46 protein-coding genes and 1 riboswitch (2 of these 47 only partly in view) are annotated in these 57,131 nt (G+C 75.1%); of the genes, 22 read left to right on the forward strand and 24 right to left on the reverse strand.

Annotated elements, in window-relative coordinates; all coding sequences use genetic code 11:
* On the forward strand, positions 1 to 1,532 hold the 3' portion of the coding sequence (locus GA0070603_RS01955; protein WP_091306193.1) for a glycoside hydrolase family 3 N-terminal domain-containing protein. It extends 1,114 nt beyond the left edge of the window; 1,532 of the gene's 2,646 nt are visible here — the last part of the coding sequence; its start codon lies beyond the left edge, outside the window; the stop codon is at positions 1,530 to 1,532.
* 114 nt (positions 1,533 to 1,646) lie between these two features.
* Here GA0070603_RS01955 and GA0070603_RS01960 read toward each other — a convergent pair whose 3' ends face one another.
* From GA0070603_RS01960 to GA0070603_RS01975, 4 genes are all read right to left on the reverse strand, one after another.
* Positions 1,647 to 2,924 carry an MFS transporter gene (locus GA0070603_RS01960; RefSeq protein ID WP_091306195.1) on the reverse strand — a complete coding sequence of 426 codons (1,278 nt, stop codon included), beginning with the start codon at positions 2,922 to 2,924 and terminating at the stop codon, positions 1,647 to 1,649.
* The gene (locus GA0070603_RS01965; RefSeq protein ID WP_091306197.1) at positions 2,921 to 3,496 is read right to left on the reverse strand and encodes a winged helix-turn-helix domain-containing protein; all 576 of its coding nucleotides are present in this window, start codon (positions 3,494 to 3,496) and stop codon (positions 2,921 to 2,923) included. Before GA0070603_RS01965 ends, GA0070603_RS01960 begins: the two co-directional genes overlap by 4 nt.
* Positions 3,497 to 3,570: 74 nt before the next feature.
* A complete protein-coding gene (smpB, locus tag GA0070603_RS01970) occupies positions 3,571 to 4,053 on the reverse strand; it encodes an SsrA-binding protein SmpB (RefSeq protein ID WP_091306199.1) in 483 nt (160 codons plus the stop codon).
* A 63-nt stretch (positions 4,054 to 4,116) separates the two neighbouring features.
* Positions 4,117 to 6,270: an FUSC family protein gene (locus tag GA0070603_RS01975; protein WP_091321398.1), complete on the reverse strand. Its 2,154-nt coding sequence runs from the start codon at positions 6,268 to 6,270 to the stop codon at positions 4,117 to 4,119.
* A 174-nt stretch (positions 6,271 to 6,444) separates the two neighbouring features.
* Between GA0070603_RS01975 and GA0070603_RS01980 the strand changes: the two genes are divergently transcribed.
* Positions 6,445 to 7,317: an NAD(P)-dependent oxidoreductase gene (locus GA0070603_RS01980; protein ID WP_167544466.1), complete on the forward strand. Its 873-nt coding sequence runs from the start codon at positions 6,445 to 6,447 to the stop codon at positions 7,315 to 7,317.
* 5 nt (positions 7,318 to 7,322) lie between these two features.
* Here the strand turns inward: GA0070603_RS01980 and GA0070603_RS01985 are convergent, their stop codons facing one another.
* Genes GA0070603_RS01985 through GA0070603_RS02000 form a run of 4 tightly spaced genes read right to left on the reverse strand, consistent with a single transcriptional unit; the run spans position 7,323 to position 10,812 of the window.
* A complete protein-coding gene (locus tag GA0070603_RS01985) occupies positions 7,323 to 8,570 on the reverse strand; it encodes a vanadium-dependent haloperoxidase (RefSeq protein ID WP_091306203.1) in 1,248 nt (415 codons plus the stop codon).
* A gap of 54 nt (positions 8,571 to 8,624) precedes the next feature.
* A complete protein-coding gene (locus tag GA0070603_RS01990) occupies positions 8,625 to 9,266 on the reverse strand; it encodes a lysoplasmalogenase (protein ID WP_091306204.1) in 642 nt (213 codons plus the stop codon).
* On the reverse strand, positions 9,263 to 10,090 hold the full coding sequence (locus GA0070603_RS01995) for a sterol desaturase family protein (RefSeq protein ID WP_091306206.1): 828 nt from the start codon (positions 10,088 to 10,090) through the stop codon (positions 9,263 to 9,265). The genes GA0070603_RS01990 and GA0070603_RS01995 overlap by 4 nt, the downstream gene beginning before the upstream one ends.
* On the reverse strand, positions 10,087 to 10,812 hold the full coding sequence (locus tag GA0070603_RS02000; protein ID WP_091321401.1) for a FadR/GntR family transcriptional regulator: 726 nt from the start codon (positions 10,810 to 10,812) through the stop codon (positions 10,087 to 10,089). The genes GA0070603_RS01995 and GA0070603_RS02000 overlap by 4 nt, the downstream gene beginning before the upstream one ends.
* A gap of 135 nt (positions 10,813 to 10,947) precedes the next feature.
* Here GA0070603_RS02000 and htpG point away from each other — a divergent pair, with 135 nt between their 5' ends.
* Positions 10,948 to 12,840, forward strand: a complete 1,893-nt coding sequence (gene htpG, locus GA0070603_RS02005) for a molecular chaperone HtpG (RefSeq protein ID WP_091306208.1) — start codon at positions 10,948 to 10,950, stop codon at positions 12,838 to 12,840.
* 95 nt (positions 12,841 to 12,935) lie between these two features.
* Here htpG and GA0070603_RS02010 read toward each other — a convergent pair whose 3' ends face one another.
* The 4 genes from GA0070603_RS02010 to GA0070603_RS02025 form a co-directional block, all read right to left on the reverse strand.
* Positions 12,936 to 13,295, reverse strand: a complete 360-nt coding sequence (locus GA0070603_RS02010) for a hypothetical protein (protein ID WP_091306210.1) — start codon at positions 13,293 to 13,295, stop codon at positions 12,936 to 12,938.
* Positions 13,296 to 13,365: 70 nt separating this feature from the next.
* A complete protein-coding gene (locus GA0070603_RS02015) occupies positions 13,366 to 14,064 on the reverse strand; it encodes an SDR family oxidoreductase (RefSeq protein WP_091306212.1) in 699 nt (232 codons plus the stop codon).
* 34 nt (positions 14,065 to 14,098) lie between these two features.
* Positions 14,099 to 14,569 carry a winged helix-turn-helix transcriptional regulator gene (locus GA0070603_RS02020; RefSeq protein WP_091306214.1) on the reverse strand — a complete coding sequence of 157 codons (471 nt, stop codon included), beginning with the start codon at positions 14,567 to 14,569 and terminating at the stop codon, positions 14,099 to 14,101.
* 74 nt (positions 14,570 to 14,643) lie between these two features.
* The gene (locus GA0070603_RS02025; RefSeq protein WP_091306216.1) at positions 14,644 to 16,212 is read right to left on the reverse strand and encodes an LLM class flavin-dependent oxidoreductase; all 1,569 of its coding nucleotides are present in this window, start codon (positions 16,210 to 16,212) and stop codon (positions 14,644 to 14,646) included.
* Positions 16,213 to 16,376: 164 nt separating this feature from the next.
* Between GA0070603_RS02025 and GA0070603_RS02030 the strand changes: the two genes are divergently transcribed.
* From GA0070603_RS02030 to GA0070603_RS02040, 3 genes are all read left to right on the forward strand, one after another.
* The gene (locus GA0070603_RS02030) at positions 16,377 to 18,212 is read left to right on the forward strand and encodes a glycoside hydrolase family 3 protein (RefSeq protein ID WP_091306218.1); all 1,836 of its coding nucleotides are present in this window, start codon (positions 16,377 to 16,379) and stop codon (positions 18,210 to 18,212) included.
* A gap of 154 nt (positions 18,213 to 18,366) precedes the next feature.
* A riboswitch (cyclic di-AMP (ydaO/yuaA leader) is annotated at positions 18,367 to 18,521 on the forward strand.
* A gap of 5 nt (positions 18,522 to 18,526) precedes the next feature.
* Positions 18,527 to 19,183 carry a LysM peptidoglycan-binding domain-containing protein gene (locus GA0070603_RS02035; protein WP_091306220.1) on the forward strand — a complete coding sequence of 219 codons (657 nt, stop codon included), beginning with the start codon at positions 18,527 to 18,529 and terminating at the stop codon, positions 19,181 to 19,183.
* A 171-nt stretch (positions 19,184 to 19,354) separates the two neighbouring features.
* Positions 19,355 to 19,813, forward strand: a complete 459-nt coding sequence (locus tag GA0070603_RS02040; protein WP_091306222.1) for a YbaB/EbfC family nucleoid-associated protein — start codon at positions 19,355 to 19,357, stop codon at positions 19,811 to 19,813.
* 96 nt (positions 19,814 to 19,909) lie between these two features.
* Here GA0070603_RS02040 and GA0070603_RS02045 read toward each other — a convergent pair whose 3' ends face one another.
* Positions 19,910 to 21,967, reverse strand: coding sequence for a M4 family metallopeptidase (locus tag GA0070603_RS02045; protein WP_091306225.1), 2,058 nt, complete (start codon positions 21,965 to 21,967; stop codon positions 19,910 to 19,912).
* Between the two features lie 765 nt (positions 21,968 to 22,732).
* Between GA0070603_RS02045 and GA0070603_RS02050 the strand changes: the two genes are divergently transcribed.
* Positions 22,733 to 24,466, forward strand: a complete 1,734-nt coding sequence (locus GA0070603_RS02050) for a trypsin-like serine protease (RefSeq protein WP_167544467.1) — start codon at positions 22,733 to 22,735, stop codon at positions 24,464 to 24,466.
* 262 nt (positions 24,467 to 24,728) lie between these two features.
* On the forward strand, positions 24,729 to 26,645 hold the full coding sequence (locus GA0070603_RS02055) for a Xaa-Pro dipeptidyl-peptidase (protein ID WP_091306231.1): 1,917 nt from the start codon (positions 24,729 to 24,731) through the stop codon (positions 26,643 to 26,645).
* Between the two features lie 58 nt (positions 26,646 to 26,703).
* On the opposite strand, the gene GA0070603_RS02060 is transcribed toward GA0070603_RS02055, so the two are convergent.
* A complete protein-coding gene (locus GA0070603_RS02060) occupies positions 26,704 to 27,930 on the reverse strand; it encodes a PucR family transcriptional regulator (RefSeq protein WP_167544468.1) in 1,227 nt (408 codons plus the stop codon).
* A gap of 183 nt (positions 27,931 to 28,113) precedes the next feature.
* On the opposite strand from GA0070603_RS02060, the gene GA0070603_RS02065 reads away from it, so the two are divergent.
* From GA0070603_RS02065 to GA0070603_RS02080, 4 genes are all read left to right on the forward strand, one after another.
* A complete protein-coding gene (locus tag GA0070603_RS02065) occupies positions 28,114 to 29,016 on the forward strand; it encodes a dihydrodipicolinate synthase family protein (RefSeq protein WP_091306237.1) in 903 nt (300 codons plus the stop codon).
* A gap of 158 nt (positions 29,017 to 29,174) precedes the next feature.
* On the forward strand, positions 29,175 to 31,232 hold the full coding sequence (locus tag GA0070603_RS02070) for a M6 family metalloprotease domain-containing protein (RefSeq protein ID WP_091306240.1): 2,058 nt from the start codon (positions 29,175 to 29,177) through the stop codon (positions 31,230 to 31,232).
* 70 nt (positions 31,233 to 31,302) lie between these two features.
* Positions 31,303 to 31,734: a hypothetical protein gene (locus GA0070603_RS02075; RefSeq protein WP_091306243.1), complete on the forward strand. Its 432-nt coding sequence runs from the start codon at positions 31,303 to 31,305 to the stop codon at positions 31,732 to 31,734.
* Positions 31,731 to 32,324: a TlpA family protein disulfide reductase gene (locus tag GA0070603_RS02080; RefSeq protein ID WP_091306246.1), complete on the forward strand. Its 594-nt coding sequence runs from the start codon at positions 31,731 to 31,733 to the stop codon at positions 32,322 to 32,324. Before GA0070603_RS02075 ends, GA0070603_RS02080 begins: the two co-directional genes overlap by 4 nt.
* Positions 32,325 to 32,351: 27 nt before the next feature.
* Here GA0070603_RS02080 and GA0070603_RS02085 read toward each other — a convergent pair whose 3' ends face one another.
* Both GA0070603_RS02085 and GA0070603_RS02090 read right to left on the reverse strand, forming a co-directional pair.
* Positions 32,352 to 33,758, reverse strand: coding sequence for a CoA transferase (locus tag GA0070603_RS02085; RefSeq protein WP_208862781.1), 1,407 nt, complete (start codon positions 33,756 to 33,758; stop codon positions 32,352 to 32,354).
* A gap of 40 nt (positions 33,759 to 33,798) precedes the next feature.
* Entirely contained in the window at positions 33,799 to 36,117 is a 2,319-nt protein-coding gene (locus tag GA0070603_RS02090; protein ID WP_091306249.1) for a transglycosylase domain-containing protein, read from the reverse strand.
* Positions 36,118 to 36,351: 234 nt separating this feature from the next.
* On the opposite strand from GA0070603_RS02090, the gene GA0070603_RS02095 reads away from it, so the two are divergent.
* Complete coding sequence (locus GA0070603_RS02095; RefSeq protein ID WP_244282352.1) at positions 36,352 to 37,611, forward strand: glycoside hydrolase family 6 protein; 1,260 nt, start codon at positions 36,352 to 36,354, stop codon at positions 37,609 to 37,611.
* A 60-nt stretch (positions 37,612 to 37,671) separates the two neighbouring features.
* Here the strand turns inward: GA0070603_RS02095 and GA0070603_RS02100 are convergent, their stop codons facing one another.
* Complete coding sequence (locus tag GA0070603_RS02100) at positions 37,672 to 38,352, reverse strand: hypothetical protein (RefSeq protein WP_091306252.1); 681 nt, start codon at positions 38,350 to 38,352, stop codon at positions 37,672 to 37,674.
* Between the two features lie 140 nt (positions 38,353 to 38,492).
* Entirely contained in the window at positions 38,493 to 39,845 is a 1,353-nt protein-coding gene (locus tag GA0070603_RS02105; protein ID WP_091306254.1) for a putative RNA-binding protein, read from the reverse strand.
* Positions 39,846 to 39,999: 154 nt separating this feature from the next.
* Between GA0070603_RS02105 and GA0070603_RS02110 the strand changes: the two genes are divergently transcribed.
* From GA0070603_RS02110 to GA0070603_RS02130, 5 genes are all read left to right on the forward strand, one after another.
* Complete coding sequence (locus tag GA0070603_RS02110; RefSeq protein ID WP_091306257.1) at positions 40,000 to 40,950, forward strand: diacylglycerol/lipid kinase family protein; 951 nt, start codon at positions 40,000 to 40,002, stop codon at positions 40,948 to 40,950.
* Positions 40,951 to 40,994: 44 nt separating this feature from the next.
* A complete protein-coding gene (locus tag GA0070603_RS02115; protein WP_091306259.1) occupies positions 40,995 to 41,768 on the forward strand; it encodes a nucleotidyltransferase in 774 nt (257 codons plus the stop codon).
* 55 nt (positions 41,769 to 41,823) lie between these two features.
* Complete coding sequence (locus tag GA0070603_RS02120; RefSeq protein WP_244282353.1) at positions 41,824 to 42,921, forward strand: glycoside hydrolase family 18 protein; 1,098 nt, start codon at positions 41,824 to 41,826, stop codon at positions 42,919 to 42,921.
* Positions 42,922 to 43,021: 100 nt separating this feature from the next.
* The gene (locus GA0070603_RS02125) at positions 43,022 to 43,648 is read left to right on the forward strand and encodes a response regulator transcription factor (RefSeq protein ID WP_167544469.1); all 627 of its coding nucleotides are present in this window, start codon (positions 43,022 to 43,024) and stop codon (positions 43,646 to 43,648) included.
* A gap of 115 nt (positions 43,649 to 43,763) precedes the next feature.
* Complete coding sequence (locus GA0070603_RS02130) at positions 43,764 to 44,372, forward strand: response regulator transcription factor (protein ID WP_091306265.1); 609 nt, start codon at positions 43,764 to 43,766, stop codon at positions 44,370 to 44,372.
* Here GA0070603_RS02130 and GA0070603_RS02135 read toward each other — a convergent pair.
* The 6 genes from GA0070603_RS02135 to GA0070603_RS02160 all read right to left on the reverse strand — a co-directional run bounded on the left by GA0070603_RS02135 (position 44,302) and on the right by GA0070603_RS02160 (position 51,889).
* On the reverse strand, positions 44,302 to 46,086 hold the full coding sequence (locus GA0070603_RS02135; protein WP_091306268.1) for an ATP-binding cassette domain-containing protein: 1,785 nt from the start codon (positions 46,084 to 46,086) through the stop codon (positions 44,302 to 44,304). The two genes, GA0070603_RS02130 and GA0070603_RS02135, sit on opposite strands and share 71 nt — an antisense overlap.
* The gene (locus GA0070603_RS02140; RefSeq protein ID WP_091306270.1) at positions 46,083 to 47,750 is read right to left on the reverse strand and encodes an ABC transporter ATP-binding protein; all 1,668 of its coding nucleotides are present in this window, start codon (positions 47,748 to 47,750) and stop codon (positions 46,083 to 46,085) included. The genes GA0070603_RS02135 and GA0070603_RS02140 overlap by 4 nt, the downstream gene beginning before the upstream one ends.
* 63 nt (positions 47,751 to 47,813) lie before the next feature.
* Positions 47,814 to 47,933, reverse strand: coding sequence for a SapB/AmfS family lanthipeptide (locus GA0070603_RS02145; protein WP_091306273.1), 120 nt, complete (start codon positions 47,931 to 47,933; stop codon positions 47,814 to 47,816).
* Between the two features lie 63 nt (positions 47,934 to 47,996).
* Positions 47,997 to 48,116, reverse strand: a complete 120-nt coding sequence (locus GA0070603_RS02150; protein ID WP_088961894.1) for a SapB/AmfS family lanthipeptide — start codon at positions 48,114 to 48,116, stop codon at positions 47,997 to 47,999.
* 73 nt (positions 48,117 to 48,189) lie between these two features.
* Positions 48,190 to 50,772, reverse strand: coding sequence for a class III lanthionine synthetase LanKC (gene lanKC, locus GA0070603_RS02155; protein ID WP_091306275.1), 2,583 nt, complete (start codon positions 50,770 to 50,772; stop codon positions 48,190 to 48,192).
* Between the two features lie 265 nt (positions 50,773 to 51,037).
* Positions 51,038 to 51,889 (reverse strand): S1 family peptidase, encoded by an 852-nt coding sequence (locus GA0070603_RS02160; protein WP_091306278.1) that lies wholly within the window; start codon positions 51,887 to 51,889, stop codon positions 51,038 to 51,040.
* A 189-nt stretch (positions 51,890 to 52,078) separates the two neighbouring features.
* Between GA0070603_RS02160 and GA0070603_RS32310 the strand changes: the two genes are divergently transcribed.
* From GA0070603_RS32310 to GA0070603_RS02180, 4 genes are all read left to right on the forward strand, one after another.
* A complete protein-coding gene (locus GA0070603_RS32310) occupies positions 52,079 to 54,871 on the forward strand; it encodes an FAD-binding and (Fe-S)-binding domain-containing protein (protein WP_091306281.1) in 2,793 nt (930 codons plus the stop codon).
* 24 nt (positions 54,872 to 54,895) lie between these two features.
* Entirely contained in the window at positions 54,896 to 55,318 is a 423-nt protein-coding gene (locus tag GA0070603_RS02170) for a glutaredoxin domain-containing protein (protein WP_244282354.1), read from the forward strand.
* Between the two features lie 32 nt (positions 55,319 to 55,350).
* Positions 55,351 to 56,379, forward strand: coding sequence for a nitronate monooxygenase (locus tag GA0070603_RS02175; RefSeq protein WP_244282355.1), 1,029 nt, complete (start codon positions 55,351 to 55,353; stop codon positions 56,377 to 56,379).
* A 96-nt stretch (positions 56,380 to 56,475) separates the two neighbouring features.
* Positions 56,476 to 57,131, forward strand: the 5' portion of a protein-coding gene (locus GA0070603_RS02180; protein ID WP_091306283.1) for an SDR family NAD(P)-dependent oxidoreductase. 211 nt of this gene lie beyond the right edge of the window; the window shows 656 of its 867 coding nt (coding positions 1-656); its start codon is at positions 56,476 to 56,478; the stop codon falls past the right edge of the window.

Raw genomic sequence — 57,131 nt, forward strand, 5'->3', positions numbered from 1 at the left:
TCGACCAGGGGGTCACGGTCACCGACCGGGAGCACTTCGCCCGGGTCGACCTCGCCCCCTACCTGCCGGCCGTGCGGGCCCACAAGGTGGGCAGCGTGATGCCCTCCTTCTCCAGCGTGGACTGGACCGAGGACGGGCTCGGCAACCCGACCAAGATGCACGCCCACCGCGAGCTGATCACCGACGTGCTCAAGGGCCGGCTGGGCTTCGACGGCTTCCTGATCTCCGACTGGGAGGGCATCCACCAGATCCCCGACCCGGCCGAGCCGACCAACGGCGGGCTGACCGCGTACAAGGTCCGGGTCGGGGTCAACGCCGGCACCGACATGTTCATGGAGCCGTACAACGCCGAGCAGTTCGAGCAGCTGCTGCTGGCCGAGGTGACCGCCGGACGGGTGCCCGCGGCGCGGATCGACGACGCGGTGCGGCGGATCCTCGCCAAGAAGTTCGAGCTGGGCCTCTTCGAGCGCCCGTACGCCTCGGCCGACAACGTCGACCAGGTCGGCAGCGCGGCACACCGGGCGATCGGCCGCGAGGCGGTCGCGAAGTCCCAGGTGCTGCTGAAGAACAATGGGCGGGCCCTGCCGCTGCGCCGGGACGCCGCGCTCTACGTGGCCGGCCGCAACGCCGACGACCTCGGCAACCAGGCCGGCGGCTGGACGGTCACCTGGCAGGGCGTCTCCGGCGCCGACGCGGTCCCCGGCACCTCCATCCTGGACGGCATCCGTCAGGTCGCCCCGGGCGCCCGGGTCACGTACAGCGCCGACGCCTCGGCACCCACCGACGGCGCCGACGTCGGCGTGGTGGTGGTCGGCGAGACCCCGTACGCGGAGGGCTACGGCGACGTCGGCGGCCCCGAGTGCGGCTGGTGCAGCCCGCCGCAGCAGGAGGAGAAGTCGCTGCGGCTCCAGCCCGCCGACCGGGCGGTCGTCGACAAGGTGTGCGCGGCGCTGCCGACCTGCGTGGTGCTGGTGGTCTCCGGCCGCCCTCAGGTGCTCACCGACCAGCTCGGCGAGATCGACGCCCTGGTGGCCTCCTGGCTGCCCGGCAGCGAGGGCGCCGGCGTGGCCGACGTGCTCTTCGGCCGCCGTCCGTTCACCGGCCGGCTGCCGGTGAGCTGGCCGCGGGACGAGGCGCAGGTGCCGGTCAACGTGGGTGACGCCGACTACCGGCCGCTGTTCCCGTTCGGCTGGGGCCTGCGCACCGACCCGGGTCGGGACCGGCTGGCCGCGGTCTCGGCCGACCGCCCGCAGGTGCGGGCCGCGCTCGCCTCGGCCGGGTGGAACGCGGACGGCTCGCTGCGCGACGCCTCCCGGGTGCTGGACCGGCTCGGGCGGCAGCTCGGCGCCGACCGCCGGGACGCCGCGCTGGTCGAGGCGATCCTCGGGGTGGCCCGGGACGCCGCCCAGGCCGCCGTGGTGCGGGGGAGCGCGCCTGCGAACTGGGCGGCCCTGATCGCCGACGCCGACCACGCCCAGCTCACCGGCGACCCGGTCCGCGCGTTCACGCTGCTCGCCCGCGTCGCCGCCTGACGTGCCACGCCGGTCTCCCCGGACGAGCGGTCATCGGGGAGACCGGCGCGCCGTCCGCTCCGGCCCGGGCATTCCCGCCGGGGGCCCTCCGGCCCGGCGGCTACACGGCCGCGCTCACTCCGCCGCGGTGGCGGCGGGTGTGGGGGACCGGGCCGGTTGGGGCTGCTCCGTCGGCGCGGGCCGGCGCAGGTCCCGCCACGGGCCGCCGAGCAGCGGGGTGAGCACCACCAGCAGGTAGCCGGCGCCGACGGCGACCAGGGTCGTGGTGGTGCCGAAGCGGTCCGCGGCCAGCCCGGCGCCGAGCGCGCCGACCGGCATGGCCGCCCACGCGCCGGCGCCGATCACCCCGTACACCCGGGCCCGCATGGTAGCCGGGATGCGCTCCAACTCGACCGCGCCGATGAGCGGGTTGATCGCGCCGGCGGCGAGGCCGGACACCACGCAGACCGCGGCGATCACCGGCAGCGGCGGGGCGGCGGCGAGCGCCCAGAAGGGCGGGGCGCCGCAGACGGCGAAGGCGGTGACGAAGGTGGCCCGGCGGGGCAGCCGGTGCCCGACGGCGCTGAACACCAGCGAGCCGACCAGCGCGCCGCCGCCCATGGCGCCGACCAGCACGCCGAAGGCCGTGGCCCCGCCGAGGTCCCGCGTGGCGACCACCGGCATCAGCACGTTGCTCTTTGTCGCGTCGAAGAGGTTGGTGACCAGCACGAGCAGCACCATGGCGCGCAGCAGCGGCTCGCGGGCCAGGAAGCGCAGCCCGGCGGCGAGGTCCCGCCAGTAGCCGGCCGAGGGGGCGTCGTGGTCGGCGGACGGCCGCAGGCTCGCCGGCACCAGCACCGTCACCACCAGCGCCGAGACGGCGAACGTCGCCGCGTCGACGGCCAGCACCGGCAGCGCGCCGAGTGCGCTGACGAGCAGGCCGGCCACCGGCGCCCCGACCAGTCGGGCGCCGCGCTCGGTGGCCCCCAACCAGCCGAGCGCCCGCTCGATGGGCACCCCGGCCGCGGCCGCCGCCTCGGGCAGCAGCGCGGTGCGGGCGGTCTGGCCCGGGGTGTCGAGCAGGCCGCTCACGAAGACCAGCGCGAGCAGCGCCGGGAAGGGCAACCCCACCGTGGCGTGCAGCAGCGGTACGGCGGCGACCGTCACGCCGGAGACCAGGTCGGCCAGGACGCTGGCCCGGCGGTAGCCGATCCGGTCGACGAGCACGCCGCCGAAGGCGCCGCCGAGCACCACCGGGGCGGTGGCGAACGCGCCGGCCAGCCCGGTGGCGGCGGGGGAGCCGGTCTCGGCCAGCACGTAGAGCGGCAGCGCGATCAGGGTGAGCATGTTGCCCGTGAGCGAGACCGTGTGCGCGGTCAGCAGCCCGGCGAGGGGACCCCACCGGCGGCTCACTGCGGCCCCCGGTACGCCTGCCAGATCAGCGTGACGGTCCGCGCGTCCGGCCGGTCGGGGTTGCTGCGCGCCTGCCAGCGGGCGCCCAGCTCGGACAACTCGCGGCGCAGCTCCACCAGCTCGTCGGGGGTGAGGTGCAGGAAGCTGTCGCTGCTGGTGGTGCCGCGGACCCACGCCGGGTCGAGGGTCGCCTCGGCGTCCAGGTAGGCCTCGAACCGTGCCACGTAGCGCTGGAGAACGGCCCGGCGCAGGAGGTCGGAGGCGAGCCGCCGCTCCGGGTCGTCGAGCAGGTCCACCGGTTCCCAGTCGGTGCGCGCGTGCGCGGCCCGCCACCACCGCTCCCGACGGTTGCGGGCCAGCTCGGGGGCCTCCCGGACGAACCCGTGCTCGGCCAGCTTGCCCAGGTGGTAGCTGACCGAGCCGACCGCCTCGTCGATGATCTCGCTGAGCATGCCCACGGTCTGCGGGCCCCGGATGCGCAGCTCACCGAGGAGGCGGATCCGCGTGGGGTGGGCCAGTGCCCGCATGGCGCGGGGGTCGGTCAGGTGCAGGGTGCTCGGCTCGTCCGCCATGCCGTCACCCTAGACCCACAACACATGATGTACAAGAAGCCTTGTAGATGCCGCCGTCGAAGGGGCAGGGTGGTTCAGGCGGGGCGGCGGCCCTTGAGGCGGCGGCCCAGCTCGCGGGCGATCTCCCGGTTGGCGTCGCGCTCGGCGAGGGCCTGGCGCTTGTCGTACGACCTGCGGCCCCGGGCCAGGCCCAGCTCGACCTTGGCCCAGCCGTTGGAGAAGTACATGGACAGCGGCACCAGCGTGATCCCGCCGTCGCGCAGCTTGTCCAGGATCCGGGCGATCTCGACCCGGTTCAGCAGCAGCTTCCGGGTGCGGCGGGGCTGGTGGTTGGTCCAGGTGCCGAAGCCGTACTCGGCGATGTGCAGGCCGTACAGCATGATCTCGCCGTCGCGTTCCTGGGCGAACGCGTCGACCAGCGACACCCGCCCCTCGCGCAGCGACTTCACCTCGGTGCCGGCCAGCACGATCCCGGCCTCGTACGTCTTCAGGATCGTGTAGTCGTGCCGCGCCTTCTTGTTGGAGGCGACGAGCTTGCGCCCGGTCTCCCTGGTCACGCCCCACCTCCCCGCTGGTCCGACGCCGAGCAGGATACCCGCCGGTGACGGCCGTGCCCGGGGTCACGGTGGTGTGGCGGTCGCGCGGCGGAGGTGCCCGTCGAGGTCGGCGAGCCAGCTGTCGACCTCCACCAGCGACAGCACGGCCGGCCGGTCCTCGCCGTCGCGGACCAGCCCGTGCACCTCCCGGGCGACGTCCCCGGTCGGGTCCGCCGGGGCGGGCGGCCGGTCGATTCGCGCCCGCGCGACCTGGCTGGCCAGGTCGGCGTAGCGCTCGCACAGCCGGGTCGCCCGGGCGGCGAGGGCGGCGGCCGGGCCGGGCCACGGGGCCAGCGCCCCGGGCCGGCGGTCGGCGAGCAGCGCCTGCCCGCCGTGGCTGGCCCGGTGTGCGGCGGCCAGCACCGCGTCCCAGTCGACGTGCGACAGCCGGGGATCGTGGCGCTCCGCGTGGTACTGGACCAGGGACGCGGTGGCGAGGGCCTCCGCGCGGCGGGCCGCGTCGACCGCGCCACGCGGGTCCGCCGTACCCGCGAGCGCCTCGACGGTCCGCTCGACGGCCCGCCCGCTCGTCACCAGGTACGCCCCCGCGGTGCGGCGCAGCTCGCCGCCGCTGCCCCGCGGCCAGAGCAGCAGGCCGGCGAGGACACCCACCACGGCGCCGACCGCCACGTCCACCACCCGGGCGCCGGCCAGCTGCCAGGACGCCGGGTTGAGCTGGGCGAACACGACGATGAGCAGCAGGGTGAGCAGCGCCTGCGCCCAGCCCAGGCCGAGCAGCGGACCGACGCCGAAGGCCAGCACCAGCGCCAGCGGCAGCAGGGCGGCGTACGCCTGCCGTTCGGGCGAGACGAGCAGCAGCAGGCCGCCGGCCGCGCCCCCGGCGAGGGTGCCGACGAGCGCCGGACGCAGGGTGGTCCGGGTGTCCGCGGCGGAGGCCCGCATGAGGCTGAGCGTCGCCAGGAGCACCCAGAAGCCGTGTTGCAGGTTGACCACACCGGCGATCACCCGGGCGGCGGCCAGGGCCACGGCGAGCCGGACCGCTCCCTCCAGGTACACCGACCGCGGGGTGAGGTGCGCCCGGAACTGCCGCCGGTACAGCGACCACGTGCTGCGCCCGGCGTACCAGAAGGGGTCGGGACCGGGCGCGGGTGGCCGCGGGCCGTGCCGTCCCCCCGGGCCGGTGGCGATCCGGACCGCCGTCGCGAACGTCCCGACCTGGTCGACGAGCGTGCGGACCGCCGCGTCCACGCGCAGCCGGACCGGACCGGCCGCCCGCCACGACGGCGGCAGCGCGCCGGCCCACTCCGGCTCGTCGCCGGCCGCGGCGCCCGGCCGGCGCACCGCGACGTCGGCGGCGCGGCGGAGCGACGCCGCGCACCGCCGGAGCACACCCGCGAGGTCGGCGTCCCCGCTGCCCGGCAGGTCCGGCCGGGACGCGAGCGACCCGGCGACCGCCAGCACCTCCTGGCCGGCCGCCGCCGCGTCCCGCCAGGCCCGGTCGCGGCGACCGGCACCCGTCGGGCGTGCCGTCACCGGCAGCCGGGACATCCGTACCCCGTCGAGCAGCCGTGCGGCCCGGGCCCGCCGCCGGGCCGCCGCCTCCGCCGCGCCCGGCCCGGCGACCAGCACGTCCGCCAGCGCGTCGACGAGGTCGGCGAGGCCGCCCGCCGCCCCGGCGAGGCGCTGCGGGAAGCCGACCGGCGCCGGGTCCGGCCACAGCGCCACCTCGGCGAGCGCGACCAGGACGACGCCGAGCGTGACGCCGGCCAGCCGGGCCGGGAGGGAGTCGGGCCGGTACGGCGGGAAGCAGGCCAGGATGTAGAAGAGCTGGAGCGCGTTGGCCAGCCCGACCAGGCGCGGCCCCCCGACCCCGGCGAACGCCACGGCGAACCCGACGACGAGCATCCCGGCCGACGCCGCCGCGGTGCTGACCGCCAGCACGGTGCCGACCGCCACGAGCGACCAGGCCACCGGAAGGGCCGCCAGCAGGGTCCGCGCCCGCTGCCCGGGCGGCCCCGGCAGCTGGGCGAAACTGCCCGTGGCGACGGTGCCGAAGAGGGCGTAGGTGGCGAGGGTGACGTCGCCCAGGCCGTAGCGGCAGCCGTAGAAGACGAGCGAGGCGACGACTGTCAGCCGCGCCGCCCGGCGGACCAGGCGGTAGCCCGGGTCCCGGCGGCGCAGCCGGTCCCGCAGCCCCTCGCCGGGCCGTCGACGCACGCCCACACCCCCGACAGGTCTACCCAGGGGGTGGCGGGCCGTCTGCTCCGGGACTCTATCCGCTCCGGACCGGTGGCGTTCCGCGGATGGACCGACCGGCCGGTGTCCTCGATCGGGATGCCGCCCGTCTCCGGCGCGCCTAGGCTGCCCGGTAGACGAGGTGGGGAGCGGCGGATGACGCGGGTGGCGGTGCTCGGGCTCGGCGGCATGGGCGCGCCGATGGCGGCGAACCTGATCCGGGCCGGGCTGACCACGGTGGTGTGGAACCGGCACCCGGAGCCGGCCCGCGCGCTCGGCGACCTGGGCGCCGAGGTCGCCGCCGACCCGCCCGAGGCGGTACGCGGTGCCGACGTGGTGGTCACCATGGTGACCGACGCGGCCGCGGTGCGGGCGATCGCCGTCGACCAGGGAATGCTGGCCGCGCTGCCGGACGGCGCGGTCTGGGCGCAGATGAGCACCATCGGGGTGACCGAGACCGGGCGCCTGGCCGACCAGGTCCGCGTCGAGCGCCCCGGGGTGACCCTGGTGGACGCGCCGGTGGCCGGCAGCCGAGGGCCGGCCGAACAGGGCAAACTCGTCGTCCTCGCCTCCGGCCCCGAGCAGGTGCGGGACCGGGTGGCGCCCGTCTTCGACGCGGTCGGGCAGCGGACCGTCTGGGTCGGGCCGGTCGGCGCCGGGTCGCGCCTGAAGCTGGTCAACAACCTGCTGCTGGCCTTCGTCAACGAGGGGCTCGCCGCGGCGGTCGCCCTCGGCGACGCGCTGGGCCTGGACCGCGACACGGTGCACGGGGCCCTGCGCGGCAGCCCGCTGGTGTCACCCTGGGCCGCCGAGAAGCTGGACCGGATCGCCGGGAACGACTACACGACGCAGTACTCCCTGGCCCTGGCGCTCAAGGACGTGGACCTCGCGCTGCGTGAGGTGCCGGCCGGCCGGTTCCCGGCCGCCGAGGCCCTGGCCGGCGAGTGGCGGCACGCGGTCGAGCAGGGCCTCGGCGGCGACGACCTGACGGTGGTGACGCGGGCCCTCGCCCGCGAGGCGACCGGCTAGCGGGGCTACAGCGGTCGGCCGTCCCAGCGGGCGAGCCCGGCCGCCGCCACCAGGCGGCCGACCGCCGCGCCGACCTCGTCGGTGTGCCGGAAGTGGATGCCCGACCACACCCGGGCGTCGATGTTGTCCCGGGTCAGCTCGCGCCAGTCCCGGTAGGTCAGGGTGACGCCGGCGGCGGTGGGGCTGGCCAGCTGCACCGGCCCGGCCGGCGGCCCGGCGAGGCTGCGCAGGACGACCTCCGCGGCGCCGGCGTACGTGGTGTGCCCGCTGGGATACTCCGGGTGGGCGGGAGTGGTGATCAGCGGCGTCCACTCCGGATCCGGCGCGATGTCTCCGGTCCGGATCGCGGTGACCGGGCGCCAGCGCAGGTCCCGGTACTTGGCCGCGTACGTGACGATCTGGGCGTCGACGGTCGCCGCGTGGAAGAGGGCGACGAGCGCCACCCGGCGGGCGGTCCCGCCGACGCTCCCGGCGACGGCGGCGCGCAGTGCCCCGGTGTAGCCGTTCAGCGAGGTCTGCGCCCAGAAGCGGGCCACGTCGGTCTGCCGCTCGCTGCGGCTGGTGCTCTGCGCCGCGCCGACCGCCCGGCTCTCGGCCAGGTCGCGGGCGTAGCGACCGCTGTCCAGCGCCGGCGGCGGCCCGGGCAGGTACGCCGGCACGTCCTCGATCAGGAACGGCCGGCCGTCGCCCTGCCCCGCCTGCACGGCGGCGGCGTAACCCGGTGGGGTCGGCTGCCAGACGCCGGGCGCCGCCGGCGGCGGCGTGAAGGGCTGGTTGACCGAGGCGAGGTCGAGCCCGTCGCCGGCCCGCTCGGCGAGCACGTCGCGGGCGGCGTCCCGGCCGCTCTCGACCGCGGCGCGCACGGCCGCGGCCGGACCGAGCCGGTCCAGTGTGGCCGCGAGGGCCTCGTCCAGGTCGGCGGCGCGCGCCGGCGCCAGCGTGGTGAGGGTCTCGTGCACGGCACCGGCGAGCGCGGCGTCCGCGGCGGCGCCACCGCGGGCCCGGGTCACCGCCCGCCAGGCCGCGATCCACCCGATTGCCCAGGTCCGACTGCTGTTGACCTGGAGCGGGCCGGTGATCACCCCGATCGTCGCCGCGGTGACGTCGTACCACTCAACCACCGTGTCCACCTCGGACCCGCGGGCGGAGGCGGTGCCGGCGAGGCCGGGCGTGGTGAGGACCGCCGCGCCGGCGCCGGCGCCGAGCAGCAGGGCCCGGCGGCTGGGCCGGGGGTACGGACGCGCGGAGGCCATGCGAGCTCCCGAGGGGCGGCGGGGAAGGGGCCGCGCCAGCGTAACCCAGTAAACCTACCGGCTCAATAGGATATCCGGAGTCGGGGCCGGCCGCCCCGTCGTGGCGGCGACCCAGCCCGTGGTGATCAGCAGGAGGGCAGCCGCGTAGGTGGCCATGACCAGCAGGTCCCGGCCCGGGAAGTCGCCGCCCGCCGCGCCCACGCCGATGAGCAGGTCGGAGACGAGGAATAGTGCCCCGCCGGCCGCCGTGCGCCGGGACACCCCGGCCGCGGCGGCGGCCATCAGGGACAGCGCCAGGCTGTAGCCGAGCACGGGCAGCCGCAGCGCACCCAGCGAACCCCAGAGCAGCGCGTTGGCGCCGGCCCAGGCCAGCAGGTAGCCGACCAGGGCCGCCACCGGCGGCCGGCGGTGGCGCAGGAAGGCGGTGAGGAAGGCGATCTGGGTGACCAGGAAACACCCCATGCCGGCGAGGAACGCGACCCGTCCCGGCACGAGCAGGGCCACGTCCCCCGCGGTGGCGGCGACCAGGCCCACCGCCACCGGGTCCACCCGGCGGCGCCGCTCCCACAGGTACGCCAGCAGCAGCGGCGCCAGCAGCGGCTTGGCCAGCCACTGCGTCACCGTGGAGTCGAGCGCCACCCCGACCAGCTCGACCAGGGTGGCGACCCCGAACAGGACCAGCCAGGGGCGCCTCACCGGGCCGGCTGCCAGCCGGGACGGCCGAAGAGGTAGCCGAGCCGGTGCCGCCACGACGTGGCGTGCCGGACGTCGGACCAGATCGCGGCGAACTCGTGGGTGGCCACCCGCAGCGGGTTGTACGTCTGGATGTTCTTGGTGAGCCCGTACCGGGCCGGGGCCCGCTCGGGTTCGAAGGAGCCGAAGAGCCGGTCCCAGACGATGAGGATGCCGCCGTAGTTGCGGTCCAGGTACTCCGCGTTCGAGCCGTGGTGCACCCGGTGGTGCGACGGCGTGTTGAAGATGAACTCGACGGGCCGCGCCAGCACGCCGACCCGCTCGGTGTGCAGGAAGAACTGGTAGAGCAGGCTGACCGACTGCTGGAGGAAGATCATCCACGGCGGGATGCCGAGCAGGGCCAGGGGCAGCCAGAACGGCAGCGAGGTCATCGGCGTCCAGCTCTGCCGCAGCGCGGTCGAGAGGTTGTAGTAGACGCTCGAGTGGTGCACCACGTGGCTGGCCCAGAGCACCCGGACCTCGTGGTGCAGTCGGTGGAACCAGTAGTAGGCGAGGTCGTCGGCGAAGAAGACGATCACCCAGGTCCACCAGTGGCCGGGGGAGAGGTGGAACGGCGCGACAGTCCACAGCGCCGCGTAGATACCGACGGTGAGCAGCTTCCAGGGGAAGCCGATGATCTGGCTGCCGAGCCCCATGGAGAGGCTGGTGGTGGTGTCGCGCAGCTCGTAGCCGCGTTCCTCGTCGTCCGGGAGGAACCGGTAGGAGACCGCCTCGATGATGATCAACAGCAGGAACGCCGGGACGGCGTAGAGCACGGCGGGGATCATGCTCGGGCTTCCCTTCGGGTGGCGGGGGTGGGGGTGGTGACCGGGGCGGTCAGCAGGGCCCGGGCGTGCCGGGCGGCTGCCGTGCCCTGGCCAGCCGCGATCGCGGCGGCGAGCCGGCGGTGGCCCGCGACGTCGAGCAGTTCGGCGGCCCGGGCGTCCGGTGGGACGTCGCCCACGGCGAAGGTGCCGGCCACCAGGCTGTTGAACGCCAGCAGGTAGGCCGTGTTGCCGCTGCCCCGGACGATCAGCCACCAGATCGCGATGTTGGCCTCGTTCATCCGGTCCAGGTCGGGGGCGAGCGCGCCGTACTCCTCGGCCGCCCGGACCAGCGCGGCGGTGACCTCCGGGTCGCCGCGCTCGGCGCAGAGCCGGGCCGCGTCGATCCCGACGCAGGCCCGCATCTCCAGCATGTCGCGCACCAGCGTCTCGACCGGGAGTACGTCACCCGAGCGGGCCAGCGACAGCGCCAGGTCCAGCCCGGCGTGGACCCGCCAGTCGAGCACCCGGGTGGCGCCGCCCTGGCTGACCCGGACCAGGCCGAGTTGCTGGAGCCGGCGCAGGGCCTCCCGGACGGCGTGCCGGTTCACCTCGAACGTGGCGGCCAGCTCGCGCTCGCCGGGCAGGGTCTCCTCCGGCTGGTAGCGCCCGCTGACGATGGCGTCGCGGAGCTGGCCGAAGACGTGGTCGGAGACCGAGGCGCGGGGCACGGGAGCGAAGGCCATGGGCAGCAGTGTGGCCCCGAACACATCAATCCGTCAACTGGTTGGACCAGATTCGACCGACCACCCTCCGGTGGCCACGCGCGCACGCCTCGTATCCTTTCCGCCGGAAGGCCCGCGAAGTGGAAGGGAGTCGGTGTGAGCGACCGGGTAGAGACGTTGGAGTTCCAGGCCGAGGCCCGTCAGCTGCTCCAGCTGATGGTGCACTCGATCTACTCGAACAAGGACGTCTTCCTGCGCGAACTGATCTCGAACGCCTCCGACGCGCTGGACAAGCTGCGCCTGGAGTCGCTTGTCGACAAGGACCTCCAGGTCGACACCGCCGACCTGCACATCGAGATCGAGGTCGACAGGGACGCCCGCACGCTGACCGTGCGGGACAACGGGATCGGCATGTCCCGCGACGAGGTGGTCGGCCTCATCGGCACGATCGCCAAGTCCGGCACGGCCGAGCTGCTGCGTACGCTGCGCGAGACGAAGGACGCCGCCGCCTCGCAGGAGCTGATCGGCCAGTTCGGCGTCGGGTTCTACGCCACCTTCATGGTCGCCGACAGGGTGACCCTGCTGACCCGCCGCGCCGGGCAGGCCGGCGGCACCCGCTGGGAGTCGACCGGCGAGGGCACCTACTCGATCGAGGCCGTCGACGACGCGCCGCAGGGCACCTCGGTCACCCTGCACCTCAAGCCTGCCGACGACGAGGACAACCTGCACGACTACACGGCCGAGTGGACCATCCGCGAGATCGTCAAGCGCTACTCCGACTTCATCGCCTGGCCGATCCGGATGACGGTGGAGAAGCCCGGCGAGGACGGCGCCACCACCCGCGAGGAGCAGACCCTCAACTCCATGAAGGCGCTCTGGGCGCGCGCGAAGGACGAGGTCGACGAGGCCGAGTACAAGGAGTTCTACCGGCACGTCGCGCACGACTGGGCCGACCCGCTGGAGACCATCCACATGCGGGGCGAGGGCACCTTCGAGTACGAGGCCCTGCTCTTCCTGCCCTCGCACGCCCCGCTCGACCTGTTCTCCCCGCAGGGCCGCCGGGGCGTGCAGCTCTACGTCAAGCGCGTGTTCATCATGGACGACTGCGACGCGCTGATGCCCAACTACCTGCGCTTCGTCAAGGGCGTGGTGGACGCGCACGACCTGTCGCTGAACATCTCCCGGGAGATCCTCCAGCAGGACCGGCAGATCCGCGCCGTGCGCCGCCGCCTGGTCAAGAAGGTCCTCGCCACCCTCAAGGACCTCTCCGCCGAGTCGTACCGCACCTTCTGGGGCGAGTTCGGCGCGGTGGTCAAGGAGGGGCTGCTGGAGGACCCGGACAACACCGAGGCCCTGCTGGACCTGGTCCGCGCCGCCAGCACCCACGACCCGGCCGAGCTGACCACGCTGCGCGACTACGTCGAGCGGATGAAGGACGGCCAGACCGAGATCTACTACGCCACCGGCGAGAACCGGGTCACCATCGAGAACTCCCCGCACCTGGAGGCGTTCCGCGCCAAGGGCTACGAGGTGCTCATCCTGACCGACCCGGTCGACGAGGTGTGGGTCGAGCGCGTCGGCGCGTACGACGGGAAGACGCTGCGCTCGGTCGCCAAGGGCCAGGTGGACCTGGAGACCGACGAGGAGAAGGAGCGGGCCGAGGCCGAGCGCCAGGAGTACGCCGACCTGCTGACCTGGATGACCGGCGCGCTGGCCGACAGCGTCAAGGAGGTCCGGCTCTCCACCCGGCTCACCACCTCGCCGGCCTGCGTGGTGGGCGACGCGCACGACATGACGCCCACGCTGGAGAAGATGTACCGGGCCATGGGGCAGGAGGTGCCCCGGGTCAAGCGGATCCTGGAGCTGAACCCGACCCACCCGCTCGTCACCGGGCTGCGCAAGGCCCACGAGCAGGGCGCCGAGAACAGCGCCCTGACCGAGACCGCCGAGCTGCTGTACGGCATGGCACTGCTCGCCGAGGGCGGGGAACTGGCCGACCCGGCCCGGTTCACCCGGATCCTCGCCGACCGGCTCGCCCGGAGCCTCTGACCGGTGGCCCGCCGGCCGTCGCCCCGGGGGTGACGGCCGGCGGCCCGGACGGACCGACCGCCGGCCGTGGCCGTCCTGCCACGACCGGTGGCCGGTCAGCCGCGGATCAGCCGGTCCAGGTGCGCCGCCTCGTCGGGCGACGGCTCGCGCATCCCGCTGCGGAGCAGCCGCCACCGGGTCGTCGCCCCGTCCGGGCCGGTGAGTTGCCCCAGCCCCAGCGCGCGGTCGATGTCCCGCCGCACCCGCGGTTCCAGGTACGGCTCGGTGGCGAAGAGGATGCGCAGACGCAGTTCGTCCCCGACCCGCTCCGTCCCGGTGTGGTGGGCCGCCACCGGGCAGGGCGGCTCGTGCTCCCAGTGGCCGCAGAGGGCCACGGTGACGGCGGCCCCGGGAGCGCCGTCGTCGGCGTCCGGTGCCATGGCCAGGACGGCGCTGTGGGCGTACCCCTGTCGCATCCCGTCACTGTGCCACCGTTGGTAAGGAGGGGCCCCCTTTTAGCGCCAGGGCGTTAACGGGGGCCCCTCCTTACGGCAGGTCGGGGTAGAGGGCGGCGACGCCGCCGGAGAGGCCGGCGAGAACCTGGCGGGAGGTGTCGTCGGCGACGATCTCGTAGCGGTCGGCCTCGACGCCGTCGACGGCGATCCGGGCGATCTCGGCGGGGTCGGACTTCGGCGCGGTCACCCGGGCGGTCATGTCGGTGTCCATGTAGCCGACGTGCAGGCCGGCGACGCGGACGCCCCGGTCGGCGAGCTGCGCGCGCAGCGCGTTGGTCATCGACCACTCGGCGGCCTTGGCCGCGCCGTACGCCCCCACCGGCGGGAACGTGATCCAGGACAGGACGGAGAGGATGTTCAGGACGGTGCCGCCGCCGTTGGCCGCGATCCTCGGCGCGAAGGCCCGCACCACCGACAGCGTGCCGAGGTAGTGGGTCTCCAGCTCCCGCCGGATCTCGGCCAGGTCGCCGTCGAGGAGGTCGGCGCCGGTGCTCACGCCGGCGTTGTTGACGAGCAGGGTCACGTCGCCGGCCAGCTCGGCGGCGGCCGCCACCGACGCGGGGTCGGTGATGTCCAGCCGCACCGGGGTGACGCCGGGCAGGTCGACGGTGTCCGGGTTGCGCGCGCCGGCGTAGACGGTGGCGCCCCGGGCCAGCAGCTCGGCGGCCAGGTGCCGGCCGAAGCCCCGGTTGGCCCCGGTGACGAGGGCGGTGCTTCCAGCGATCTTCATGGTGTGCTCCTGAGGGTGGCGAAGGATGGGGTGGTCAGGACGGCAGCAGGCCCGGCCCGGGCAGCAGATCCACCTGGTCGGCCGGCACGTCGTGCCCGGCAGCGCAGCGCAGGGCCACGTGCACGGCCGCGCCGCAGTCGTGGTGGGCCAGCCGGACCGACGGCTCCTCGACGGCGTACGCGTCGCCCCACTCGCGCAGGGCGGCGAGCACCGGCAGCAGGTCGCGGCCCTTGTCGGTGAGGACGTACTCGTCGCGGGTGCGCTGCCCGGGCTCGCGGTAGGGCCGCCGGTCGAGCAGCCCGTCGGCGACGAGGCGCTTGAGCCGGGCGGCGGCCACCGGCTCGCTGACGCCGACGCGGCGCGCGAAGTCGTCGAAGCGCCGGGTGCCGAACGAGGCCTCGCGCAGCAGGAGCAGCGTGGTGCGGTTGCCGACCACCTCGAGCGCCCCGGCGATCGAGCAGTTGGCGGTGGACCAGGAGTCGCGCTGCGCGAGGAAGTCCGTCATGGGCCCGACGCTACCCGGCTGACTTAGGAAAACAAAAGCCAGCTATCTCACGCCGGGCCCGGGAATAACCGCCGTCAGAGCTGGCCGGCGAAGAAGCCGTGCCGGGCGAGCGGCTCGACGATCTCCCGCTCCTCGTACGACAGGTGCGACAGCAGGGTGTCGGTGAGCAGGTCCACGGCCGCCTGGAGTTCGGTGAAGTCGCCCGGTTGCCGGATGAGGTCCACGAGTGCCCGGTCGACGCTCTCCACCACGCCGTGGATCACCACGTGTTCCTCCTCGAGGCGGTCCAGCACCGCCGCCAACCCGGCGTCGGCGCTCCGCAGGTGCGGGAAGATCGAGGCGTCCTCCAGGCCGTGGTGCTGCGTCACCGCCGTGCAGTACGCCGCGCAGTACGCCCCGAGCGTCCAGTTGTTCTGCCGCATGGTCATCTCGTTCAGCACGGCCCGGGCGGCGTCCGGGGCGACCGCGCCGCGCGTGACCTGTTCGAGCAGGTCACGCACCTGGGCGAGCTCCTGGCGCAGGTGGTCGTGCACGTCCACGAGGTGCTGCCCGACGGCCTGCCCCCGGGCCGTGTACACGTGCCCGGCCGGCGGTGGCGGCGCCGCGGGCCGGGTGGACTCGTCCCAGAGCCGGCGCGCGCTGAGCCGTACCCCCGGATCGGGGGTGGGGGAGACCGCCAGCGCTGTCGACCCGCCGGCCTCGACGGCGGCCTGCTGCTCCTCGACGGCGCGGGCGCGGCTGCCCGGCGTGGTCCGCTCGGCGGCGACCAGCTCGCGGACGGCGGGCGCCACCTCCTGGGCGAAGAGCTGGACGGCCCGCGGCTCGTCGCTGCCCAGGATGAAGGTGGCGATGCCGTGGTCCAGGGCGAGCCCGGCCAGCTCCTCCACCCACTGCTCCGGGGGGCCGTCCAGGAAGCCGGCCGGCGACCGGGAGAAGGTGCCGGTGACGTTGAGCAGGCGGCGCACGGCGCCGGGGTCCCGGCCGGCCTCCGCGGCGCCTTCGTCGATAACCGCGTTCAGCGCCGGCAGCTCCGCCGGCCCCTTCGGCAGGTACGCCAGCGACGGCAGCCAGCCGTCCGCCGCGCGGCCGACCAGCCGCAGCATCCGCGGCTTGTACGCGCCCACCCAGATCTCCGCCGGGTGCGCCGGCGCCGGGCCGCGCTTCGCGCCGACCACCCGGTAGTGCTCGCCCTCGACGCGGACCATGCCGCGCCGATCGGTGTCCCAGACCTCGCGGATCACGCGGATCGCCTCGTCGAGGGCGTCCACGGCAGCGCCGGGGGAGAGCCGCCGGCCGCCGACCGCCTCGATGGCCTCCCAGAAGGCGCCGGCGCCGAGGCCCAGCTCGACCCGGCCGCCGGTGAGCAGGTCCAGGCTGGCCACGCTGCGGGCGAGCACCACGGGTTGCCGCAGCGGCAGGTTGAGCACGTTCCCCGCGAGGGTGATGCGGCTGGTGGCGGCGGCCACGAACGACATCAGCGTCCAGGTGTCCAGGAACCCCGGCTGGTAGGGGTGGTCCTGGAAGGTGACCAGGTCCAGGCCGACCTGCTCGCAGAGCTTCGCGCGCGCCACCACCTGCTCCGGCCGCCCGGCCGAGGGGGTGAGGAAGCCGCCGAAGGCCAGCTCGTGTCCGTGGTCGCTCATGCCTCGCCGCCTCTAGCCGATCTTGCGCGAACCCTGCCACGGTAGCCCGCGCCGGCGCCCGCCCGCCCGGCGGTTCCGGAACCGGCACGGATTGTTCACAGTCGATGCTCACGGGCATAGGGTGCCGGTGAACGGCCCCAGCGTTCCTCCGGAAGGAGCGACCCGTGATCCGTCACCACCACCGCCCCCGTCCGCTCGCCCTCGCCCTCCTGCTCGTCGCGGTCACCGCCCTGGCCGCGCCCGCCCCGGCCACCGCGGCCGGCCTGCCGTACCAGGACCCGACGCTGCCCGTCGCCACCCGCGTCGCCGACCTGCTCGCCCGGATGACCCTCGACGAGAAGCTCGGCCAGATGACCCAGGCGGAGCGCGGCTCGGTCACCGCGAGCGACCTCACCACGTACCGGCTCGGCTCGGTCCTCTCGGGCGGCGGCTCCGCGCCCACGCCGAACACCGCCACGTCCTGGGCCGACATGTACGACGGCTTCCAGCGCGCCGCCCTGGCCACCCCGCTCGGCATCCCGATGATCTACGGCGTCGACGCCGTGCACGGGCACAACAACGTGTACGGGGCGACCATCTTCCCGCACAACATCGGCCTCGGTGCGACGCGTGACCCGGCGCTGGTCCAGCAGATCGGCCAGGCCGTCGCCGAGGAGATCACCGGCACCGGTGTGGACTGGAACTTCGCCCCCTGCCTCTGCGTGGCCCGCAACGACCGGTGGGGCCGCACCTACGAGTCGTTCGGGGAGACGCCGGACCTGCCGTCGAGCCTGTCCACCCTGGTCACCGGCCTCCAGGGCACCACCCTGGGCGGGCCCACGTCGGTGCTCGCCACCGCCAAGCACTACGTGGGCGACGGCGGCACCACCGGCGGCGACGACCAGGGCGACACCCAGCTCAGCGAGGCCGACCTGCGGGCCATCCACCTGCCGCCGTTCCAGGCCGCGGTGCAGCGCGGCGTGGGCTCGGTGATGATCTCCTACAGCAGCTGGAACGGGGTGAAGCTGCACGGCCACCGCTACCTGATCACCGACGTCCTGAAGGGGGAGTTGGGCTTCTCCGGCTTCGTGGTGTCCGACTGGAACGGCATCGACCAGATCGACGGCGCCAGCGGGTTCACGGCCGCCGAGGTGAGCGCCGCCGTCAACGCCGGCATCGACATGGTGATGGTGCCGACGGCCTGGAAGACCTTCCTCAGCACGCTGCGGGCCGAGGTACAGAACGGGCATGTGCCGATGAGCCGGATCGACGACGCCAACCGGCGGATCCTCACGAAGAAGTTCGAGCTGGGCCTCTTCGAGCGGCCGTACACCGACCGGAGCAGGACCTCGACGGTGGGCGGCGCGGCGCACCGCGCGCTGGCCCGCCAGGCCGTGCGGCAGTCCCAGGTGCTGCTCAAGAACGACGGCGGCGTGCTCCCGCTGGCCCGGGACAACAACAAGATCTTCGTGGCCGGGAAGAACGCCGACAACATCGGCAACCAGAGCGGCGGGTGGACCATCTCCTGGCAGGGCTCGTCCGGCGCCGTCACGCCCGGCACCACCATCCTCCAGGGCATCCGGGCGGCCGCCGGTCCGACCACGACTGTCACGTACAACCAGCGCGGCACCGGCATCGACAGGACCTACCGGGCGGCGATCGCGGTGGTCGGCGAGACACCGTACGCCGAGGGCCAGGGCGACCGCACCGGCAGCATGAGCCTGGACCGCGACGACCTGCGTACCATCACGACGCTGCGCAACTCGGGCGTGCCGGTGATCGTGGTGCTGGTCAGCGGCCGGCCGCTGGACGTGGCCGCCGAGCTGCCACGGTGGAACGCGCTGCTGGCGTCCTGGCTGCCCGGCACCGAGGGCGGCGGCGTGGCCGACGTCCTCTTCGGCGGGTACGCGCCGACCGGCAAACTGCCGATGACCTGGATGAACTCGGTCAGCCAGCAGCCCATCAACGCGGGCGACGGTCAGGTCCCGCTCTTCCCGCAGGGATACGGCCTGACCTACTGAGCCGCCCCTCAATAAGCCCCCTTCGGACGGTGCGCAACTCGAACGGGGCGACCTTCGCCCGGCCGGGTGAAGAACCTCACAAGAAGTGGGCGTTCGTCGCAAAACGTTCCTAACGTCGATTCCGTTCGCGATCGCGGACACCACGGGCCGGCAACGCCTAATCCCGCCGCCGGCCCGGTGGTACCTGGACCTCAGGCGGGAGCGGGGGAACCACGTTCCTCGGTGCACGACACCTCGGGGTGAAGCCGCCACCGGCGGCCGGGCTCCTCGGCCCGAACCCGACAGCTCACCTCGTCGGCGTGGAGGAAACCCACATGGCAAGTGAACACGTCGCCCGTCACCGACGGACCGCGCAGCGTCGCACCGCCGTCGGGGCGCTCGTCGTCGGCGCCGCCACCGGCGCCGCCGCCCTTCTCGGCCCGGCCGCCCCGGCCAGCGCCGCCGGCGTCAACTGGGACGCCGTCGCCCAGTGCGAGTCCGGCGGCAACTGGCACATCAACACCGGCAACGGCTACTACGGCGGGCTCCAGTTCTCCCGGAGCACCTGGAACGGCTACGGCGGCCAGAAGTACGCCAGCCGCGCCGACCTGGCCAGCCGCAGCGAGCAGATCGCCATCGCCGAGAAGGTCCTCGACGGGCAGGGCATCGGCGCCTGGCCGGTCTGCGGCAAGAAGGGCGGCTCCACCAAGAGGTACGCCAGCAAGGACTCGGGCTCGACGAAGTCCGCCAAGAAGGCCACCACGGAGCGGAAGTCGCGCGCCGACCGGCCGACCGTCCGAAGCGAGCGGCGTGGCACGCCGGGCACGAGCGGCGCCGGCAGCTACGTCGTCCGGTCCGGAGACACCCTCTCCGAGATCGCCGACGCGAAGAACGTGGCCGGCGGTTGGCAGGCCCTCTACGAGCGCAACAAGGACGTGGTGGGCGCGAACCCCGGCCTGATCTTCCCGGGCCAGAAGCTGCGCCTGCGCTGAGACCCCACCGGAACGGCCCCGTGCGGGCCGGTCCACCGCACCACGAACGCCCGGCCGGGGATCCCGGCCGGGCGTTCGTGTCGGACCGGGTTCGGGCGGGCTCACCGGCGCCCGCGTCGGGGGTGGTTGCTATCGTCACGGTGCTCGGAAAGACGTGAAGAAAGCGCGGATATGACCAACGACCCGTTCTCCGCGGCCGCGAGCCTCGACGAGCTGCTGACCAGGACCCAACAGGCGCTCTCCGCGATGCGGTCCCGGGCCGCCGAGCACCCCGACGGCGCGCCGGGCGAGCTGCTCCGGGCCGAGGGCGCCGCGGCCGGCGGCCGGGTCCGTGCCGTCGCCGTCCAGGGTGGCCGGCTGGAGTCCGTCACCGTCGACCCCGCGTTGGCCGGGGAGTCCGTCGAGGCCCTCTGCGGGCACCTGGTGTCGGCCGTGAACGCCGCCCTCACCGAGCTGGACGCCCGGGTCAGCGCCTCGGCCCAGGCGGACGTGGACGCCCTCGCCGCGCGGCTCGGCGGCCTGCCCGAGCAGTCCGCGCGGGACATGGAGCGATTCGGTCGGGCCATGGAGGGCGTCGCGGCCCGGATCCGCCGCGACGGCGCCGGCTCCGGCGCGGCCCGCCCGGCCTGACCGGCGTCCGGCCGGTGCGCCCCGGCCGGCGACCTGCCGCGGGAACGACGAAGCGGCCGGCCGTCGGGAGGACGACGACCGGCCGCTCCGCTGCGATCAGCTCAGGGTGACCGCGGTGTCGTCGACGACGAAGGAGGTCTGCAGGGAGCTGTCCTCCACGCCGCTGAAGGAGATGGTGGCGGTGGTGCCGGCCAGCGACGAGATGTCGAAGGACCGCTGCACGTAGCCGGTGGCCTTGTTGAGGTTGGAGTAGGTGGCCAGGGTGGTGCTGCCCGCCTTCACGGTCAGCTTGTCGTAGGCGGTGGTCGTGGTCGACTCCGCGCTGTCGATGTGCAGCCAGAAGCTCAGCGTCGCCCGGCAGCCGGCCGGAATCGTCACCGACTGCGAGAGCGTGTCGGTGTGCGTCGTGCCGTAGCCGTCGAGCCACGCCTTGTAGGAGCCGCCGTGCGCGGCCTGGGCGGTGTCGTTCGTGATGACGCCGGAGCTGGCGGTCCAGCTCACGTTGCCGGACTCGAAGCCGGGGTTGGCCAGCTTCTGGCCGGTGCAGCTGCCCGACGGCGGGGTGGTCGTGGCGGTCGGCGTCGGGGTGCTGCCGGTGCAGGTCGCCTCACCGGTCTGCGCCGGCACGCTGATCGCGTTCCAGGCGGCCTTGACCGCGTTGAACTCGGTGCAGCTGGTCGGGTAGAGGTTCTTCGCCGCCTGCAGCGTCCAGACCCGGTACTTCAGGTACGACGAGGACGAGGTCTTCAGCAGCATCGCGTTGTACATGATCTTCATGGCCTTCTGGATGCCCAGACCGGTCACGCTGCTGCCGTTGCAGGTGGAGCTGGCCGGCTGGCCGTTGGTCGGGCTGCTGCCGTTGGCCAGCAGGTAGAACCAGTGGTTGCCCGGGCCGGCCGCGGCGTGCACCTCGGTGCTGGGGATGCTGCTGGAGTAGCAGTTCGGGTCGCCCAGCGCCGACGGGTTGTACATGTTGCGGATCGGGCCGCTGCCCACCAGGTTGATCTTCTCGCCGACCAGGAAGTCGGGAGCGTCGTAGGTGGACGGCTCGTTGGCGAACCACTCGGTGGCCGCGCCGAAGGTGTCGGCGACGAACTCCTGGGTGCCCGCGCCGGAGATGCCACCCGGGGTGTGGTCGTCGATGCCGTGGCCGATCTCGTGGGCCACCACGTCGAGCGAGCCGATCCACTGACCCGAGGTGTTCTTGCCGATCTGGACCTGGGTGCCGTCGTAGTAGGCGTTCTGGTCGTTCAGGCCCACCCGGATCGGCCAGTAGCCGCCGTTGCCGTCGGCGCCGTTGCGGCCCAGCCACTGCGCGAGCATCTTGTGCTCGGTCTGCGCCGCGAACAGTGCGTCGACGCAGCCCGTCTCCTTGTTGGTGGCGGTGCCGTTGCCCCAGACGTCGTCCGAGCCGCTGAACGTCGTGTTGGTGGCGGCGTCCTGGCAGCTCAGGTTGGTGACCGTCGGGTCCTTCATGGAGTACGTGCTGCCCGACAGGGTGGTGTTCAGGGTCAGCGGGCTGGGCCCGTTCCACGCCCCGGTGCCGGTGCCGTGCACGATGCGCTCCTGCTTGCGCAGCACGGCCCCCGTGAGGGCGTCGACGTCGACGGTGAGCCGGCTCGGCCCCTCGGCGTCGGTGCCGCGCACCGTGGTCTCCCAGGCCAGCGCCGGCGTGGCGCCGAGCGTGTAGACGACCAGGTTGGTCCCCTCGACGGTGCTGACCGTCTTGAGCTGGGCCCGCGCGGTCTTCGCCGCGGCCGCCGAGGTCAGCTTCGGCGTGGTGGCGAGGCTGCCGATGGCCTGCTGCTGCGCGACGGAGGCGTACTTCAGGTTGCCGGCCGCGTCGGTGGCCAGCACGAAGTCACCGCCGACCACGGGCAGGCCCTTGTAGGTGCGCTCGTAGGGCACGTACTGGGTGCCCTCGGAGGAGATGACCGGCTTCTGCACGAAGGCTTCGTCCGAGCTGGCGTGCAGGTAGGCGGGCCGGTCGGCGACCAGCGCGCGCGCCGAGTCGGCGGCGATCGCGCGGGCCTGTGCGGCGTCGGGGGCGGCGGGGCCGGGCGGCGCGGCCTGCACCGCCGCGGCGGTGCCCGCGGCGATCAGTCCGGCCGCCGCCGCGCCGGAGAGCGCGACGAGGCGAGGTGAGAGCTTCAAGGGGGTTCGCTCCTGTCCCTAGGCGCGCCGCACGGAGCCCGGTGGGGACGGGCGGCGCGGTGTTGCGAGGCGGGGTGACGGTCGGTCTCCGAGGCTGCCGGCGTGGCCCCGGTTCGACAGATCGACCGTCGGCGAGCCCCCGGGGTCGGCGACTCGCTGGGGGCACAATCACACGGCCCCGGGCCGGGATCAATGGGTGACCCGGGCAACCGCCACCTCCCGGCCGCCGCGTTGTCGGCGGAAATTCAGGAAGCCATGATCTTCAATAGGGCCTGATCAGGCCGAATGTTCTCGGCCGCGGGCGGGGGAGCGTCCGATCTGCGTCGATTGCCGCTGTGTGCGCATGGCGCGCATAGGCCCCTCGGTCGAGCCGCTGATCTCCCTCGCCTTCCGGTCTGCGGGCCGGTGGCGAACGGCCCGCGGATGATCATCCGTTCGGCGCCGAAAGTGGCGCCGGTCCGGCGCGCAAGACATAGATGACGTGAAATAGGCCACGCGAAGGTGGCCAGCGGGTTAACTCGTCGTCGCCTAGTGTCAGCTCCCACGGTCGCCTTAGGCGATCGAGAAGCCCATTGGGGGCACGGGGGTTCGGTTGATGTCTGTCCACATCGCGCCATGGCCGCGTTCCGCCGCGGTCCGTCGCTCGTCGGCGCCGCCCGACGGGTCGTACGCCACCCCTGCCAGCTGATCCTGGAGGGATTTCCAGTGCCATCATCAGATCGCCGGCGAGCAGCCCGAGGTGCGGGTGCGCTCGCCGCAGTCCTGGTGGCGGGGCTCGTCAACGCCTCGCCGGTCCAGGCCGTCACCGGAGGCGCCGCCGTGACCGACGGCTCCTTCACCTTCGCCGCCAAGATCGATGTGGGGCCCGGCCAGCGTGCCTGCAGCGGCGCCCTGGTCGACCCGTGGTGGGTGCTCACGGCGAAGAGCTGCTTCAGCGTCGACGGCCAGCCCGTCATCGCGGGCAGGCCCGCCCGGCCGACCACGGTGACGGTCGGCCGGCCGGACCTCACCAAGAACACCGGCGTGGTCTCGCCGGTCATCCGCATCGTCCCGCACCCCGACCGCGACGCCGTCCTCGTCCGGCTGTCCCAGCGGGTCGACGTCGCGCCGGTGCCGCTGGGCGCCGCGCCGACCGCCGACGAGCAGTTGACCGTCGCCGGCTTCGGCCGTACCGCCACCACCTGGGTGCCGGATCAGCTGCACACCGGCGCCTTCGCCGTACAGGCCGTGGCCGCCGGCACGTTCGACCTGCTCGGCACCGGGACCGGCGCCATCTGCCGCGGCGACCTCGGCGGGCCGACCGTCCGGCTGGTCGCCGGCAAGCCGCAACTCGTCGGCCTGCACCACGCCGCGTGGCAGGGCGGCTGCCTGGCGGAGACCGAGACGCGCCGGAGCGCGGTGGAGACGCGGGTCGACGACCTGGGTCCCTGGCTGACCGCCAACATGCCGCAGGGCCCCGCGACCGACCAGTACCAGGACATCAACTTCCTGTACGTGTACGCCACCGGCGACGTGGCGCCGCAGACCTTCCCGGCGACCTCGACCGGTGGCTTCACCTCGCCCCTCGGTGAGTGGAAGGGCGGCGGCGGCGCGTACGCCGCCGACCGGGTCAAGGTGTTCAACGACGACTTCGACGGTGACGGCATCGACGACGTCGCGGTCATGTCGACCAGCACCACCAACACGTTCGCCGTCGACACCTTCATCACCCGGCCGGACGGTAAGCACGGCGCACCCGTCCGCTCCTGGACCGCCAGCAACTTCGGCAACCTGACCAGCATGAAGATGACCTCCGGTGACTTCAACGGCGACGGCCGGGCCGACCTGAGCGCCTTCTACGGGTACGGCAACGGCGACGAGGCGTGGATCAACTGGCTCGCGCGGCCGGACGGTGGCTTCGACGCGCCGATCGAGGCGTGGCGCGCGTCGAACTTCGGCACCTGGTCCAGCACCTCGGTCTTCGCCGGGGACGTCAACGGGGACGGCCGGGACGACGCCACCCTGTTCTACGCCTACGCCAGCGGCGCCATGGCGCTGATCACCTGGCCCGGTCAGGCCGACGGCAAGTTCGGCACCGGGTACACCTCCTGGTACACCCCCGCCGAGAAGCCGTTCGGCTCGCTGTCGTCGATGAAGCTCGCCGACGGCGACTTCAACGGCGACGGCCGTGGCGACGTGGCCGTGCTCTACGGCTACGGCAGCGGGAAGCTGGCCCTGTTCACCTGGACGGCGAAGGAGGACGGCACCTTCAACAGCCCTCTGGAGTCCTGGTCGTCGACCACCTTCGGCCAGTTCGCCAGCATCAAGATGGTGTCCGGCGACTACACCGGCGACAAGCGCGACGACCTGGCCTTCCTCTACAAGTACTCCGACGACGGTCTGGGGCTGCACACGTTCGCCGCGACGCCGGCCGGCGGCTTCAACGCGCCGTTCGGCTCCTGGCGGGTCGGCCGGGGCGTCTACGGCTGGTGGCCCAGCATGAAGATGGACGGCGAGTGACGACCGGCGGCTCGTAGCTGTCGGGTCGCGATGCCCGCCCGGATCGTCCGCTCCCAGGGCGCTCCGGGCGGGCACCGCGTGCCATGACGCCGGCCCGGGGCAGGAGCCTGCGACAGGCGTAGGAGCCGGGGGCGGGCTTCTTCCACAGGTGTCCGAAGACCCGTACACCCGTCGATCCGTAGGTTCGGTGCGACCGCCGCGGCGGCGTCTCCCCTGTGCGCGCCGCCGGTCGGCGGCCGGCGCGGGGAGGAGGAGCATGCGGATGCGAAGCGGAAGACATGCCTGGCGGGCCGCCGTGGTGGCCCTGGCGGTCGCGGTCACCGGCCTGCCGGCGAGCGGCGCCCTGGCCGAACCGGGCGCGGACGAGCGTGCCCGGCTGGTGGTCGAGGACGGGGTCACCCAGCCGGTGTTCGGCTACGCCGACGCGGTCCGGGAACGCGTCTTCGTCACCTCGGACGTGGACACCGACGGCGACGGCGCCCGCGACATCGTGGCCATGGACATCATCCGGCCGCGGGCCAGCGAGAACGGGCTCACGGTGCCGGTGGTGATGGACGCCAGCCCGTACTACTCGACGGTCTGCCGGGGCAACGAGGGCGAGTGCAAGGCCGACGTCGACGGCGACGGGCTGAACGACACCTGGCCCCTGTTCTACGACAACTACTTCGTCCCGCGCGGCTACGCGGTGGTCCTGCTCGACATGATCGGCACCAACAACTCGACCGGCTGCCCGGTCACCGGTGGCCGGGCCGACAACATCAGCGCGCCGACGGCCATCGACTGGCTCAACGGGCGGCGGCCGGGCGTCGACGCCGCCGGCCGTGAGGTCGTGGCGGACTGGCACAACGGCCGCACCGGCATGATCGGCAAGTCGTACGACGGCACCCTGGCCAACGCCGCGGCGGCCGACGGGGTGGCGGGGCTGACCACCATCGTGCCGATCTCGGCGATCTCCAGCTGGTACGACTACTCGCGGAGCAACGGGCTCGTCACCCGGGCGAACAACTACTCGGGCAGCCTCGCGAACACGGTCACCAACCCGGCCCGCCGCGCGTACTGCGCCCCGGTGCGGGCCGCCCTCGGGCAGGGCGGCGACGACGTCACGGGCGACTACAACGACTTCTGGGCGGAGCGGGACTACGTGCCGCACGCCGACCGGGTTCGCGCCAGCGTCTTCGTGGTGCACGGCATCAACGACGACAACGTCCGCCCGGACCACTTCAGCAAGTGGTGGGCCGCGCTGGGCGAGCAGGGCGTGCCGCGCAAGCTCTGGCTGACCGGCACCGGCCACGTCGACCCGTTCGACTTCCGGCGCGGCGCCTGGGTGGACACCCTGCACCGCTGGTTCGACCACTGGCTCCAGGGCGTCGACAACGGGATCATGCGGGAGCCGGCCGTCGACATCGAGCGGGCCCCGGACGTCTGGGAGACCGCGACCGCCTGGCCGCTGCCCGACGCCCGGCCGACCCAGGTGTTCCTCCGCGCGCCGGCGGCGGGGAACGTCGGCGGGCTCGCCGTCCGCTCCGGCCCCGGCAACGGGTCGGCGACCTTCCAGGACACCCCCACGATGACCGCCGCGAACGCCGTCCGGCACCCGTCGGACCCGGCGGCGAACACCGACAACCGGCTGGTGTTCCTCTCCGCGCCGCTGACCGCGCCGCTGCACGTCTCCGGCACCCCGGTCGTGAGGATCAGCGCCACCGTCGACGGCGAGGACACCAGCTTCGCCGGGCTCCTCGTCGACTACGGCACCCGCCCGCGGTTCAGCACCAGCGGTGACGGCATCCGGACGCTTACCGACGAGGACTGCTGGGGCGCGACGGCGACCTGGGGCGGCTTCGCCGAGAACGCCTGCTACCGCAGGACCGAGAAGACCGTGGCGTCGAACCCGCAGGAGCTGGTCACCAAGGGCGTCATCGACGGCCTCAACCTCGACTCGCCGTCGGTGTCGACGCCGCTCGTGCCCGGGCAGAAGACCGCCGTCGACCTGAACCTGCTCCCCGAGGACTACGTCTTCGACGCCGGCCACCAGATCGGCGTGGTCCTGCTCGGCTCGTACTCCGGTTACAGCAGCCGCGCGAAGCAGAACCGGGCCCACATCACCGTCCACTTCGACCGCAGCCGCATCACCCTGCCGGTGGTCGGCGGCCGGACCGCGGCGGTGGCCGCCGGCCTGTAGGAGAAGGAGAGTCCGGGGCGGGGCGGGGCGGGGCGGCGACGCCGTCGCCCCGCCCCGGCTACCGGCCGGGCTGGTACCGGCCCGTGAGCCGGCCCAGCTTCAGCGCCAGGTGCAGGCAGAGCCGCTCGTTGCCGTCCTTGAGGTCGGTGCCGGCGAGCAGTTCCACCCGCTGGAGCCGGTAGTAGAGCGTCGTCCGGTGCAGCCGCAGCCGCTCGGCGGTGGCGTGGGCGTTGCCGGCCAGGTCCAGGTAGACCTCCAGGGTCTCCAGCAGCACCTGGTGCGCCTCGTCGCCGAGCAGCCCGCCCAGCCCCGGGTGCACCCGCGCGACGTCCAGGTGCCGGGCGTCCACCCCGGACAGCAACCGGTAGATGCCCAGGTCGGCCCAGGGCACGACCGGGCCCAGGGCGGGCAGTTGCACGCCCACCCGGGCCGCCTGGAACGCCTCCTGGTAGGACAGCACGCCGTCGTACAGCCGGGGCCGGTCGTCGCCGACCCCGACCACCGTCCGGCTCACCGACGCCAGGCCCCGGGTGGCCGCGCGCAGCGCCTGGTCCAGGTGCGCGGCGGCGTCGCCCGCCGCCGCCCGGCCGGTGGCCCGCCCGCCGCACAGCAGCAGCACCCCGTGGTCGTGCCGGACCAGGTGCAGGGTCTCGCGGGACCCGACCCACTGCCGGGTGGCGACCAGCGCGTGCTCCAGGGCGACCCGGGCCGCGTCGTCCAGCACGTCGTCGCCGGTTGCCGCGAGCTGGGCCACCAGCGCGGTGACCTGGCCGTCGCGGGCCACCACGCCGTCGGTGAGCAGCGACCGGACCGCCTCCCGCCGGGCCTCCGGGGACTCGACCAGGAGCGTGCGGGTGGCCTCCGCCTCCCGCTGCGAGGTCAGCTCGCCGAGCAGGTTCTCGCGGTAGAGGGCCAGCGACAGGTCCGGCATCGCCTCGGTCACCACCGAGATGTCGTCGTCGGTCATCCCGTCGGCCGCGTCGATGAACCAGACGAAGCCCAGCAGCAGGTCCTGGTGCCGGATCGGCACGCAGACCCGGGGGAGCAGGTCCAGGTCGGGGCAGGCCGGGGTACGCACCGGCTGCCGGGCCTCCATGATGCCGATCTCCCGGGCCCAGGCGATCACCTCCGGCGTGGTGTGCCGGCGCAGGATCGAGCTGCGGCGCACCCCGTCGATCAGTCCCGTGTGTTCGCTGTAGACGACGACGCGCTGGCGCCGGTCCTCGATGAGTGCCGGACGCTTCACCCGCGCCGCGACCCGGTCGACGATGCGTTGCAGCTCCATGCGCATGCGCTTCCCCCGGATAGGACCCTGGGCCTACCTTCCGATGATGTTGGCGGGCGCGCAATACCCCCGCGACACCCGTACCCGGCGCGCCCGCAGCGGTTCCGGCATCTGTCGGAAGACCGCGGACCGGTGCGCCCCTAACGTGTGCGGGGCCGGGTCCGCCGAGAAGGGAACACCGTCGTGGTCGCAACCAGGCCCTGGCAGGGCGTCGTCGTCGCCCTCCCCACGCCGTTCCGGGGCGACCTCTCCGTCGACTACGACCGGCTCCAGGAGCACGTGCGGTGGCTCGGCGACGCCGGCTGCCGGGGCGTGACCCCGTGCGGCCCGCTGGGTGAGTACCCGGCGCTCTCCGAGAGGGAGCGCGCCGACGTCGTCCGCGCCGCCGTGGAGGCGGCGCCGCCGGGCTGCGCGGTGCTGCCGGCCGTCGGAGGGTACGGCAGCCGGCAGGCCCGCCACTGGGCCGAGCAGGCGCGGGCCGCCGGGGCGGCGGCGGTGCTCGCCCCGCCACCGGTCGGCTACCCGGGCGGGCCCGCCGAGGTGGTCGCCCACTACCGCGAGGTGGCCGCCGTCGGGCTGCCGGTGGTGGTGTGCCGTGATCCGGCCGAATCCACCGTGGACCTCCCCCCGGACCTGCTGGCCCGGGTCGCCGAGACCGACGGCGTGGTGGCGGTACGGGAGGACGACGTCCGCCGGCTGCACCGGGTCCGCGACCTCTGCCCGCACCTGGACGTGCTGGCGGGCGCCGACGACGTGCTGCTGGAACTGACCGTGTGCGGGGCGACCGGGTGGCTGGCGCGCTGCCCCAACGCCCTGCCCCGGCTCTGCCTGCGCCTGCACCGGCTCTGCGCCGCCCGCGACCTGGCCGCCGCACTGCCGCTCTACGCCCGCCTGCACCCCCTGCTGGGCTGGGGCGCCCGGACCGAGGGGGTCCAGGCGGTCAAGCTGGCCATGGGGCTCACCGGCCGGTACGGCGGCCCGTGCCGGCCGCCCCGCGGCTCGCTGCCGCCCGAGTTGGAGGAGCGGCTGTGCCGGGACCTGCGGCGGGCCGAGCGGGCCGACGCGGGGCCGGTGCCCACGGCGTGACGTCCTGCACGTGTCGGAAGCCGCCGGTCCACCTGCCGACATCTGCACGGTGACCGCCGCGCCGGCCGGCTCCTAGGGTCGGATCGAGCGTGATCATGCGGGACGGCTGAACGCCCCCGGACCGCCCCGCCCCCGCCCCCGACCTGAGAGGTGACTCGATGCACCTTCTGCCCACCAGGCGTGCGGTGTGGCGCTCGGTCCTGGCCGCCGCCGTCACGACCGTCCTGGTCGCGACCGGCGCCGCCGGGCCGGCCTCCGCCGCACCGGGCGACCCGCCGGCCGGGCCCGCCCCGTTCCAGCCGCTCGACCCCCAGCGCTGGCAGAACCCCGACACGATGACGTGGGACGACTACCGGCAGGTGCCGAACCGGAACTGGGCCGACCCCACCGTGCGCGGCTCGGTCCGCAACTTCAAGATCGCGCTGGTCACGCTGGACTACGTGGACCAGCCGTTCGTCATCACGCAGCCGGCCGGCTCGACGGTCTTCGGCAACCCGCAGGCGACCGCCGCGAACGTGCCCCGGAGCCAGGTCGCGCAGTTCTACACCGACTTCCTGAACAAGCCGGGCGACCTGAACCGGGGACACACCCTGCACGAGTACTGGATGCAGGACTCCAACGGCCGGTACGGGGTGGACCTCAGCGGCTTCGGCCCGTACGAGATGCCGGCGAAGTCCTACCAGTACGGCATCGACAACGGCTTCAACCCCGGCGCCTGCCCGACCGGCGAGGCGTGCGCCAAGAACATCCGCACCGACGGGCTGGGCGCCTGGCGCGCGGCGGTCGGCGACGCGGTGGCCGACAGCTTCGAGCTGGTCTTCATCCTCTCCGCCGGCCAGGACGAGTCCTCCACCTGGCAGGAGTTCGGCCAGATGATGTTCCAGACCAAGGAGGACGTGCCGGACGCGTGGGGCCCGCCGGACCCGACCCTGCCCAACTACGCGAAGACCCGCTACGTCGAGTGGACCTCGTGGAAGGCGGCCGCCACCATCTGGCCGAACGCCGGCGGCGGCTCCTCGACCCAGGCCGAGAGCTCCGGCATGGGCGTGTACGCCCACGAGCTGAGCCACCTGCTGAGCATCGGGGACAACTACAACAACCCGTACGGCACGCCGTTGCGCCGCGCGTACACCGGCATCTGGAGCATGATGTCCCGCGGGTCGTTCAACGGGCCGGGCGGGCCGCACACCCGCTGGCAGATCCCGCCGGTCAACGGCGGCTCGATGGGCTCGCTGCACACGGTCCGGGACAAGCTGAAGATCGGGCTGCTCGGCGAGGAGCACGTGCTGCGGCTCTCCCGGGAGGGGCTGGCCACCTCCGGCATGGTGGTCGCCGACGTGACCGCCCGCGCCGTGGACGCCGGACCCGGCGGGCTGACCGGCCTCAACATCGCCATGAACGCCGACCGCTCGCCGACGTGCACCGTCACCACCGACCCGCTCTGCGATGGTGGTCGATACAACAACTACACGGTCGAGGTCGTCGACCGGATGGGCGCGGACTCGTTCACCCCGGACAGCGGCGTGCTGATCAGCAAGACCAAGAACACCGACAGCGCGCCGTTCGTGTGGGTGGTCGACGCCAACCCGCAGGACATCGACATGGTCGACTTCTACCAGCCGAACGGCACCCCGCAGAAGATCACCATGGGCGACTACCGGCAGCTGTCCGACGCGCTGTTCCACGCCGGGGCCAACTCCGGCAGCGAGTACGAGTACGTGGACGAGGCCAACCGGTTGCACTTCTACGTGCTCAACCTGCGCCGCGACGGCGACGGGGTGCTGTCGTACACGGTGGCGGTCCGGTCGCTGGACGGCGCCGGGCCGAGCACGCACGGGGTGGCGCTGTCCAAGGGCCACCTGGTGACCCGGGGCGAGCCCACCGGCAAGGGTGCCACCTGCAGCTTCGACCTGACCAACACCGGGACGTACGTGGCCGACGGGCAGCCGCACCCGGAGGACGCCGGCGCGTACCTGCGCTCCGACGTGTACCGGCTCTCGGCGACCGTCGGCGGCCAGGGCTGGCGGGTGGAACTGCCGAACGAGCTGGCCACGGCCGAGTTCGGCGCCAGCACCCCGGTCGCCGTCTCGGTGGGGGCGGGCTCCGACGCGACCGCCACCACACTGGTGACCCTCACCGCCACCTCGGAGAGCGACCCGAGCCGGACCGTGACCAGCCAGTGCCGGGTCGAACGGCCCCGGGCGCAGCTCGGCTGACCGCGAGCCGGGGCGGTGCGGCCCGCGTGGCCGCGCCGCCCCGGCCCCGCCCCGACGACCAGGAGGACAGATGCGTCGCCTGCTGGCAGCGCTGGTGCTGCCGTCGCTGCTCACCGGCGCGCTCACCGCGTGCGGTGACGCCGGGGAGGCCCGGACGGCGATGACCGTGCGGGTGCTCGTCCGGGACATCAACATCCGGCCGGCGGGCGTCGAGTGCGCCGGCACCGGCCCCTACACCCACTTCCACAACCGGTCGCCGTTCCGGGTGGTCGACGGGGCGGGCCGGACCCTCGCCGAGGGCGCGCTCGCCCCGGGCCGGTCGGTGGCGACCTTCGCCGAGGACCTGGAGGTCACGCGCGTGCCGACGTACTGCGAGTTCGCCGTGCCTGTCGACCTGGCCGCGCGGGACGCCTACCGGCTGGTCGTGGACGGCCACCCGCCGGTCGACCTCACCCCGAACGACAGCGAGGGACCGGCGCTGGTCGCCGTGGTGCCGTCATGACCCGGGGGTACGCCGTCCGCCTCGCCGCCGTCGCCCTCGCCGCCGCCCTCACGGCGACCGCCTGCTCCGGCGGCGGCGACCCGCCCGCCCGGCCGGAGCCGGTCGCCGGTGGGGCCGCGGCGCTGCCCGGCCCCGCGCCGGCGGGTCTCGCGCTGCGGCCGGCGCCGTCCGGTGCGCCCGGCGCCCCGGCCGTCACCGGCGCCCTCACCGACGGCAGCCGGGTGGCCCTCGCCGACCTGTGGGCCGACCGCCCGGTCGTGCTGGTCTTCTTCACCTCGTGGTGCACGCTCTGCGCCGACCGTCAGGCGGCCCTGGGCGAGCTGGCGCGCCGCCACCGGGACGCGGTCGTCTTCGTCGGGGTGGCCACCGAGTACAAGCCCGAGGACGTCCAGCGCTACCTGCGGGAGCACCGGGTCGGGTACCCGGTCGTGCTCGACGCCGACGGCGGGATCTGGCGCTCGTACGCGGTCCGCGAACCCCCGGCCGTGGTCGTCGTCGCCAGGGGCGGCGCGCTGCTGCGCGGCTGGCCGGGCGGCGTGGACGCGGCCGCCCTCGACGCCGAACTGCGCAGGCTCGTGCTCGCCCCCTGATCCGTCGGTCCCTGCTCCGCCGCGCCCTCAGCGGGACGGCCAGGCCGGCGGGTCGCCGCCCCACCGCGTCGGCGGGCTCGCCCAGTCCCGTCGGCCCCCCGGCAGGACGACCGGCGGCAGCGCGTACCGGAGGCGGCCCGCGGGCGAGTCCCGCTCGGCGCACCAGGGTTCGGGGTCGGGCGGCGCGGCGTCCGGCACCGGCCCGGCCGGCAGCTCCTGCCGCAGCCAGCGGGCGGTACGCGCCAGCGACAGCTCGGCGGTCCACGCGCCCCCGTCGACGGCGCGCCGGGCCAGCGCCCGCAGCACCGCAGCCGCGATCAGGTAGCCGGTGCCGTGGTCGAGCGCCTGGGCGGGCAGCACGCCGGGTGCGCCGTCCGGCCGCCGCTCGATGTGGGCGATGCCGGTGGCGGCCTGCACCAGGCTGTCGAAGCTGCGCCGCCCGGCCCACGGGCCGCCGCCGCCCCAGGCGGACAGCCGCGCCACCACCAGGTCGGGGTGGTGGCGGCGCAGCGCCTCGGGGGAGAGGCCCCACCGGTCCAGCGCTCCCGGCCGGTAGCCGGTGACCACCACGTCGGCGTCGGCGAGCAGCGCCGCGAACCGGGCCCGGTCGGCGTCCCGGCCCAGGTCGAGCAGGGTGGACCGCTTGCCGGCGTCGGTGTCCAGGTGCTGCGGCTCCAGCTCGGGCAGCCCGGGGGAGTCGACGCGCAGGACGTCGGCGCCGAGCAGGGCGAGGAAGCGGGTGGCCACCGGGCCGGCGATCACCCGGGTCAGGTCGAGCACGCGTACCCCCGTGGCGGGCAGCCCGGGCGGCGCGGGTGGCGCCGGACGGGCCGGCGCCGGCGCGTCGGCCCGCAGCCGGACCAGGGGTTCCGCCGCGACGGCCGCGGCCTGCGGCAGGGCGTCCCACTCGTCCGGCGTGCGGGCGGCGACGGCGAGGCCGCCGGCGGCGGTCACGCGCTGTTCGACCTCGGCCGCCGGGCGGGCGCCGAGCCGCTCGCCCACCGCCGCCACCAGGGCGTCGTCGTCGGGGCGCGCCGGGTCGAGGTCGAGCGCGGCCAGCAGCCGCCGCCGGTGGTGCGGGTAGTTGGCGTGGGTACGCACCCAGCCGTCGGCGGTGGGCCAGAACCGGGACAGCGGGGCGAAGCCGTTGAACGCCCGCCCGTCCACCCGCAGGTGCCGGTCGCTGGTGAAGGAGACCGCGACGGCCCGGCTGTCGACGGTCAGCGGACCGTCCGTCGCGGCACCGCGGGCCCGGGCCAGCTCCAGGCCGGCCAGCCCGGCGGCGGCGACGCACGCCACGGCCAGGTCGGTGACCGGCAGCCGCGCCGGCAGCGTCCCGGCGGGACCGACCGTCCGGACCGCCGCGGCGGCGGCCGGCTCCCCGCCCAGCGCCGCCCAGGCCGACCGGATCGCCTCCGTCGTCGGGTTCACCACCGGTCGATCATCGCACCCGCCGCCCGCGGCGGTCCCGCGGTCACCGGGGTCGCCGGGTCTTCGACGGAGACAGCGTCGGTAGCGGCGTGAGCGAGGGGGAGAAGGTCGGCAGTGAGGTGGGCCGCTCGGTCGGGCTGGGACTCGGGCGCGACGGGGTCGGGCTCGGCGTGGGCGACGCCGACGGGGTGGGCGACGCCGTCGCCGGTGGGGTCGTCGGGGCCGGGGTCTCCGGGGCGTCGTCCGGGAACGCCGGATCCTGGAACCGGTACTTGTCCGGGTCGAGCTTCAGCGCCGCGGTGGCCTGCTCCATGAACTGCCGCCAGATCGGCCCGGGCCCGGTGGAGCCGTAGACCTCGTAGCTGCCGCCCGTCGTGCGCAGTGGCTTGCCGTCGGTGGTGCCGAGCCAGACGGCGGACGCGAGCGCGCCGGTCCAGCCGACCATCCAGGTGTGCACGTTCTGGGTGGTGCTCTGCCCGGCCTGCCAGGTGCCGGTCTTTCCGGCGGAGTCCCAGTCGTTGTCCAGCTTGGCCGCCTTCACCCGGCGCAGCGTCCAGTCGAGCTGGTTGATCGCCTCCTGGTCGAGCCCGAGGTCGGTCTGCTTGAGCTGCTCACCCCAGACCTTCTTGTCGCCCTTGGTCACCGACCGGACGAAGTGCGCCTCGGCGCGCTTGCCGCCGGCCGCGAAGGTGGCCATCCCGTTGGCGTGGTCCTGGACGCTGATGCCGTACTGGCCGATGCCGACCTCGGTCGAGAACCGCCCGGCCACCTCCTCGGCGGGCTTGTCCCGCAGGTCCACCCGCTGCGGCTGGGGGTTGCCCTTGACCGTCTCCCACATCGACTCGACCCCGGCCCGCTTGGCCATGTCGATGACCTTGGCGGTGCCCAGCTTCTCGGTCAGCTCGAAGTAGGTGACGTTCAGCGAGGCGACGGTCGCCTCCCAGAGGGCGCAGTTCGGCTGGCAGGGCGCGTGCTCGGCGTTGCGGATGGGACCGGCCGGGCTGCCCTTGGTCCGCCCCGACTCGGGGAACTCCTTGGTGTCGGGCGAGTCGAACTTCTGCTTCACCGAGATCTTGTTCTCCACGGCGGCGGCCAGGTCGTACACCTTGAACGAGGAGCCCGGCGGGTGCTGGCCGAAGCCGCGGGCCTGGCCGTTCTCGTCGGTGTACCAGCCGGCGTAGTCGGCGCCGGAGCCCTTGTCGCCGCCGTAGTAGCCGAGCACCCGGCCGGTGCCCGGCTCCACCGCGACGAGCGCGGCCTGCCAGTTCTTCGGCTGGCCCCGGACCGCTTCCGGCGCGGTGTCCCGGCGGATGTCGGCGGCGGCCTCCGCGGCGTCCTGCACCCGCTTGTCGATCGTGGTGACGATCTTGTAGCCGCCGTCCCGGATCGCCTCGTCGGGCTGGCCGCGGAATGGCTCGGCCTGCCGCAGCTCGCTGAGGACGTGGTTGACCACCAGGCCGGTCGGGCGGTCCAGCCCGGAGCGGCCGGCGTTGGGGTCGATGGGCCGCACCGAGTCCGGGTACGCGAGGTTCGCGGCCTGCTCCGGGGTGAGGTACCCGAGCTTCACCATGCCGTCGCGGATGTAGTTCCAGCGGTCGATCGAGTTCTGCTTCGCGGTGGCGTTGCGCCGCGGGTCGTAGCCGGGGGAGCCCTCGGGGTCGGCCGGGTCCGCCTCCGGCTGCTTCACCATGGCGCAGAGCACCATGGCCTCGGCCTGGGTGAGCTGCTGCTGCGGCGGGGCGTCCCGGCGCACCGTCTTGCCGAAGAAGGTCTGCGCGGCCGCCTCGATCCCGTACGCGCCCCGCCCGAACGGGACGGTGTTCAGGTAGAAGCCGAGGATCTCCTCCTTGCTGTACGTGTCGTCCAGCTTCCACGCGATGACCGCCTCGCGCAGCTTCCGCGAGTAGGTGACCCCGCGCAGGTCGGCGGCCACCCGCGCGTACTGCTGGGTGAGGGTGGAGGCGCCCTGCCGCTGGCCGCCGGTGACGTTCGCCCAGGCCGCCCGGAGCACGCCCTTGAAGTCCACGCCCTTGTTGGTCCAGAAGGTGCGGTCCTCGGCCGCCACGATGGCCTGCTTGGCCGAGTCGTTCATCTGGTCGTACGGCACGATGGTGCGGTTCTCGGCGCCCAGCTTCGCCATGGGCGTGCGGCCGTCGGCGTAGTAGACGGTGGTCGACTCCGGCAGTTTGAGGTCGGTCGGCGTCGGCACGCTGTCGAAGTAGTAGCCGCCGGCCACCAGGCCCGAGCCGGCCAGCAGCGCGAACACCGCCAGGAAGATCAGCAGGCGGTGTCGCCGGCGCTTCCGCCCCGGGGTCGGGGTCGCGGCGCCCGCGGCGTCGTCGTTGTCACCGGTCTGAAGCATCCGCACCCGATACCCTCCGACTGCTCGGCCGAATCGTGTCCCTGCCCGGCTCGCAGGCTAGCGGAGCTGCGGCGACGGCACAGGCTTCCCGCCGTGCCCCGGGTCGGCGCCGGGCCCGGCGCGATGCGGCGGCCCGCCGGGAGACATTGACAGTCGCGGCTGCTCCGGGGCAGGCTCTGACGAGCTGCGGGAACGCTCCCATCACCCGTTCCCCCGTCCCTCAGGAGCAATGACGTGGCCCTGACTCCCTTCCGGCGGCGCGCCGTGACCGGCCTCGCCGCCGTCGCCGCGACCCTCGCCGCGGCCGTACCCTTCTCGACCGCACCGGCCGGCGCGGAACTCCGCGACGGCGTCACCTTCTACACCCCCCGACCGGACCACGGGGCGGTGACCCAGATCGCCGAGCTGACCGCCGCCGGGCGCTACCAGGAGGCGGCCGGGCTGCGTGCCATGGTCCGCACGCCCCAGGCCGTCTGGGTGACCGGCGGCTCCCCGGCCGAGGTCACCCGGACCGTCAACGCCGAGGTACGCCGCGCGGCCGGCAAGAAGACCGTGCCGGTGCTCGTGGCCTACAACATCCCGTTCCGCGACTGCTCGCAGTACTCCGCCGGCGGCGCCACCTCGGTGGCCGAGTACGAGGCCTGGATCGACGCCTTCGCCCGGGGCATCGGCGGCCACGAGGTGGCCGTCATCCTCGAGCCGGACGGCCTCGGCATCATCCCCTGGTACACCACCATCAACGGCACCCAGGACTGGTGCCGCCCGGCCGAGGCCGACCCGGCCACCGCCGCCGCCGACCGCTTCGCCATGCTCCAGCACGCCGTCGACCGGCTCGCCGCGCTGCCGCGCACCAGCGTCTACCTCGACGGCACGCACAGCGCCTGGCTGGGCGTCGGCGACGCCGCCGACCGGCTGGTCAAGGCCGGCGTCGCCAAGGCCGACGGCTTCTTCCTCAACGTCTCCAACTACGAGACCACCGAGCGCCAGCTCAAGTACGGCGACTGGATCGCCAGGTGCGTCCACTACGGCACCGCGGGTCCCGAGTGGGCGCGCGGCCACTTCGACTGGTGCGCCAGCCAGTACTACCCGGCCGACCCGGCCGACTTCAGCACCTGGGGCCGCACCGACGCCTGGTACGCCGAGAACGTCGGCGACGTGCCGGCCGACCGGCTCGCCCACTTCGTCGTGGACACCAGCCGCAACGGGCAGGGCCCGTGGACCCCGCCGGCCGGCGCGGGCTGGCCGGACCCGCAGACCTGGTGCAACCCGCCGGACCGGGGCCTGGGCGTACGCCCCACCACCGCGACCGGTGACCCGCTTGCCGACGCATTCCTGTGGGTGAAGACGCCCGGCCAGTCCGACGGGCAGTGCGACAGGGGCACCGGCACCGGGCTCGACCCGGCGCGGGGCGGCACGGCCGACCCGGCCGCCGGCGCCTGGTTCGACGAGCAGGCCCTCGAACTGGTCCGGTACGCCAACCCGCCGCTGCGCTGATCCCGCCGGACCGGGCCGGGGCGGCCCGAACACCGCCCCGGCCCGGCCGTCGGCGCCGGATCAGCGCAGCGCCCACCCGGTGGGCCGGCCGTTGCGGGTCCGGCTGGTGATCCGCCGGGCCGGCCAGCGGCCGTTGCCGCCGGAGCGGCCGGCCCAGAACGGCGAGAGCCGCCACATCGGGTGGGTGCTGGTGTCGCCCGGGCCCGCGATGGCCTCCCGGTCGGCGTACCCGTGCCGCCGGAACAGGTCCCGGTCGGTCTCGGTGAACGCCTCCGCGTACGTCGGGAGGTTCAGCGTGTCCATCCACCGCTGGGATCCGACGAGCGCCGCGGCGGCCCGGCGGGTGCCCGCCGGGCCGGGCGCGGCCAGCAGCGCGAGGTGGTTGTGCGCCTCCGCCGGTCGCCGGGCCGCGAGCGCCTCGTCGAGCCGGAGGAAGCGCTCCTCGTCCGGGCCGGCGGCCGCGGCGAGGCGGTCGGCGTACCGGTTCGGCGCCGGGATGGGCCGGTAGCGGTGGAACCAGACGGTCGCCGCCGTGCCGTCGCGCAGCAGGAACGCGTCGCCGAAGAGCATCGCGTGTTCGGTCCAGATCCGGGCCACGGCGGCGAGTACGGCGGTGCGCCGTTGCGCGTCCGGGACGAGCCAGGCCGCGAGCGCGGTGGGGGAGAGGGCCTCGGCGACGAGATCGGCTATCCGGCCGATGTCGCACCAGCGTGCCCGGACGACGGGTGTGGCTGTGCTCATGAAGAACTCCTGGTCACCAGGGTCATCGACAAGGGAAGGGCGCCGGGGTGGTCGTCGGTCGGCGCCGGCCGTGAGCGGCCGTGCAACTGTCGGTGGAGGGAGCCGGGCGGTGGGCGGCGGCGACCGCCACCGGGGGCCGGTCAGGCGGGCCGGGTGCCCGGGCGGGTCGAGCGGGACGCCGGCGCCGGGCCGTCGGCCGGGCGGCAGCGGTGCCCGGTCAGGGCCGGCGGGGTCCAGGTGGCGGCGCCGGCGATCGCGGCATCGCCGTGGGCTGCGCTGGCCGGTCCGGCGGCGCCGTTGCCCGCCGGGACCGGCGCCGCCGGGACGCGGTCGCGCTCCGCAGGCACCGGGCCCGGCCGCTCGGTGCCTGCGGGCGCGGGCACTGTCGCGGCGGTGACCTGCGCCGGCCGGTGCAGGGTCGCCCGGTGCGGGCCGGGCTCGGCCGGGTCCGCGACGCCGGGCGGGGAGCCGGGTGCGGCGGCGCCGCCCGGGGAGCCGAGGGCGGCGGCGCCCGGTGTGGGCTCGCCGTCGGTCTCGAGGGGTGGCGTGCCGGGAGTGCCGGCCGGCGGGGGCGTGGCGGGTGGCGGCGTGGTCTCCCGGCCGGCCGGTGGGTCCAGCAGGTCGGTCACCGGCTTGACCGGCTTCAGCACGGGGTCGAGGGGCTCACGCACCGGCTTCAGGGCATGCCACACGGGGTGGAGCACCGGGGCGAGCGGCGTGGTGACCGGGGCGAGCACCCTGGCCACCGGGGTCAGCACCCCGGAACCGGCCGGCCGGGTGACCGGGCCGAGGATGCCGCCGACGGGGGCGAGCACCTTGTTGCGCAGCGGGTCGGTGGCCGGGCGGAGGGCGTCGGTCACCGGGTCGAGCACCCCGGCGCGCACCGGCCCGGCGACCGCGTCGAGCGCGGCGCCGGGGCCCGGCCGGGGTGCCCGCTGCGCCGGCGTGCCCGGGTCGGGAGCCGGTCGCGGCGCGTCGTTCCGGGTCGATCCGGGACGGGCGGCAGGAGCGGACCGCCGGCCCTCCGGCCGGAGGGCGGCACGCTGGTCCGGCCGCGGGCGGAACCGTTCGCGGGTCGGCGTGGCGCGGTGCCGAGGCGCGGGCCGGGCGGCGCGGTCGCGCGGGGTGGTGCGGTCGCGTGGCGCGGTGGCGCGGTCGCGTGTCGTGGGCCGGGTGGCGTGCTCGCGTGGCGTGCGCGGGGCGGTGCGGTCACACGGTGCGGTGGCGCGGTCGCGTGACGCGGGCCGGGTGGCGTCCGCTGCCCCGCCGGTGGTCTCGGCGGGCGTCAGGGGAGTCGTGACCGCGCCGAGGAGCGGGTGCAGCGTGTCGGTGAGCAGGTCGGCGGCGGTGAGCGGCCCGGAGGACGGGCGCTCGGCGGCGTGGGCGGCGGTGCCGGCGGCGACCTCGTGGGCGCACCAGGCCAGGGCGACCCCGCCGAGGAGCAGGCCGAGGCGCAGCGCGACCCCCGCGAGCCGTGCGCCCCGTCGAGTCATCCCGGCACCCCCCGATCTCCGGCCAGCGCCGGCGATCTCCGCCCGCACTCTACCGAACGAAGTCGGTTGATCACAGCACGCGGCTGATCGGAATCGGGCGCGTCGGGGATTAGACAGGCGTGGAAAATCCGGCGGCGGGGTACCACCGGGGGTCATGAGCACGCGCACTGTCGACCGCCCCGCCACCGAGGCCCCCGCCACCGAGGCCCCCGCGCCGCAGGCCGGCGTGGTCGCTGTGGTCGCCCACCGGAAGAAGACCTTCGGGGGCGGCCTCGACGAGCTGCGCGCCAACCTGGTCGCCGCCGGGGTCGGCCGGCTCCTCTGGTACGAGGTGCCGAAGAGCCGCAAGGCGCCGAAGAAGGTGCGCAAGGCCCTCGACAAGGGCGCCGAGCTGGTCCTGGTCTGGGGTGGCGACGGCATGGTGCAGCGCTGCGCCGACACCCTCGCCGGATCGGACGTGCCGATGGGCATCCTGCCCGCGGGCACCGCCAACCTCTTCGCCACCAACCTCGGCATCCCCGCCGACCTGCCGGAGGCGGTCCGGATCGCCCTGCGCGGCCGGCGGCGCGAGCTGGACCTGGGCCGCCTCAACGGGGAGCACTTCGCCGTGATGGCCGGCGCCGGGTTCGACGGCGACCTGATCCGCGACGCCGACCGCAAGCTCAAGGGCAGGCTCGGCCGGATCGCGTACGTCTGGACCGGGCTGCGGCACGTCCGCGGCGAGTGCGTACGGACCCGGATCACCGTCGACGGCGCCGACTGGTTCGACGGCGACGCGAGCTGTGTGCTCTTCGGCAACGTCGGCACGATCACCGGCGGCATCCCCGCCTTCGACGACGCCCGCCCCGACGACGGCGCGCTGGAGATCGGTGTCTCCACCGCGAGCGGCGCCGTGGACTGGGCCCGCACACTGGGCCGGATGGCCGCCGGCCGCTCCGAGGAGTCGCCGTTCGTCCGGATCACCCGGGGGCGGAAGGTGACCGTCCGGTTCGCCGAGCCGAAGACGTACGAGCTGGACGGGGGCGCGCGCGGCACCGCGAAGAAGCTGAAGGTGAGGACGGTTCCCGGCGCGCTGACCGTCTGCTGCCCCGACCCGGCGGAGTGACCCCGGCCCGCGCCGTCCCGAACCGGACCGGGCAGGATGCGGGCATGGACTCCGACGTGCGCCGCTACCTCGACGAGCTGGTCGGGCGGGCCCGGGCGGTGCTCGGCGACGACCTCGTCGGCGCGTACGCCGCCGGCTCGGTGGGGCTGGGCGCGTACCAGCCGGGGCGCAGCGACGTGGACGTGGCCCTGGTGGTCGTCCGGCCGGTCGCCGGGCCGGTGAAGCGGACGCTTGTGGACCGGCTGCGGCACGAGGCGCTGCCCTGCCCGGCGCGCGGCCTGGAACTGGTGGTCTACCGGCGGGACGTGGCCGGCTCCGGCACGCCCGAGCCGGGCTTCGAGGTCGAGCTGAACACCGGCGCCACAATGCCGTTCCGGGCCACCTGGGACCCGGCCGACCGGCCCGCCGCCGACGGGCGGTTCTGGTACGCGCTCGACCGCAGCATCCTGCGCCAGTCGGGCCTGGCGCTGCTCGGCCCGCCCGCCGCCGACGTGTTCGCCGACCCGGGGCCGGAGGACCTGCGGCGGCTGCTGGTCGAGGCGCTGCGCTGGTGGCTGGCGCTGCCGACCCCGCCCGGCGACGCCCCCGCCCCCGGTGCCGAGGACGCGGTGCTCGGCGCCTGCCGCGCCCTGGTCCGCTGCCGCGACGGCGTCTGGCTGGGCAAGGTGGACGCCGGTCGGCGGCTCGCGGCCGACGACCCGGACGGCGGCCTGATCCGACGGTCGATCGCGGCGCGCCGGGGCGGCCCACCGCCGGCCGGGCCCGAGGCCCGCGCCTTCCAGCAACGGGTGCTGGAGCGGATCGCCGCGACGCATTGACGCAGGTCGTCGCCTTACTGTAAACAAGGCGTACTGAATAGTCGGGGAGGTCCCCATGCGACGCTCGGTACTCCTGGCCACACTCCTGCTCGTCCTCGCCACCACCGGCCCGGCCGTCGCCGCGCCCCCGTCCGCGCCCGCGCCGCTGGCGGCCACCCCGGTCCAGGTCTACGGCGCCTGGCACTGCGGCGACGACTTCTGCACCTGGGGCACGGCCCGCACGGTCGCCCAGTTCGACAGCCAGAACCACTGGCTGGTCGACCGCGGGGACGGCCGCCCCTCGGTCAACCTCGTGGTGCTGAGCTTCGTCAACCCGCTCGACCTGCTGCGCCAGACCACCGACGCCACCACCCTCGACGGGGTGCCGCGCGGCATGACGGCGGAGATCGTGCAGTACTTCACCGCCCGCGGCGTCCGGGTCATGCTCTCCATCGGTGGCATCACCTACACCGACGACTGGGACACCGCGCTCGCCGAGAACCCCGCCCTGCTCGGGCAGCGGGCCGCCGCCGTGGCCACCCGGCTCGGCGTCGGCATCGAGATCGACTACGAGCAGAACACCGGCCCGAACCTGTCCGGCCTCCAGTCCTTCATCGACGCCTACCGGGCCGTCCACCCGTACGACGCCACCGGCGGCCGCGCGCCGGCCCGGCTCACCATCGACGTGGCCGCCGGCGACCGCTGGCTGATCGACCTCAACCGCAAGGCCACCGCCGACTGGTTGCGCACCGACACCCCGGTCCTCGACTACGCCAACGCCATGGTGACCGCCCGCCCCGTCTCCGCCAGCACCGCCCAGGCGAGCTGGCAGGAGCACGTCGACGGCAAAGCGCAGTACAGCCCGCCGGTGCCCCCGCTCGCCCCGGCGAAGTTCACCGGCGCGGTCTACCTCGCCTACGGCGGCAAGCCGCTGCCCGAGTGCGTCGACTACGCCACCTCGGTGCAGAAGGCCGCGGCCCCGTACGTGCAGAGCGTCGCCCCGCACGGCGCGGGCAGCACGGCCGGCATGCTCGGCTTCATGTTCTGGGCGGCGGAACGGCCCTCCACCCGGGGCATCGGCACGGTGCCGCCGAACACCTGCGAGGGCGGCGCGGGCGCCGGGGCCACCGCGCTCGCCGTGCCGGTGCCGATGCCGGCGCTGCGGCAGGGCTGAGACGGAACCCGACGCCCGCATGTCCCGCCGGGACCGCCGGAGGCCGGACATCCCCGAGCGAACTCGACTATCCGCCGGCCCTTCGGGCACAGTGGTCCGCGTGGGTGACGTACGGGACGACACGGTCTCCGCGCCGGTGCGGGTGGCGGTGGTCGCGGAGCCGGGCCTGCTGCGGACGGCCGTGGTCGCGGTCCTCGCCGCCACGCCGGACTTCGCGGTGGTGGGCGACACGGAGCCGGCCGGCAGTGTGCCGGCGTTGCTCGCCGCCTGCCGTCCCGACCTCCTGCTGGTGGACCTCGACGCGGTGGACGACCCGGCCGTGGTCACCGGACCGGCCGCCGACGGGTGTGCCGTCGTCGTGCTGACCGCCCGCCGCACCGCCCGGGCGCTACGACGGGCCCTCGGCGCCCGGGTCCGCGGGGTGGTCGCCACGGACGTGCCGCCGGAGGAACTGGTGGACCTGCTGCGGGCGGTCGCCCGCGGGCAGCGCATGATCGACCCGTTGACGGCGCTCGCCGCCCTCGACGCCGCGGTGAACCCGCTCAGCGAACGGGAGCGCGAGGTGGCCGCCGCGGCGGCGGAGGGGCTGCGGACCGGGGAGATCGCGAAGCGGCTCCACCTCGCGCCGGGCACCGTGCGCAACCACGTGTCGAGCCTGTTGCGCAAGACCGGCGCGCGGAACCGCTGGGAGGCGGTCGAGCGGGCCAGGGACGCGTGCTGGATCTGACGACACGCGGATCACAGGGGTGTTGCGTAACGGTCACCTTCGATTAAGTTCCTGACGGTGCGTCATCGGGCGCACACGTCAGGTCAGGATCGGGGGGTCATGTCCGGGAGTCGCCATGGTCCGCACGCTGCTCGCGCTCAAGGGTCGACTGGTTCGGGGGGCCCTCGCCCATCTGCTCGACGCCGAGGGCGACATCGATGTCGTCGGCGAGGCCGCCACGATGCACGCGCTGCGTGAGGCGCTGCGGGACGACCGTCCGGACGTCGCAGTCGTCGACGCCGACCTCGTACCCCTGCACCAGCTCGCCCGGATCGCCGCCGGCGACCCCGACGGCGGCGGGCGGCTGCTGGTCCTGGTGGAGCGGCGCCGCGCCGCCCGGGTCCGCCCGGTGCTCGCCGAGCACGGGCGACGGGTCGGCTTCCTCAGCCGGGAGGTGCCACCGCAGCGGATCGCCGAGGGCGTGCGGCTGCTCGCCCGCGGTCAGGTGGTGCTCGATCCGGAGCTGGTGGTCGCGGCGCTGGAGGTGGCCGACAGCCCCCTGACGCCCCGCGAGCGGGAGGTCCTCGACGTGGCGGCCGAGGGGCATCCGGTCCGGGACATCGCCGAGAAGCTGGCCGTGTCGGCGGGGACGGTCCGCAACCACCTCTCGCGGGTCATGGCGAAGACCGGCGCGCGGACCCGGTTGGAAGCGGTGCGGATCGCCCGGGAGTCGGGCTGGATCTGACCGGCTCCGCACCGGCCTCCCAGTAACCCACCAGCTCCCGGTACGCGGCCGACCGGGCCAGCAGCCCCGGGTGGCTGTCGAGCATCGCGTGCCCGCCGTCGAGCAGCAGCACGCGGCGGGCGCGCAGCGCCGAACTGACCCGGTGCGCGATGATCACGAGCGTGCCGGGTCGTTCGGCGAACGCCGCCTCCAGCCGCGCCTCGGTGGCCGGGTCGAGGTGGCAGGTGGCCTCGTCGAGGATCACCAGGGGCGCGGGGGAGAGCCAGGCGCGCAGCAGCGCCACCTGCTGGCGCTCCCCGGCGGACAGGCCGGCCGGGCGCAGCGTCGCGTCCAGCCCGCCGAGCCGGTCCACCAGCTCCGACAGGCCCAGCCGGGCCGCCGCCCGGACGATCGCCGGGTCCGCCAGGTCGGGCCGCAGGTAGCGGAGGTTGTCCCGGACGCTGCCGGTGAAGACGTACGCCTCCTGCGGGATCAGCACCCGCCGCCGCGCCAGCTCGGCGGCCGTCGCGCCGGCCACCGGGGTTCCGCCCACCTCCACCGTGCCGGCCTGCGGACGCAGCACCCCGGCGATCAGCGCGGCCAGGGTGGACTTGCCGATCCCGCTGGCGCCGACCACCACGAGGTGGTCGCCGTCGGGCACGTCGAGGTCGAAGCCGTCGAGCACCGGGTCGGCGTGCGGCCCGTACCGGAACGTCACGCCCCGCAGGGACAGCGCCGTCCGGCCCGGTGGCGCGGGCCGCGCCCCGCCGGCCGGCGCGGCCCCGCCGGGCGCCGGGACGGCCGTCCGCAGGAGCCGGTCCAGGGTCACGGTGAACCGCAGCCCGCCGGCGGCCACGCCCTGGACGAGGGTGTGCAGGGCGGGTTGCACCCCCCGCACGACGTAGACCAGGGCGCCCAGCACCGCGCCCGGCCCGAGGCCCTGCCGGACCAGCCACGGGGTGGCGAGCACGACCACCGGCACCGGCAGCCAGCCACCCACGGCCAGGCTGAGGCCACGGGTGACCGCCATGGCGGCGAGCCGTCGCTCCACCCGCGCCTGCGCGTCGACGTGCCGGCCCACCCAGCGCGTGACCTGCTCCCGCGCGCCGCTCACCGACACGTCGCGGTGGCCGGTGACCGCCGTGACCGCGACCCGGGTGAGGCGTTCGTCGGCGAGCACGTACTCCCGCTGGCGGGCGATCATCGCGGGCACGGCGGCCGCGAACAGCCCGAGACCGGCCAGCACCGGCACGGTGACCAGCAGGGCGACCGGGGCGGCGAGGGAGAACAGCCCGACGATCGCGGCGCACGCGGCGAACAGGAAACCGCGGACCACCGTCAGGAGGCCGGCCCAGGTGTCCCGGACGATCTCCACCTGGTGGGTCAGGCGGCCCACCGCCGCGTCGTCGACCCGGCCGCCCGTCGCGCCCGCCAGCGCGCCGGCCACCACCCGGCGCAGCAGGTCGTCGCGGAACGGCTCGACCACGTCGCCGAGGCACGCGTACGCCCGGTTCGTGCCCACGGCGCCGACCAGCACGGCGGCGGCCAGCAGCCCCAGCCAGAGCAGCCCGACCGCCGGACGCCCGGCCAGGAAGCCGGCGTCCACGGCCCGGGCGGTGAGCAGCCCGGTGAGCGCCGCCGGCAGCGCCTCGGCCGCCGACCACGCCGCCAGCCGCACGAGCGCGGCCCGCCGTGCCCGCAGCGCGGCCCGGGTCACCGCACCGACAGTGGTCACGAGCGGAACACCGCCCGGTAGGCCGGGTCGTCCCAGAGCACGGCGTGCGGGCCGACCGCGCGGATCCGTCCGGCCGCCACCCAGGCCACCAGGTCGGCCCGGGCGGCAGTGCCGACCCGGTGGCTCACCACCACCCGGGTACGCCGGTCCGCCCGGTCGGTGAGCGCCCGGTTCACCCGGTACTCGGTCACCGTGTCCAGGCTGGACGTGGCGTCGTCCAGGACGAGCAGCCGCTGGGCCCGTAGCGCGCGGGCGAGACCGAGCCGCTGGCGTTCCCCGCCCGACATGGCGACCTCGGCCAGCGGCGTGCCGTACCGGTCGGGCAGCCGCTCGACGAAGTCGTGGATGGCCGCCGCCCGGGCCACCGGCACCGGGTCGGCGCCGCAGCCGACCGCGGCGCCCACCGTCTCGCCGACCAGCACGGGCCTTTCGAACCCGTAGCCGACCGCCGCGTGCAGGGCCGCCGCCGACAGGTCGGGCAGCGGCGTCCCGTCCAGCAGCACCTCCCCGGCGTCCGGGTCGCGCAGCCGGCCGGCGACGGCGGCGAGCAGCGACTTGCCGGCGCCGGACGCGCCCACGACGGCGAGCAGGGCGCCCCCCGGCACCCGCAGGTCCACCCCGTCGAGCAGCGGCCGGCCGTCGTCGGCCCGCACGCCGACCCCGCGCAGCTCCAGGCAGCCGGGACCGGGCGGCAGGGTCCGGTCGCCGTACCGGCGGGCAGGTTCGGTGAGCACCTCGGCCGCGCGGCGGCAGCCGGCGCGTACCCGGACGGCCTTGTTGAGGGCGCTGACCACGGTGCCGAGGCCGGCGCCGAGCGCGGCGTACTGGAGGGCGGCCAGCAGGTCTCCCGGCGTCAGCCGGCCGGCGGCCAGGGCGAGCCCGCCCACCGCGACCACCGCCAGTTGCAGCGTCGGGCTGAGCACGGCGCCCCGGGTCGCGGCCCCGGCCAGCACGGTCCACGTCCGCGTGCCGTGCCGCCGCAGCTCCGCGACCGGGGTCAGCACGCGGTCGACCTCCCGTCCGGCGGTGCCGGCGGCGGCGATGGTCCGCGCGCCGGCCAGCGCCTCCACCATCAGCCCGGCCAGGTGTCCCTGGGCCCGCTGGTAGCCGGCGACCGCCGCGGACGCGTCGGCGACGAACCCGCGCAGCAGCACACCCAGCAGCAGCAGCCCGACGACGAATGTCGCGCCGAGCCAGGGATCGATCAGCGTGAGAGCCACCAGGCTGCCGACCGGCGGCAGCAGGACGGTGCCGGCCAGGACGAGGGTCGGTGCGGCCTGCCCGGCGTCGGCCACCTGGCCCACCAGGCGACCGACCAGGTCGCCCACCGGGTGGCGGGCCGCCGTGCGGGGATCGAGCGCGAGGATGTGGCGGATCAGCGCGTGGCGCAGGCCGGCGACGGAACGGGCGCTCGCCGCGCCGGTGCCGTAGTCCCTTACCACGCCCGCGCCGACCAGCAGGACGACCAGCCCGCCCACCGCGGCGAGCCAGCGGCCGGCGGACTCCCCGCCGGTGGCGCCCACGGCGGCGTCGACCGCGCGGCCCAGCGCCGCGGGCAGCGCCAGCTCGGCCGCCGCCCCGGCCACGGTGGCCACGAGCAGCGCCGGGGTCCACCAGCCGGCGGACCCGACGGCGCGCCACAGGAGCCGGTCGGCCGGGGTCATGGCACCTCCACGGGCGCGGCCCCGGACCGGCGTGAGCCGGCCCGGGGCCAGGCGAACTGTCCGTCAGTGGCAGGTGGTGAGGCTCAGCGAGCTGTCGCCGCAGAGCAGCAGGCTCGCCTGGCTGCCCCCGCCGTAGTTCTCGGTGGTCGGCAGTTCCATCGCCTGGAGGTCGAGCAGAGCCATGATCCTTCTCCTTCTGTCGTGACGGGTGTGTCGGGTCGTGGTCGTCGTGGATGGACGGCCGGGTCACTTGCAGGTGGTGATGCTCAGCGAGCTGTCGCCGCAGAGCAGCAGGCTCGCCTGGCTGCCACCGCCGGTACGCTCGGCGGCCGGCAGCTCCATCCCCTGGAGGTCGAGCAGGGCCATGTCGTGTCACCTCCTTCCGTGCGCGTCGGGTCGGACCGCCCCGGGGTGACCCCCGGGGAGCTGGTGGGGCCGGTCAGTCGCCGGCCGGTGGGGTGGGCCGGGCGGGTGCCGCGCCGGGCAGTGGCGTGAGGAACGGCAGCCGGCCCGGGCTCGCCGGCCGGGTCGCCGCGAGGGCGCTCAGCACGCCGGCGGTGCCGGTGGCCAGGTCCATGGACAGCCGCAGCAGCTGCTCGCCGGGGAAGGCGATCCCGTCCCGGTACGGCAGGGCGTGCCAGCTCAGCAGCCGGGCCTGCCGGCGAGCCGGTTCCCGCTCACCTCGCCCGGCCAGGTACGTGACGATCCCGGCGCGGCCGGCGAACAGCCCGGACTGGGCGTAGAACGGGAAGTCGGCGCAGCGGCGGATGTCCTCGGCCGCGCCGCGGAGGTCCTCGCCGCCGCGGAGGCGCAGGTACTGGTCGAGCACCAGGCCGATGCCCACGCTGCCCTCGCCCAGGTAGGGCATGGTCCGCCAGCCCTCGTTGACCTCCAGGTGGCCGGCGTCGCGCCGGACGCACCGGCGCAGGTCCTGCCGCAGCGCCGTCTCGGCGTGGTCGAGGAGGCTCTCGTCGTGGTCCAGCTCGTACATCCGCAGCAGCATCAGCGCGGTGCCGGCGCCACCCCGGAGCAGTCCGGCGTGCGGGTGGCGGCCACCGCTGACCTCGGCGACCGACTCCACGTCGCCGAGCCGGCCGACGACCACGTCGACCGCTCGCCGGGCGGCGTCGGCGTACCGCCGGTCGCCGGTGCGCCCGGCGAAGTGGGCCAGGTTGAGCGCGATGCCGGACAGGCCGCTCATGAGGTCGTCGCCCAGCTCGGTCCACGGCTCGTCGAGGCAGCGGTCCAGCAGCCGCAGCGCCTCGCCGTGGTGCCCGAGCAGGTCCAGCACGTACGCGACGCCGTGCAGCCCGTCGTAGAAGCCGAGCCGGCTGCCCGACGCGGGTTCCCGCACCCGGTCGATGAGCCACCGCTCGTGCCCGGGGTCGGTGCCGGCGCCGCTGGTGTGCAGCGCCCAGAGCACCCCGGCCGCGCCGTGGGCCAGGTTCAGCCCGCCGTCGGCGCCGGCGAACTGCCGGATGTCGCCGGGGAAGAGCCGGTCGTCGCGGTGCGGGGTGGCGCTCGCGCCGATCGCGGCGGCGAGCCGGTCCCGCAGTGCCGGCCAGTCCTCCGGGTCGGTACGCGGCCCGACCGGGTGGCCGGGCGTGTGGCCGGTTCCGGTGGCGGCCTCGCCGAGGATCACGGCGACCGACTCGTCGAGCAGCTCGCGGGGGACGGGGAAGTGCTCCGCCACCACCTCGGCCAGGTGGGCCGCCTTCTCCGGCGCCAGCCGGAGCATCGCGGTCAGCGGCAGGAAGAGGGCCAGCCGCAGGCAGGCCAGGGCGTACCGGTCCACGTCGAAGCCGGTCCGGTCGCGGGGCGCGGCGAAGGCCTGGTTGCGCAGTGCCGGCCGGGCGGCCGCCGCGGCGGGGGTCGCGACCTCGAAGTCGACGAGCGTGACGTCCCCGTCGTCGCCCACCATGATGTTGAACATGTGCAGGTCGCCGTAGACCACGCCGTGGGCGTGGATGGCGTCCACCGCCTCGGCGACCTGCCGGTGCAGGTCGAGGGCCCACCGGGTGTACGCCTCCCGGTCGGCGTCGAGATGGACCAGCGGGTAGCGCTCCACCACCAGCCGGTTCAGGGGGCGGCCCTCGACGAACGTCAGCGCCAGGAACTCGTGCCCGCCGAAGCTGAACTCGTCGTGCACGCGTACCAGGTGCGGCACCCCGGCGAGCCGGCGCAGCGTCTCGGCCTCCCGGCGCAGCCGGGTCACCGCGTCCGCGCCCGTGGCGTCCAGCCCGGCGTGCGGGCGGGCCTCCTTGAGCACCACCCGGTCCCCGGTGCGGGTGTCCCGCGCCTCGTAGAGACCGCCGCCGTTGGAGAAGTGGATGACCTTCTCGATCCGGTAGGGCAGGTCGGTGGTGGTCGCGGCGTTCCGGGCGGCCAGGTGCGGGGCGAGGAAGTCGGGCAGGGTCACCCAGTCCGGCACGTGGAAGACCGGGTCGCGCCGGTCGGGCACCAGGGTGCCGGAGGCGTCCTCGACGGCCGGCACCACCTGGCCCTCCGCCGAGATGCAGTACCGGGCGGCGAAACCGCCGTAGCGCAGGTACACCGGGCCGTCGCCGTACCGCAGGTCGCTCAGGATGTACGGCCCGGTCTCGCCGTCGAGCAGCGCGGCCAGCTCCTTGGCGGTCAGCTCCAGCTCCGCGTCGTCGCGGGGGTAGACGGTGATGAACTTGCCGCTGGCGGCCCGGCGGGCGTACTTGCTGTTGCGCATGAGCAGCATCCGCGGACCGCGCAGGTGCTTGAACGGGATGCCGCGGGGCTCGCAGTAGTCCATCACCCGGGCCAGCACCCGCTCGGCGTTGTCCAGCCGGGCCGACACGTGGATCTTCCAGCCCTGGGAGGGGAGCGAGCCGGCGACCGGACCGTGGACCAGCCAGTCGTCCTTGACCTCGCGCTTCCAGCCGGGCGCCGGCGGCCGGTCCGCCGCGTAGCCGGGGGCCTCGACGTCCGAGCTGGCGAGCGAGTCGTAGAACAGCGGATCGACCGCGCAGTACGAGTCGTACCGTTCGTCCATGTCGTCTGCCTCCACCGGCTGATCGGGTGAGGTCAATCCTGCGGACGGCGGAGGGGTGGGCAAAGTGTGATGAGTCATGACCGGCGCGTGATTTTCACACCCCGAAATCGTGACAACGGCGGAGTTTGAAATCGCGAATGCGGCGCCACCAGTGCGGGCGTCGGCCGCCGGTGCCGCCGGAACGAGCGAGGACCCGCACCGGCCGGGCCGGTGCGGGTCCTCTGGTGTCGCCGGTGCGGCCGGGCGACTGCCGGCCGCGTCGTTCTCAGTAGACGGTCACGCCGTACGCGCTCGCCGCCTCGGTGACCGGCTGGTAGAAGGTGGTGCCGCCGGTGCGGCAGTCACCGCTGCCGCCGGAGGTGATGCCCAGCGCCTTGGTGCCGTCGTAGAGCGGGCCGCCCGAGTCGCCCGGCTCGGCGCAGACGGTGGTCTGGATCATGCCCCGGACCGTGCCGCCGCCCTGGTAGCGGACCGTCACGTTCAACGCGGTCACCGTGCCGCTGTGGGTGCCGGTGGTCGACCCGGTCCGCTTCACCGACTCACCCACGACGGCGTTCGCGGCGGTGTAGCCGCCCGGGTGGCTGAGCGCGGCGTTGTCGTAGCGGACCAGGGCGTAGTCGTTGCCCGGGAAGCTGGAGCTGATGGTCGGGCCGATCAGGGTCTTGAGCCCCGAGTCGGTGTACCAGGTCTTGGCGACGTTGCCGCAGTGCCCGGCGGTGAGGAAGTAGTAGACGTTCGACTTCACCACGTTGAACCCGAGCGAGCAGCGGTAGCCGCCGCCGTAGATGGCGTTGCCGGCCGACAGCAGCGGGCGGAAGGTGCCGCGGGCCCGGTCGACCCGGATGGCGCCCGCCTCCGTGCCGGCCTTCCTCTTGATGGTGGCGACCTCGGCGGCGGAGACGCTGTCGTCGGCGGTCACCACGACGCGGCCGGAACCGGCGTCCACACGCCAGGCGATGCCCTGCACGCCGGAGGCCGCGACGGCGGCGTCGGCGCGGGCCAGCTGGTCGGCGGTGAAGCTCGGTGCGGCCGACGCGGCGCCGGGAACGGCGAAGGCGCCGGCGGCCACCAGGCCGACGGTCGCGGCGAGCAGGGGGGTGAGTCGGCGGATTCTCACGGTCTTCTCCTCGGACGGTGAAGGCCGCCGGTTGCGTCGGCGTCCATGCCGTGTCGCCGGGGTCGGTTCGGGGCTCGACCGCGACGAACGCTGTAGCGGCGAGTATCCACCCGGGTCGATGCCGGGGCAAGGGGCCGGCGGCGCGCCGTCCGCTCCTGACTAGGGTGGGCCGCGGGAGGTGCGGCGACCATGGTCGAACTGAGCGGCGACGCGCGGGACGGACTGGAGGCGGTGGTGCCCGGCGGGGTGACCACCCGGGCCGCGGACCGGCTCCGGCTGGCCCACGACGCGTCGCACTACCTGCTGCACCCGAGCGCCGTGGTCACGCCGGCCGACGCCGACCAGGTCGCCGCCCTGCTGCGGCACAGCCGCCGCACCGGCACCCCGCTGACGTTCCGCTCCGGCGGCACCAGCCTCAGCGGCCAGGCGGTCACCGACCGGCTGCTTGTCGACACCCGGCGGCACTTCCGCGACCTCGACGTCCTCGACGAGGGCCGGCGGGTGCGGGTGCAGCCCGGGGTGGTGCTGCGGCAGGTCAACGCGCGGCTCGCCCCGTACGGCCGCAAGCTCGGCCCCGACCCCGCCAGCGAGTCCGCCTGCACCGTCGGCGGGGTGGTCGCCAACAACTCCAGCGGGATGACCTGCGGCACCGAGTTCAACACCTACCGCACCCTGGAGTCGCTGCTGCTGGTGCTGCCCAGCGGCACCGTGCTCGACACCGGCGCCCCCGACGCCGACGCCCGGCTGCGCGCCGCCGAGCCGGAACTGCACGCCGGCCTGCTGCGGCTGCGCGACCGGGTCCGCGGCAACCCCGACTCGGTGCGCCGGGTCCGCGCCCAGTACGCCATGAAGAACACCATGGGGTACGGGGTGAACGCCTTCCTCGACCACGACGAGCCCGCCGACCTGCTGACCCGCCTCGTCGTGGGCAGCGAGGGCACCCTCGCCTTCGTCGCGGCGGCGACGTTCCGCACCGTACCCGTGCACCGGCACGCCGCGACCGGCCTGCTGGTCTTCGACACCCTGGGCGCGGCGATGGCCGCCATGCCGGCGCTGGTGGCCGCCGGGCCGGCGGCGATCGAGCTGCTCGACGCGGCCGCCCTGCGGGTGGCGCAGCGGGACCCGCGGGCGGACGCCGCGCTGCGCGGCCTGCCGGTGCGCGACCACGCGGCGCTGCTGGTCGAGTGGCAGGAGTCCGACCCGGAGGCGCTGGCCGAGCGGGTCGCCGCCGCCCGGCTGGTCCTGGCCGACCTGCCGCTGACCACCCCGGCCCGGCTCAGCGGCGAGGCCGCCGCCCGCGCCGCGCTCTGGCACATCCGCAAGGGCCTGTACGCGGCGGTGGCCGGCGCCCGCCCGTCCGGCACCACCGCGCTGCTGGAGGACATCGCCGTCCCGGTCGAGGCACTCGCCGGCACCTGCGCCGCGCTCGCCGACCTCTTCGACAGGCACCGGTACGAGGAGAGCGTCATCTTCGGCCACGCCAAGGACGGCAACCTGCACTTCATGCTCAACGAGCGGTTCGCCGACGGCGCGGCCCCGGCCCGCTACGCGGACTTCACCGAGGAGATGGTCGACCTGGTCCTCGGCCACGGCGGCACGCTCAAGGCCGAGCACGGCACCGGCCGGGTCATGGCCCCGTACGTGCGCCGCCAGTTCGGCGACGAGCTGTACGCGGTGATGCGCGAGGTCAAGACGCTGTGCGACCCGGACGGCGTGCTCAACCCGGGCGTGCTGCTCAGCGACGACCCGGAGATCCACATGCGGCACCTGAAGACCGTGCCGACCGTGGAGGAGGAGGTGGACCGCTGCGTCGAGTGCGGCTACTGCGAGCCGGTCTGCCCGAGCCGCGACCTCACCACCACCCCGCGGCAGCGGATCGTGCTGCGCCGGGAGATCGCCGCCGCCCGCGCCGACGGGAACCCGGCCCTGGCCCGCGAGCTGGAGAAGGCGTACGACTACGACGCGGTGGACACGTGCGCCGTGGACGGCATGTGCGCCACCGCCTGCCCCGTCCTCATCAACACCGGCGACCTGGTGCGGCGGCTGCGGGCCGACCGCACCGGCGGGGTGGCGCAGGCCGGCTGGCGGGGCGCCGCCCGCGGCTGGGGCGCCACCACCCGGGGCATGGCCCGCGGGCTCGACCTGGCCGGCGCGCTGCCGCCCGCGCTGCCCGAGGCCGCCACCCGGGCCGCTCGCGCGGTCCTCGGCGCCGACCGGGTGCCGCAGTGGCGGCGTGACCTGCCCCGGGGCGGCCGGCCGCGCCGCCCCCGCCCCGCCGACGAGCCGGACGCCGTCTTCGTCCCGTCCTGCCTCGGCACCCTGTTCGCGCCCGCCGAGGGCGGCTCCGGCGTGGCCGCCGCCCTGCTCACCCTCGCCGACCGGGCCGGCGTACGCCTGCTCGTGCCCGAGGGGATCGGCAGCATGTGCTGCGGCACGCCCTGGTCCTCGGAGGGCCTCACGTCCGGCTACGAGGCGGTGCGCGACCGGGTGCCGCCGGCGCTGCTCGCGGCCAGCCGCGACGGCGCGCTGCCGCTGGTCAGTGACGCCGCCTCCTGCACCGAGGGCTTCGCGAAGCTGCTCGCCGGGGCCGGCGACCTGCGCGTGGTCGACGCCGTCGCGTACGCGGCCACCGAGTTGCTGCCCCGGCTCACCGTGCGCCGCCGGCTCGGCTCCCTCGCGCTGCACCCGACCTGCTCGTCCACCCGGCTCGGGCTGGACGACGCCCTGCTCGCCGTGGCCCGCGCCGTCGCCGACGAGGTGGTGGTGCCGGACGGCTGGCAGTGCTGCGGCTTCGCGGGCGACCGGGGGCTGCTGCACCCCGAGCTGACCGCGTCGGCCACCCGCGCCGAGGCCGCCGCCGTAACCGCCCGCTCCTTCGACGGGTACGCCTCGGTCAACCGCACCTGCGAGATCGGCATGGCCCGGGCCACCGGGCAGCCGTACCGTCACCTGCTCGAACTGCTGGCCGACGCGACCGCCTGACGGCGGCGGGTAGCATCCCACGACGTGCTGCGCAACTGGTGGATGGCCGGTCTGATGCTGGTGGTCGGGGCGCTCGCCGCGCGCAGCGCGGCCACCCCGGTGGTGGGGGCCGTCGAGTTCCTGGTCTTCGTGGTGGTGGCGGCGCTCTTCTCGCCGCTGGCGTTCCCGCGATCGCTGCCCGCCGCCGAGGCGCGGGAGCGCAGCGCCCGTGACGGCCGGCCGGTGGTCTACTGGCGACCCGGCTGCCGCTACTGCCTGCGCCTGCGACTCCGCCTGGGTCGCCGGGCCGGCCGGGCGCACTGGGTGAACATCTGGCGCGACCCGGACGGGGCGGCGGCGGTCCGGGCGGTCACCGGAGGCGACGAGACGGTCCCGACCGTGGTGCTGGGCGACGAGGCCGTGGTGAACCCGGAGCCGGGCTGGTTGCGCGACCGCCTGCCGTCCTGACGGAGCGGGCGGTGGACCGGCAGACTGGTGCCGTGGACGGGATACGGGAACTGCTCGGGGTGGATGTGCCGGTGGTCGCGGCGCCGATGGCCGGCGGGCCGACCACCACCGGGCTGGCGACGGCGGTGGGCGCGGCCGGGGCGTTCGCGTTCCTGGCCGCCGGCTACAAGACGCCGGAGGCGGTGGCGGCGGAGGTCGCCGACCTGCGCGGCAGCGGCCGGCCGTTCGGGGTGAACGTCTTCGTGCCCACCCCGGTGCCGGTGGCGGAGGCGGAGTTCCGCCGCTACGCCACCCGCATCGCCGCCGAGGGCGCGCCCTACGGCCTGGACCTGGCGGCCGCCCCCCGCACGGAGGACGACGACCACTGGGCGGCGAAGCTCGACCTGCTGCTCGCCGACCCGGTGCCGGTGGTCAGCTTCACGTTCGGCCTGCCCCCGGAGGCGGTGGTCCGGGACCTGCGGCGCGCCGGCAGCCGGGTGCTGGTCACCGTCACCGACCCGGCCGAGGCGGCGGCCGCGGCCGACCTCGGGGTGGACGGGCTGGTCGCGCAGAGCGGGGCCGCCGGCGGGCACCTCGGCACCTTCACGCCGGACGCCCCGCCGCCGCTCCGCCCGCTGCCCGACCTGCTCGCGCTGGTCGCCGAGACCGGCCTGCCCGTGCTGGGCGCGGGGGGCGTCGGCGGCCCCTCGGACGTCCGGGCGGCGCTCGCCGCCGGCGCCGCCGGCGTGCTGGTCGGCACGCTGCTGCTGCGTGCGGACGAGAGCGGCGCCGGCCGGACCCACCGCGATGCCCTCGCTGACCCGGCACGCGACCGGACCGTGGTCACCCGCGCCTTCACCGGCCGCCCTGCGCGCGGGCTGCGCAACGACTTCATCGACCGGCACGAGGCGGCGGCCCCGCTGGGCTACCCCGCGCTGCACCACCTGACCCGGCCGCTGCGCGTCGCCGCCGCCGGGGCCGGGGACGCCGACCGCCTGCACCTGTGGGCCGGCACCGGCTGGCGCGGCGCCCGGGCCGCTCCGGCCGCCGACATCCTCGCGGACCTGACCCGCACGCTCTGACCCGCACGGCCGTGGTGGCGTCGATCCCCGGGCGGGGAGGGGCGGACGGGTCTACGGTGCGAGAGGGGACCGGGCGGCGGAACGGGGGTGGGTGCGATGTCCGCAGCGCCGCTCTCCGGACGGGTCGCGGTGGTCACCGGCGCGGCGCGCGGGATCGGCCGGGCCGCCGCCGTGGCGCTCGCCGAGGCGGGCGCGGAGGTGGCCGGGGTGGACGTGGCCGGGCCGGTGAGCCCGATCCTCGACTTCCCGCCGGCCAGCCGGGACGACCTGGCCGAGACCGGCCGGCGGGTCACCGCCGTCGGCGTACGGTGGTCCGCGCACGTGGCCGACCAGCGGGACATCGAGGCCGTGCGTGCGGTGGCCGCGGCCGTCGAGCGGGACCACGGCGGCGTCGACGTGCTCTTCGCCAACGCCGGCATCCAGGCGTTCAAGCCCCTGCTGGAGATGGTCGACCCCGACTGGCACGACCAGATCGACGTCAACCTCACCGGCACGGCCAACGTGCTGCGGGTCTTCGCCCCACTGCTGGTCCGCCGCGGCGGCGGGCGGATCGTGGTCACCTCCTCGACCCAGGGGCAGCACGGCACGACGAACGGGGCCGCCTACTCGGCGTCGAAGTGGGGTCTCATCGGGCTGGTCAAGTCGGCGGCGCTGGAGCTGGGGGCGCACGGGATCACCGTGAACGCGGTGATCCCCGGCCTGGTCGACACCACCCTGACCCGGCATCCCGACCGCTACGCGCAGGCCATCGT

It is taken from the genome of Micromonospora chersina (assembly GCF_900091475.1).
GTDB lineage: Bacteria > Actinomycetota > Actinomycetes > Mycobacteriales > Micromonosporaceae > Micromonospora > Micromonospora chersina.

What these genes read in the sequence shown, in the direction of transcription:
- lanKC (WP_091306275.1), bottom strand. Translation starts at nt 50,772, where the DNA reads ATGGACGAACGGTACGACTCGTACTGCGCGGTCGATCCGCTGTTCTAC.
- GA0070603_RS02000 (WP_091321401.1), bottom strand. Translation starts at nt 10,812, where the DNA reads ATGGCCTTCGCTCCCGTGCCCCGCGCCTCGGTCTCCGACCACGTCTTC.
- GA0070603_RS02130 (WP_091306265.1), top strand. Translation starts at nt 43,764, where the DNA reads ATGGTCCGCACGCTGCTCGCGCTCAAGGGTCGACTGGTTCGGGGGGCC.
- GA0070603_RS02120 (WP_244282353.1), top strand. Translation starts at nt 41,824, where the DNA reads ATGCGACGCTCGGTACTCCTGGCCACACTCCTGCTCGTCCTCGCCACC.
- GA0070603_RS02055 (WP_091306231.1), top strand. Translation starts at nt 24,729, where the DNA reads ATGCGAAGCGGAAGACATGCCTGGCGGGCCGCCGTGGTGGCCCTGGCG.
- GA0070603_RS01965 (WP_091306197.1), bottom strand. Translation starts at nt 3,496, where the DNA reads ATGGCGGACGAGCCGAGCACCCTGCACCTGACCGACCCCCGCGCCATG.
- GA0070603_RS01980 (WP_167544466.1), top strand. Translation starts at nt 6,445, where the DNA reads ATGACGCGGGTGGCGGTGCTCGGGCTCGGCGGCATGGGCGCGCCGATG.
- GA0070603_RS02075 (WP_091306243.1), top strand. Translation starts at nt 31,303, where the DNA reads ATGCGTCGCCTGCTGGCAGCGCTGGTGCTGCCGTCGCTGCTCACCGGC.
- GA0070603_RS02090 (WP_091306249.1), bottom strand. Translation starts at nt 36,117, where the DNA reads ATGCTTCAGACCGGTGACAACGACGACGCCGCGGGCGCCGCGACCCCG.
- GA0070603_RS02145 (WP_091306273.1), bottom strand. Translation starts at nt 47,933, where the DNA reads ATGGCTCTGCTCGACCTCCAGGCGATGGAACTGCCGACCACCGAGAAC.
- GA0070603_RS02040 (WP_091306222.1), top strand. Translation starts at nt 19,355, where the DNA reads ATGACCAACGACCCGTTCTCCGCGGCCGCGAGCCTCGACGAGCTGCTG.
- GA0070603_RS02010 (WP_091306210.1), bottom strand. Translation starts at nt 13,295, where the DNA reads ATGCGACAGGGGTACGCCCACAGCGCCGTCCTGGCCATGGCACCGGAC.
- GA0070603_RS02035 (WP_091306220.1), top strand. Translation starts at nt 18,527, where the DNA reads ATGGCAAGTGAACACGTCGCCCGTCACCGACGGACCGCGCAGCGTCGC.
- GA0070603_RS01995 (WP_091306206.1), bottom strand. Translation starts at nt 10,090, where the DNA reads ATGATCCCCGCCGTGCTCTACGCCGTCCCGGCGTTCCTGCTGTTGATC.
- GA0070603_RS01985 (WP_091306203.1), bottom strand. Translation starts at nt 8,570, where the DNA reads ATGGCCTCCGCGCGTCCGTACCCCCGGCCCAGCCGCCGGGCCCTGCTG.
- GA0070603_RS02115 (WP_091306259.1), top strand. Translation starts at nt 40,995, where the DNA reads ATGGACTCCGACGTGCGCCGCTACCTCGACGAGCTGGTCGGGCGGGCC.
- GA0070603_RS02020 (WP_091306214.1), bottom strand. Translation starts at nt 14,569, where the DNA reads ATGACGGACTTCCTCGCGCAGCGCGACTCCTGGTCCACCGCCAACTGC.
- GA0070603_RS02140 (WP_091306270.1), bottom strand. Translation starts at nt 47,750, where the DNA reads ATGACCCCGGCCGACCGGCTCCTGTGGCGCGCCGTCGGGTCCGCCGGC.
- GA0070603_RS02025 (WP_091306216.1), bottom strand. Translation starts at nt 16,212, where the DNA reads ATGAGCGACCACGGACACGAGCTGGCCTTCGGCGGCTTCCTCACCCCC.
- GA0070603_RS02060 (WP_167544468.1), bottom strand. Translation starts at nt 27,930, where the DNA reads ATGGAGCTGCAACGCATCGTCGACCGGGTCGCGGCGCGGGTGAAGCGT.
- GA0070603_RS02100 (WP_091306252.1), bottom strand. Translation starts at nt 38,352, where the DNA reads ATGAGCACAGCCACACCCGTCGTCCGGGCACGCTGGTGCGACATCGGC.
- GA0070603_RS32310 (WP_091306281.1), top strand. Translation starts at nt 52,079, where the DNA reads ATGGTCGAACTGAGCGGCGACGCGCGGGACGGACTGGAGGCGGTGGTG.
- GA0070603_RS02150 (WP_088961894.1), bottom strand. Translation starts at nt 48,116, where the DNA reads ATGGCCCTGCTCGACCTCCAGGGGATGGAGCTGCCGGCCGCCGAGCGT.
- GA0070603_RS02080 (WP_091306246.1), top strand. Translation starts at nt 31,731, where the DNA reads ATGACCCGGGGGTACGCCGTCCGCCTCGCCGCCGTCGCCCTCGCCGCC.
- GA0070603_RS02070 (WP_091306240.1), top strand. Translation starts at nt 29,175, where the DNA reads ATGCACCTTCTGCCCACCAGGCGTGCGGTGTGGCGCTCGGTCCTGGCC.
- GA0070603_RS02105 (WP_091306254.1), bottom strand. Translation starts at nt 39,845, where the DNA reads ATGACTCGACGGGGCGCACGGCTCGCGGGGGTCGCGCTGCGCCTCGGC.
- GA0070603_RS02015 (WP_091306212.1), bottom strand. Translation starts at nt 14,064, where the DNA reads ATGAAGATCGCTGGAAGCACCGCCCTCGTCACCGGGGCCAACCGGGGC.
- GA0070603_RS02110 (WP_091306257.1), top strand. Translation starts at nt 40,000, where the DNA reads ATGAGCACGCGCACTGTCGACCGCCCCGCCACCGAGGCCCCCGCCACC.